Origin of the sequence: Yersinia sp. IP36721 (assembly GCF_003634395.1) — a bacterium.
Lineage (GTDB): Bacteria > Pseudomonadota > Gammaproteobacteria > Enterobacterales > Enterobacteriaceae > Yersinia > Yersinia entomophaga.
Map to the genome: position 1 here is coordinate 1 of NZ_QCZL01000028.1, position 54,670 is coordinate 54,670.

Sequence of the window (54,670 nt, forward strand, 5' to 3'; positions counted from 1 at the left end):
AGAGTTCTCGATTGAGAACGGCGCGAAAGGGCCTTCGGCGGCCAATGTTGTTGTCCTGTAAAGACAGGCAATAACGGCTAATTATCAGGTTAGAAATCCCCGGTTTTCTATCCGATAAAAATTGCCAACAAAAAACCCGCCTTGTGCGGGTTTTCTGGTTTTATAGGAAATTAAATGGCCTGCGCTGACGATGTATATAGCTGGAATAGTGGCACATTAAGATTTTGTAGCAGAAACCAAAAATAACATTGGGCGCTCTTTTTCTTCATCCAATGCCGGTTGTTCTGCAATTTGCTGCGCCGTAGGCCCCCATTCTTCAAGGCGATGTAGAGTAAAGCCGGCGTCTATCAACAGATTAATATAAGTGGCTAACGTACGATGCTGCTTAATCACTCCGTCTGCCAGCCAATTGGTGACGCGGTTGCCTTCGGCCTGATAATGATTAACCGGCCATGATCTTTGGCCTTTATCATCAGTTAACCAACCCTGCTGGATCGGTGCGCTAAAAATAGGGTGTTCGGCAGAGAAAACAAATTTCCCACCGGGTTTAAGAGAGCGAAAAATCGTGTCGAACAGTGCCGATAGATTAACGACATAATGCAAAGCTAATGAGCTATAGACTAAATCGTAGTTATTTTCCGGTAATTTAAGTTGTTCCAGATCCTCACGGCAGTAGCTTATTTTGCTGTCGTCGGTCATTTCATTGGCCTTGGCCAGCATTTTGGCGGAAACATCAATACCTTTAACTTCCCGAGCACCTTGCTCGCGGGCATAACGGCAGAACCAACCGTAGCCGCAACCTAAATCAATAACGTTAAGATCGTGTAGGTCGGGTAGCATTTTGGCAATCGATGGCCATTCTGGTGCGCCGTTTAACCCCTGAGTTGAACGATTCAATTGTGCGTAGCCAGCGAAAAATGCCGGGTTATCATAAATATTCTGAGCCATATCTGCTCCAAAAGTCGTTAGGATAAACTGAAGTTTATTATTAAGGCGTTTTTCCAGGGCAGTTTAACAAGAGGATTTCAATCTTAATGCACTGCGCCAGTGGGAAAATAAGGATAGCGCCGAAACAGACGGCGCTATCTGAGTAATAGGCTTTTTAGGATTTCAGTAGAGGTCAAAAGACGCAAACTGAAGGCTTACCAGCCAAAGCGAGCGCCACCGTCGGTAGAGTTGTCCTGTTGACCGCGTTGTTGAACCTGCTGCATTCGACGGTCAGTCTGGCCTTTTTCATTTATCACATGGCCAGAACTCATATATTTACCACGACATTCTGCTGAGGTCTTATCGTGACACTGATAGTAAGAATCAGCATCGGAAGAGCTTGAACATCCGGCAACTAATGTGGCGCAAGCCAGCAAAAAAACTATTTTCAAGTCCATTCATTTCCCCTTAAATTCCGTTTACCTTATTGTTGCTCAGTAAAGATAAATATATCAGCAACGAGAATAATATTACCTCCAGTTTGCATTGAAATCTATTATTGATGATTAGTAACGGATTTATCTCGCGGAACTATTACGCTATTTGAACGCGCAATCACAGCCCCTATGGGCACAATAGGGCAATATACTTTGGTACGACGACATTGACATTATAGAAAGGGGCGTTTATGCAAGTGAGAAAAGCCAGAGTAGAAGAAGCCGAGGCGCTATGGGCGCTAAGAAATAATGCCCTTAGGAGTGGCTGTCGGAACGTTTATGATCAGGCCACGCTTGCGGCTTTTACGCCAGATGTCATGCCATCGGGATTTCCTCCGGTCATCATGGCCAATCCATTTTTTGTTATAGATGATGAAGCAGGGATCTGTCCCGTTGGTTCAGGCTTTCTCGATCTTAAAAATCATTCTGTGGAAGCGGTATTTACGCGGGATACCTATCAGGGAAAAGGCGTGGGTTCACGGATACTGGATGCTATTAAACAGGAGGCTATTGCCCGCGGTATTAATACCCTGAGGCTTTCCTCAACCCCCAACGCTTTGGCATTTTATTTACGCCATGATTTTAATTTGCTGCGTGAGGGCGAGTATTTTTCACCGTCAGCGCAAAAATATTTGCAGTGTTTTGAGATGGAATGGCGGCGATAAAAATTGAATTAAGCTAAATGCTACATTTTGCCCTTTGAACAGGCGTTTGAGCTAGGGAGTTAAATTCCTCAGCGCCGTGTCTGTCACTAAAAAATGTAGAGATAAAGGGGTTTAACACTGCCATATCCAAAATTTTTATTCTTTTATTGTCAATTGATTAGAGCAGTTTTGGCAGCAGACTGGTTAATCAACTAATCATATTGCTTAAATAGACAATTTGGCATATACACTCACGCAATTTTATAAATTATTAAAAATTGCTGAGCGCTAAGGCTGATTGTTAAATGAAAAGTATAGGGATAGCCATATTAACCGGGATGTTGACGTTGGGAAGCGGTGCTCAGGCAGCTGAAACTCAATCTTACTTCTTCGATGGCAAAATGCTGGCTCACCCGGTTATTTATGGTGCCAGAGAAGGCACCGCCGTGATCGCCTTTATTAAAGAGGCCAATGGGGTTAACGGATATTATTGTCTGTGTGAGGACGAAGCTAACCCGGATCCTACACAGCGTACGCTGGATCGTTTTGGCCATGCCAGTATTGAGTCGGTCTTTTTCTTCGATATGGATAACGCTGGCCCGCTGACCTTGGTATTAAGTAAAACCGGCAAGGCCTATCAATTACGAGCTTATCGCTATTGGGAGAATGGTCGCGGTTTTGTTAAAGTCGATAAATTGCAGTCTGCCCTCGATAAGATTATCAGCAATCAAAAAGCGCCGACGGCGGTGATGATTAAAACCGCATTAGCTAAATTGACGCCATTCGACCTCGCTATAACTTACCAGCCGACCGGAATTGCGGAATTTGACGCGATCGATCATTTGCAGGGGAAATTGGTCAGCTACTTTAATGAAGACGAGCAACCCATACCTGAACCTAAAGATCTCTTCTCTACCGACGCGGTATTTTATAAAAAAACATACCAGCAAAAAGAAGGGCTTTTCCTGACTGTTACTTATATCCGCTGGGTATTTAGCGAAGAAGATGCGCGCCCAAGTTACCATATTGCCAGAATGAGCTGGGAAGCCGATCCTAAACAATATCGCGGTACTGAAGATGGCCCATATATTGTCTATCAAATGGGCGAAATTATGACACGCGGACAATATAAACAAGGGAAAGAAACCGGCGAATGGAGTATCAATAACGGCGAACAGGAGCAATTATTCGGCACTTATGTTTACGGCAAACGCCACGGTAAATGGAAAATCATCGGGCGTGAAGCAAGTCGCACCGGCATGATGGTGAACGACAAACGCGAAGGGCGTTGGGAAATTAGTGACGGTGAAGCCAGTGAAGACTATGGCCTAACGGGGTTCGATACTTTTGTTAACGATCGGCGTAATGGCCCAAGCGAGAGACAGTTTAAAGGGAAGATTACTGAGCAGGGAAACTACGTAAACGGTGAAAAAGAAGGTCACTGGCGAATGCCCGGAGCAGTCGGCAGCTATTTGCACGACCTCAGAACCGGCGATTGGCTTATTTTGACCGAAGACGGCGGTCGCGAAGAGCTAGTGCTGAGCAAAGGTCAAAGGGACGGGGCATATCGTAAATTTGATGCCAAAGGCCAACTGCGGGAATATTCTAATTATAAATCTGGTGAATTATCCGGTGATAAAGAAGTGTACAGCGAGCAAGGTAAATTACTGTCTCGTGGTACTTATGCACACGGACAACTAAACGGACGAGAAATTGTTTATTACGAAGATGGCGTGACGTTACGTGCAGATCGTGGATTTTTAAATGGAGAACTGCATGGCTCCTTCCGCTATAACTTCCCTAACGGTAAGCCTCAAGAAATTGCTGATTACATTCGCGGTAGAAATACCGGTATCCGTCAGGTATTCAATGAGAAAGGTGTATTGCTGATTGAGGCTAACATTTGCCAATTCAGTAATGGTTTTGAACAAAGCGGCTATTGCGGACATCAGCGCGAATTTAACCCCGATGGCAGTCCAGTGAGCGATAAAGATTATCTGTGGGGACGTCAGCAAACTAATAATAGCTGGTACCCCAACGGGCAGAAAAAAGATGAAACCCTGCTAGGTAAAAATGATTCGCGTATTCAGACTAGTTATTATCCGAACGGTCAGATTGAATGTCGCGTCCATCTGCAAGGTTTTGAAGCTTTTGTTCTCGAGGGGAAAGAGTATAAGGATAATCAGGGGGCTCATCGAGAGGGCGAAAATATCTGTTATTACCCAAATGGACAGGTAAAAAGCCGCGGAATCTATAAACAAGGCGTGGTTGTAGGGGGGTGCGAAACAAAGTTTGATGAAAGTGGTAAGCAAATTTCCCCCGGCCCGCAGGGGTGTCCTAAACATACCTGGGTTTACGAAAGCTAATTAAAGCTAACTATTGATACGAAGGGCGGCGTTTCGCCCAAATTTGCCTCTGGCATTTATCTTAGCGGTGATGCCTTATTTTTCGTGGCTCACTGCTAACGGATACCGAGAACGAATTCAGATGAATGGACACTCCTTTGATTGAGCAAAATTATCAGCGCTGGTTATTGACGCTATCTGCGCCTTTGGTTGCCCTGAACCAGGAACAGGGGGCGGCCTATGATTGCCCTAAATTCTATCCTTTTGATACTACGGTAGATTTAACCGAGAGCTGGGGCGTGGATAATCGCGAGGAACTGATCGCTATGGTCGTTCGGATGACCGATGACGGCCACGCACCACATTTGGCAGGTTATTATCATATGTGGCATCGCTTTAGCCATAGGGAATGGCAGGATTACGTGGCTCAACGCACCGGGCGAGAGCAGGTTTGGCTCAATCTGGTCGCTGAGACGGCGGCAATTTGCGGTGAAGGAGGAATTCAGGCCTGGGATTTGGCTCGCGTCAGTTTTTTATGCCGCATTGGGCTGCTCAACCGTTGGATTAATGAAGAGGAAAATCTGTGGTTCCATACCCAATTTGCTTCACGCGCTAGGCATTATTACGGTGATTGGGAAAGTTATTATAACGCCTTTCTGATTGGCCGAGCCTATTGGTTAACGCAAGATAACGACACGCCGGAAACCCTGAATTTTGCCCTCAGTCAATGCAGCGGCACGGCGGCTAGCATGGAGTATGCCAGCGAATTGTATCTCACCCGAAACCCGACCTTTAAGCGCCTTCCGTGGCAAATCGAAATAATCGAAATAGAACGACCAGAATCTTTACAGGGAGTGAATCTGTGATGGAGACAAATTGCTGGGCACTGCTGGGCGTGGCTCCAACGGAAGATCAGGAGATTATTCAGGCGGCTTATCGTCAGCGTTTGCCTGACTTCCATCCGGAAAGCGATCCTGAAGGGTTTAAGCGACTGCGTGCGGCCTATGATGAGGCGCGCCGCTGGGCGGAGAAACCGGTGATTTCCCGTTCCCTGTGGAACCAGAATAATGTCACAGAGAGTGAACAACGGATAAGCGTCATCAATAATGAGTCAGATTCTGAAGAAGATGAGGACGACGACGACGATGAGTTTATCGATGAGGATTATCCGGCGATTCAACGTCTGCTGAGCGAATTCGATGAGCTATTAGTCAATCCGACCGAGCGCTATCAGCCGGAGAGCTGGCATCGTTTCATTTATCATCTTGATCAATACAGCGTGACAATAGTCGATCGTTTACGTTGGCCGCTGTTAGGGCGCGTTCACCAGGGGGCTGCGCTTTCCGCTAACTGTGTCCGGCTGCTGGCGGAACGTTTGCAATGGCGCAAGAGGCTAGATGAAATATCGTTACAAGCTGCGGCTGATATGGATGCATTTCTAAATCATATCTATCGTGAAGATATGTTCGATTTTTCCTTGCTGTCGTCGATGAGTTTGCCCGCACAGGTGGAAACTGTGGTTTATTTCCATCATGCGCGCCAGCTTTATTGGGAACAGCCTGCCGCGGCGTTACGGCGCTGGTTGTTGATGCCGGTAGCGATATTCTGGCCAGATTGTCAGCAATTATTACAGCAAATGGCTCGTTGGTTCAGTTTAGCCGAAATCCCCAGCCCGTGGCTGCGGGACCTTTGTCAGGCAAAACTGGCAGAATCTCCGCGAGATGCGGACTGGCTGTACCTGTGCGCTCGCCATGCCAATTTACTGGGCGACGGCGAGCAGGCGATAGCTCACTGGATGGCCTTGTATCAGTTAGATCAACATGCTGAAGCCGAGCAGGGCATGTTGTCCTGGTGTCGCCGCGAGCAGCCGGAAATGTTGCCATTGCTGATTCAGGCGTTGGATCGCCCCAGTTATCCGGCTGATACCTCGATGGAAATCGATGACGATGAGCAGCAATATCTGAGGCCGACCCAATCGATTCAGACGCAGGTGCGTTGGGGAAATGCATCGCAGCTGACGTTTTCTCCGCAAGGGGAAGCGCTGGTGAAATGGAAATCGGGCGCGCATCGGTTAGAGAGTATGTACCCGCATTTGCTGAATAATCGCGGTGAGAATGAGATCGACCGTTTGTATTGGCACGCCAGCATGTTAGCACTGGGGAACGAAGCGTTATTACAGGATATTCTGGATGAACCGCAACCGGATTCGCCGCTGGCAGCCCTGATTTTACATGGATTACAGCGACAGGCTGCCCAACGATTGGATTGGCTAACACATTCCACAGTGATCGCCGGGTTAATTCATTGGCTGAATAGTCCGCAGGATCAACCAATGCCGTCAATATTGGGTCAGGAAACGGCGATCCGTCAGTGCCAAATGTGGTTGTGGCAATGGCGTCATTTACCTGCGTTGAATCTCGCACATTTATATGAAAGCGAGTTGTACCAGCCCAAACTGGAACCGATTAAGGATTGGCTCACATTCTTGTCTACAATGGATAAAATCGAGCTACCCGCGCCGCAAAATATTTCTCATCGTGATGATTTCCGTCAGGGTATCTTGCTGATATTGATGCTGGGATTTGCCGATGATCAAATGGCGACGATCTGTCAGGCTGATCCACGCCTTCTACCGCCGCAGCATTTGGCTTTTTCGCTGTTTCGAGCGTTTAAACGAGTCGATTTGACTCGGGGCAACGGGGTTGAGCAGTTAAAACATCAGTTACGCATGGAAGACCGGCTCCACTATCTTTGCTGGACGCATTTGCCGCTGACGGTGGATGATTATGTGGCTCACTATCAGTATTGCGCGCACGTTAGCGGTTGCGATTTTTATCAGGCTAAGTGGCAGTCTCTGATGGCGCAATCGCCGATGCCTCATAAATCATTGCTGTGGGCTTTCTTCTCCTACCACGGTGTGTATGATTATGTGGCAGCGTTGCAAGAGCAACAGACGGAAACCCGGGATGAAGCGGCGTTTAAAAAAATGATCGTGGATATCACGCCGCCGCATCTGGAATCTAAAACAGCGTTACTGAAGGAAAATCCACGCTTACTGAGTCTGGCTACCGGTAATTTCCGTTTTTATGACAACCCGGACTATCTGCCGGAACAATCATTGAGCGATGAATGGCTACTTTGGGCGCAAGATGAAGAGGAAGATCCGGCGCTGCGATTAACCGCCATTATGTTGGTACAATTAGGGCGAGAGCGTTTAGCCGGTTTCAAAAATGCGCCGCGTCAGGTGAGTCGCTTTTGGCAGTTCTGGCGTTTGAAAACGCGCCTGGGCCGCGGAGGATTAGTGAAGCAAGTGGCGGGTGGAACCCTGCTGATTAGCTTGGTTGGCGATATAGTGCTGCTGGATACTTTGCCTAATACGTTGCTACTTTCTGTCCTGATGGTGGGAAATCTGTTTAGCGGTCTGACTCGTCGCGCCAACGATCTCAATCAGGAATCCCCGCGCCTTCAGGCTTTGGTCAGTATGCTAACCCTATTCCCGTTGCTGCTGTTTTTCTTCGGTAAAAGTTATCCTGGATTTACCCATAGCGGGCCGCCAGCGGGCAATGGCGAATAACCGAGGGGAGGCACCGTCGCAGGTGCCTCCCGCGTTTTCGTCTCTGCTATCGCGGCATAGGGCTTAAGTCGCAATTCGCTTAAGTTACGATCGGTTTAAGCTACATATCTCGCTTGAGTCCTAAATGGTTTATAGCTGCATATCGTCGAGAAACTGTTCCAATTGTTGACGAATCGGCGCGATAACCTCTTCATCCTGCCCGGCCAACACCGTCTCGAACTCCCGTAACCAAATGCCAATTTGCCTGCGCGGGTCACCTAACGTCTGCGCCCAGGCTTTCTCAATACGCGCTAATAACGCCCGATTGTGCAGACTGTCGCGAGGATGGATTTTCAGGCAGTTGAGACGTTGATGGCTTTCCCGACGCTGCTGCTCTGTCAGTCCGGTTGGGCTATGGTCGATGACTTTGCTAAAAGTGCCGCCGCTGTCTGGAATATTCACGTCCACCTCTAACAACCCGTTGATATCGTAACTGAAGCGCACATCGAGAGATTGCAGGCGTCCGTTAGGCTGAACTGGAACTTCAAACTCATCGATAAAGATATTGTTATCTACGTGAGGACTTTCCCCTTGATAAATGGCAATACTGATGGCTTTTTGATTCGGATAGCGAGTGGAGTAAGTCTCCACCCGCGAAGTGGGTACTACGGTATTTCGTTCCAGAATCGGTGAGAAAATACCGCTGCGTTTCTCCTCGGCGGTAGCAATACCTAGGGTGTAGGGGCACACATCGGTCAAAATAACTTCTTCGATATCTTCATTACGTAAACGACAGGCGGCCTGCGCGGCGGCACCTAACGCCACAATAGTGCTAGGATCGAGGTGCTGATGTGGCAGTTTGCCGAATAAACGTACCACGAGTTTCTGAATGATGTTCATCCGTGATGCGCCGCCGACCAACACCAAATGATCCAACTGCTGTGGCTGCAAACGTGCATCGTGCAACGCCTGTTCGATAGGCGCCCGCAGGCGATTGATCAGCGGTAGCCAGATGTCTTCAATACGTAGCTCATCCAGAGCCATACACCAATGCTTGTCTTGCCAGTGCCAGCTTAATTCGTAGCGGGCCGTTTGCCCATTGAACTGATATTTCAGCTGTTCGGCGCTGTGGTAGAGGCGAGACAAATCCGTTGCCGGTATCGATTCGGCAGACAATTGCCACTCTTTCAGCGCCGCATTTATCAACGCCTGAGTGAAGTCTTCGCCCCCCAGATAGTTGTCACCGGCGGAACCCTGAACTTCGATCAGCGGTAATGCGTATTCCAGAACGGTAATATCGAAGGTTCCACCGCCCAAATCGAACACTAAAGTGCGCCCGTGATTCTGAGTATGCAAACCGTAAGCCATGGACGCGGCGGTCGGCTCGTTGATCAACCGAACCGCATTCAGCCCCGACAGCTCAGCGGCAAAACGGGTTTGCTTGCGCTGTTCATCACTGAAATAGGCCGGAACTGAAATCACAACGTCGCTAACCGGTTGGCCGAGATAGTTTTCTGCATCGGCCCTCAGGGATTTCAGCACCAGAGCGGACAGTTCGGGCGCATCGAAGTTTTGCTGAGCCAGTTTGAACTGCTTTTTGCTGCCCATATAGCGTTTAAACACTGAGGCTGACCTTTCTGGATGAGTGGTCAGGCGAGAAAGCGCGGCGCGTCCCACCAAAATAGAGCCGTCCTCGTCGATACTGACCACCGATGGGGTCAAAAACTCGTTTAAGGCGTTGGGAATCAGTACCGCTTGCCCCTCTTGCCAAACGCTAATCAGGCTATTGGTCGTGCCTAAATCGATGCCAATGGCTAAAGGCGCGCGCTGTTGTTCCGTCATGTTGATTATCTCGCTGAAATATTAGCGTTAAATTCAGGGTGAAGTTTCGCTGGGCATGGTGCATGCCCAGCGCTGTGCTGACAAAAAGGGGCTTTCGCTAAAACGGATAAAAACTTAACGCTTTTTGAGGAACTGAATATTCTGTGCCGTTGTATTTCAACAGCATACTGTTTTTCCTCACTTTGACTTCTTTATCGACACAGTTATCTTCTTTTAATAATTCGCTGCGACGGGAAGTGGTGACCGAATTGATTTGCAGATCGTTAAAGCCGTGAGTCTGGGTTTTAGCGACGGAAATCGTGCGTTTATCTTCGGAAAATTCACCGGTACAGTTACCGTCCCATTCGCCGCTATATTGATCCATCTGCAACGGCTTAGTTAATTTATTCAGTTTGCCATCTTGCAGGTTATATAAGGTTAATACGTAGTCCGCGATTGGATTAACGCGCGATGAACCGCGATGGTAGGTGCGTATGCCGAAGGCGCGGTTCTCCGCCGTTAATTGATAGCGTGCGGTGTCAATGCTAATGTTATCGGTATAAATCGCATCATCGCTGATGGCTTTTTGATCGTAGCGGTGAGCGATTAACTTACCGGTAGCCGAATCGACCACTAATACATCGACATCATAAGTCGGTTGATCGGAATACTGTTCGGGAATATCCGAAATCAGGGTCATCACGACAATAGTTTTATCCGGTGCATAGGGCCAGACTTTACAGATGTTCAGGTTTGACGGCGCTAGCGTTAATTCCGGATGTAGTGTTTTCGCCAATTGAGGAATAAAGCTCTGGCAGTCCGCCAACGAATAAGATGAAAACATAAGTGAAGAAAGAAGAAGGAAAATCCTGCGCATAGTCTGAGTCCCTGACGCTAGCCAAATAAAATAGGCAACGGTAGAAAGAGTGTGGAAATCACCGATACACGGTAACTCACTGAAATAAGGTAACTAAATGCTACCTGTCTATGGATTATTACACGGATAGAGAGAGTTACCTAACGGCGTAATTATGAAAGGGGAAATATTTTAATCGAATTTTTTATGCCAGATGGCTGTAAAATAATGCGGTGCTTTATTAACCAGAATACGTCAGGTTGTGATCTGAAATTTATTAAAACCAAGCCAAGGTTGGGGTTAGTTAGAGTATTTAGCTAGCAATAGGATTTTTCCAGCGTCAAGATTGTCTTATTCCGCAAGGAAAGACTTACGTAGAGCAGAAAACTGTATTAGTGTGATGAGCCTGCTGTTAGAGCACTGAATTGTCACATTTCGCCGCCCATTTATCGGGGGCAGAATAACTAACGTGCCGGGGTTACCCAAAAGCAGAATAACAATGTTGCTGTGCGAATTTTAGCATGACTTTACTTATCGGTTGGTAATGGGTTGAAGAAGGAATCTGGCGTGACGAAAATACGGGTTGGGGTCATTTTTGGTGGCAAGTCGGCTGAGCATGAAGTGTCATTGCAATCGGCTAAAAATATTGTTGATGCCGTAGATACGGAAAAATTTGAAGTCACCTTGTTAGGCATTGATAAACAGGGCCAGTGGCATATTAACGATGCGTCGAGCTATCTGTTACACGCGGAAAACCCTGCGTTGATCGCCCTGAATCACTCGAATCAAAACGTCGCTTTGGTGCCGGGCCAACGACAGCATCAACTGATTGATGCAAGTAATGCCGCAGCGTTGACGCAACTGGACGTAGTCTTCCCTATTGTTCACGGTACGCTAGGCGAAGATGGCTCTTTGCAGGGCTTGCTTCGCATGGCGAACATTCCCTTTGTCGGCTCTGGCGTAGTCGGTTCGGCTGCCAGTATGGATAAAGACGTGACCAAGCGCCTGCTGCGGGATGCCGGGCTGAACGTTGCGCCGTTTATCACTTTAACCCGCGCCAATCGTCACCAATACACTTTTGAGCAAGTGCAGGAGAAACTGGGGTTGCCGCTGTTTATCAAACCGGCTAATCAGGGATCTTCCGTTGGGGTCAGTAAAGTTCGTAATGCCGTAGAATTTGCCCATGCGGTCGAGCTGGCCTTCAGTTTTGACCATAAAGTATTGGTTGAATCGGCTATTGTTGGGCGTGAAATCGAATGTGCGGTATTGGGAAACGATCGCCCGAAAGCCAGCCTGTGTGGCGAAGTGGTGATCAGCGATGAATTTTATTCTTACGATACCAAATATATTAGCGACAGCGGTGCTCAGGTTGTGATTCCGGCGGTTCTGGAGCCACACATCAGCGATAATATTCGCGCCGTAGCTGTGGAAGCGTTCCGTACTCTGGAGTGTTTGGGTATGGCGCGTGTGGACGTGTTCCTGACGCCTGATAACCAAATTGTCATCAATGAAATCAATACGTTACCTGGTTTTACCAACATCAGTATGTATCCGAAGCTGTGGCGCGCCACTGGCATCAATTCTACCGAGCTTATCACTACACTGATTGAACTCGCTTTGGAACGTCATCAGCAGGATCAGGCGTTAAAAAGCTCGATTTCACTGAGTGAACAAGCGAAATAGCCTCTATTTATTTCACCTATGATGATGTGCGATAGGTGAAATGGAACTCTGTAAAAAGCTGCCTGGTGCAGCTTTTTTATTGCCTAAAAATATGTGGACGGTAATTATTGTCAGTATTTGACATTATGTCACTTAATGACAATAATTCAGAAATGAAACTTACAGAAGACCAGCTCTTACTTCGAGAGAGCAAAAAAATTGTCGAAGCCTTAGGAAACACTTTTGCGCCGCTGGTGGAATTCGTGCTGCACGATTTAACCCATCCGGAGTACGCCATTGTGGCAATTGCTAATAATTTGTCCGGACGAGAAGTGGGGGAACCTGCTACAGAACTGGGGTTGAGCCGCATAGCCGATCCTAACTTTCCCGAAGTGCTCCAAAACTACCCCAATCAGTTTCCCGATGGTCGCCCAGCCAAAAGCACCTCTATCGGTTTGAAAAATAGCAAAGGAGAGTTTATTGGTGCGCTCTGCCTCAATATGGATATTTCTCTGTTCTCCGCCGTTAGCAGCAGTCTGGCGCAGCTGACGCAAACGTTGCCCAATGACATTCAGGAAAATCTGCAATCCCCGCGTTTGGAAACTCTGCGTGCGCGATTGGAACAATTCGCCACGGCCTGGAACACCACGCCACGCGGCCTGACGCCGGCTCAACGCCGTGAAGTGGTTCGGCAATTGGCCAAGGAAGGATTGATGGATTTGAAAAATGCGCAAACAGTCGTGGCCAACAATTTTGGGGTCGCGCGCTCCACAGTTTATACCTATCTCCCAACTGATGAAGGAAGTTGAAAATGCCCCGGCTCGCAATTGGATATGACGATATTGTACAGGCACATCAACGTATTGCCGATGAAGTAGTCAAAACACCGGTATTCACTTCTGCCACGGCAGACGCCCAAACCGGAGCGTCGTTGTTTTTCAAATGTGAAAATTTTCAGCACATGGGCGCTTTTAAGTTTCGCGGCGCTTTTAACGCTTTAGCGCAGTTAACACCAGAGCAGCGAGAGAAGGGGGTCGTCACTTTTTCATCTGGCAATCATGCTCAGGCCATCGCACTGGCCGCGCGAAAACTGGGCATCCGCGCCACCATCATTATGCCTATTGATGCGCCAGCGGTGAAAATTGCCGCTACCAAAGGTTACGGTGGCGAAGTCATTCTCTACGATCGCTATACCGAAGATCGCGATGCGATTGGAAAACGATTGGCGGCTGAACGAGGTTTAACGCTGATACCTCCCTATGATCATCCCCATGTAATGGCTGGGCAGGGCACGGCGGCGAAAGAACTGTTTGAGGAAGTGGGGGACCTGGATGTACTCATCGTTCCTTTGGGCGGTGGCGGTCTGTTATCTGGCTGCGCCACGGCCGCCAAGGCTTTGAATCCACACTGTTTGGTGATCGGCGCTGAGCCTGAAGCGGGTAATGACGGGCAGCAGAGCTTTCGCAGTGGGAAAATTGTGAAAATCGCTACGCCGCACACTATTGCCGACGGTGCGCAGACGCCATTTCTGGGAAACTATACTTTTCCGGTGATACAAGAACGAGTGGACGACATACTTACCGCCAGCGACGCTGAGTTAATTACAACCATGAAATTTCTTGCTAGTCGGATGAAAATACTGGCCGAGCCTACGGGATGTCTGGCGGCCGCCGTGGCGTTTGGGGAGGCGCTGGACCTGCGCGGCAAACGGGTCGGGGTGATAATTTCCGGTGGAAATGTGGATCTCAGCCGCTTTGCCCACTTCATCCAGCAGGAAAATTAATCTCTGATATTCACCTGATAAATCTTAATAGAAATCCGCCGCCAGGCCATGACAGCCACGTAGCCTGCGCCGACGGCCGGGCCTATCTTTTCGGCCAGTTGACCATAATTGCTCTAGGGAAACCGTTGACGAATCAGCCAGTTGAATCTCAGTTGGCACAGGTATTCGACAATATAGATCGCGTACTGCTTAGTTGTGGCTGCGATTGCAGTGCGTTGATACGGATTCGGGGGTATCTGAACGATGAAGGATTGTGCTTGCAATTCAATCAATTATACGCTCATTGTTTAGGGGAACATCGGTCAGTGCGTTGCGTAGTACCCGTAGCCGAATTGCACTATGGATTAATGGTCGAAATTAAGGCCATTGCTCAATAAGTGCACTAAATATTGTACCTGTTTATAAATAAGGTTGGGCGCCAGGCGCAGATGAGTAGGACTGGCATTTATCTTTATCATCATTTTATTTTATCTATCATCTGTTTTTCCATAGTAGACGGCAAAACAGATGCCTCTCCCCGAGTCTTTATCTCTAAGATTTTTATCGTCAGTTAATTTATAACCAATTGTAAATAAAGCTATATTTTTTTGTTTTTTTAATGGCTGGTTATGATGAAGTCGAAACCCTTTAATTTTGACTGCCCTCAATGAAGAAAATAGAGAAAGTTTCATTAGTGTAACTAAAGTGTTTATTGTGGGTTACAATCGGAGCTGCAAACATGATGCTGGTCATCATTTGCGCATTTCGCATTATTTTCCTGTTGTATTTTATCCACCATATAAATGCTGTGCATATATACAGTATATTGCTGTACACATAATGAAAATTAATTCAAGGATGAGTAATATGAAAACTTCAACAAAAACACAGTACCCTATTATTTTAGTACACGGCCTATTTGGTTTTGACAAAATGCTGGGCTATCCCTACTTTTTCAAAATCCAGCCAGCATTGGAAGTTGCCGGTGCACAAGTGTTCACTGCGTCAGTTTCTGCAACCAATTCAAATGAAACGAGAGGTGAGCAACTACTTGATTTTATTCGATATATTTTGAATAAAACCGGAGCGAAAAAGGTGAATCTCATCGGCCACAGCCAAGGGCCTTTAGCCTGCCGTTATGCTGCCGCGATGCGTCCTGACCTGGTGGCGTCTGTCACTTCGGTTAACGGTGTCAACCACGGTTCAGAGTTTGCCGATCGGGTTCGTGAAGCCTTTGTCGAAGGTGGCCTGCCTGAATCAGTGGCTAATTTGGTTGTCTCTACATTCACAAATTTAATGTCTTTACTCAGTGGTCATCCAGAACTGCCTCAGGATGCTATTGCGTCACTGGATGCATTAACCACGAAAGGCGTTACGGAATTTAACGCCAAATATCCGCAGGGTCTGCCAGAGAAATGGGGGGGCGAAGGCAAGGAAGTTGAAAACGGCGTTCATTACTATTCATGGGGTGGATTTATCCAAGGAGGGATTCTTGAGCAAGGGTTGAATACAGCTGATCCACTGCATATCGCGATGCGCGTTGGTTCACAATTCTTTATTAGAGAGGCAGAACAGAACGATGGCATGGTAGGGCGTTTTAGTATGCATTTAGGTAAAGTTATTCGTTCGAATTATTCAATGGACCATATGGATGCGGTCAACCAAACGGCTGGCGTAGTGCCAGTGCATCTTGATCCGGTGAAAATGTTCGTCGACCATGCAGCATTCTTAAAGTCTAAGTCTCTGTAGTCCACTTCGACTGAGATGAAAAGGGGAGCGTTGTTGTTAAGTCACGCAACCTGATTAGTGACGTTGTAACCTAATCGCTCAACTATTCAACTCAACCATAAAAGAGAAATAACAGAGACTCCCCTGCGGCCGAGAGGGAGTCTCTGAAAACGATTACAGGTGTTTTTTCGCGAAGTTAACAATATCTTGCTTAAAGTCGCTGACCTTCTTCTCTGGTGATTTCTTACATAACTCAACCACCTTCGGCGTTACAACGGTATCAATTTCTTGATAGTCAACGAAATCGCCTTTTTTATATTGCGTATCGTCATTCAACATCCAGAATACGACCGGAGTGAAGCTTTTCGGGTTCAGGTCGATAAACTCTTTACAGCTCATATCCGCTGGCGTAGTCGGGCTGGTAGCGGCAGCAAATGACGCGGTGGCTGCGCACAGCAGCAAACCAGCCAATGGGATATTACGTAATGATTTAAATGACATGCCTATCTCCTTGCGGTTTCGGATCAATAATTTCCAATATAACTCAGGTTCTGGTTTATATTTCGAGTCTAAGCATGGACCAATAATTTAAATTAGGCCAGTAATTCACTTAATTTATCTGTTGCGCCATTCGACTACTTATCCTCTACAGTAAATATTCAATTTATAGTTATGCGTCGATATTATATTAATTCGCATGGTTATTATTGGGTTTATAATTTGATTTTTATTTGAAATTGGCCAGGAGATTATTTTTATTTGTTAGTAAGGCTTATTACGTTGTTTTCAGTGTGATATTTAATTCGGATAAGCGTAATGCCAGGCTCCGGATGCTATTATTTTACAGTTTGAACTGAGGTGAGAATAGCATGGGAGGGAAACGGAAGTTCTAAATTTCAATAAACGGACTAAAGGTAAATCATGAATAAAGAAAAACCAAACATGGCACTGATATTTATCATTTTACTTACAGTGAGAATTCATGCTGAGGCTCACAACATTAATAATGTCATCCCTCGTTCTGATAACCGAGAACACTTATCATCGCGCGTATTGGAAGAAAGTAATCAGGCTGTATCTCTCTATAATATTGGTAGCGGCACGTTGGTCTACAGTTCCGAATACAAACAAAAAGAATATCTATCTGCTGATTATGCATATAATCTTAATGGAGGATGGAAAGAAAATGCAAACTGGAAATATATTTATAATAGGAATGGTACGGTATCATTTAAAAATAGATACTCAGGACTATGCCTACAATATTACGGGACAGAATATCAGGTCATTGAAGATACCTGTGATCCCTTATTGAGAACTCAGCAAATCAATCTGGAACTGGTCAGCTCTGGCGGAATGCTTATGCGGTTTAATAGTAATAATGAATGCCTTTATATTCATCCTGGCATCAGCCATTACTATGTATACAGTGATAAATGCGAAGAGATCAATTTTTATCATTACTGGACCATCGTACCTCCGCTCAATAACTGAGTGAATCCACAGGGAGTGAATAATGAAGAGTGTTTTATCTAGGATGTTTGTGTTTGGAGGCTTGTATTGGTCAACGTTATTATCAGCCTCAGTGACAGACTACCAATTAGCGACCTGGAATATTCAAGGCGCGGGCAGCGGCGCGGCCAGTAATTCTAAATGGGTTAGCGGCATTGCCAATATGTTTTTGCGTGAAAATATCCAGGTTGTTGCCATTCAGGAGGCGGGGGCCAGACCGCCTTCCGCATGCCCTTATCCCAGTCCGGGAACCCCAGGAGGCATTGATTTACAACGAATCGCCGGCGGGGCACCAAATAGAGTCAATCCACAACGGCGTGGTGTGATCTCCGACGTTGAAGAATCGCTCTGGCAACCCGGCGGACGACGTGGCGGAAATATTTATATCTATCATATAGATCATGATACCAACGCGCATCGGGTTAATATTGCTATTGCCTCGCGGATTCGGGCGGATGAAGTCCTTATTATTCCTCCGTTGGAAACCGGGCCTAATGCACGGCCAACATTAGGCATTCGAATCGGTAATGACTATTTTTTTAGCCTTCACGCTGGAGCGCATCAACATAATGAGGCTGCGATGATTGTGCAATTCATTGATAACTATATGGCTAACAGCGTATTACCGCGGCGTGCGGAGGCAACTTGGATACTCATGGGGGATTTTAACCAATCGCCGGATAGTTTACGCGCCAGCTTGTCATTGCCTGGCACTACGATGCTGAATACTTACCACGTTGTTGATCCCAATGTGCCAACGCATCAGGGGGGGAATACGCTGGATTACGCCGTGCTGGGGGCTGCAACCGGTACGGTTAGGCTGTTTGCCGTCCCGCTTATAGCTGCGATGATGACTTATATGTCCGATCACATTGCCGTTCGATTTAATCAATAATACCGAATTAATACACAAGACTGTTCAGAAAGGCGCTTAGAATCTATGGGCTAATCTACTTTAATATGACGGATAGCCCTTTTTTTAAATTGAGAGTAACGGTTGTTAAAGTTAATAATGTTGGATTTACGAAATATATCACTACTGTAATGTTTAATGCTGTAATTAATACTAAAAAATTCTCAACAATACTTATTTAAACAAAGTGTAGTAATAATGGCGATGGAAGAATAGGTTACGTTAGACCATTTAAAAAGTAAGGCATTAGCTTGGGTGTAACATATTGATTATAGCTATCATATTTATAGGTAAAAACAATTCTATTATTTCTCACAACTTACCTTGTTCTCAGCATCCCTTTGGGTTCTATAAAAAAACAGTCACCTATGCTATCATTTACAGTAATTATCATTAATAAACTTAATGAAACGTTATTGTTTTATTTACATCTTTAAATATAGGTGAGTTAATTTTATGAGTTTACGTTATTTTTACCGAAATAGCCTGCGGCTCTTCGCCAGGAGATTAGCGGGCAACTATCGTAAAAGTGATCGATCTCATAAACATGCCGGTAATGATCAACTGATTAATCTGCATTTGGAATCACTGCTTAATGCTGCAACTCAGGTAGCGATTATCACGACCGATCTGGATAATCGTATCCAGATTTTCAACGCTGGCGCAGAAAAGATGTTTGGCTATGAAAAGGAAGAAGTTTTAGGAAAATTAGCGACGGAGGTTATCTATGTCGACTCCAACAAAGCCGAGCAAAGCTGCGTAAAAAATCTGTTGAAGAACCAACCTGAATCAAGCGAATGGCTTTATCGACGCAAAGACGGTGATGCTTTTTGGGGCGATTTAAGCATACACGTTATTAATAATGAGTATAAAGAGCCCATTGGTTATGTCAGCCTGATCTCAGACATTTCCGAGCGTAAAGAGCTATTGATAAAGCTGGAAAACAGCAAAAGAATAATGGACAAGTTGACGCGAAACATCCCAGCGATGATTTATGCCTATCATCTCAGTGAAGCGGGAGAGTCTTATTTTAAGTATTGTAGTGACGGTATCCATAAAATATTCGGGTTGTCCCCAGAACAGGTGACGAATATTCCGAAACAAGATAATCCGATATTCTCGCTGATTCATCCTGAAGATATGGCCATGCTGCAAGAAGAAGTCATGGTTTCACGCCGTGATTTATCGGTTTGGCGCTGTGATTTTAGAGTCATATTGCCGGATAAAGGAATGCGCTGGCTTCACGGCGAATCTTTTCCTACTCGTCATGATGACGGATCGACGATGTGGTATGGCTCGTTTTTCGATATAACTGAACTGAAGCAGTCTGAATCAATTTTAAAAGCCTTAGCGCAGACGGATGTGCTGACCGGCGTTTCCAACCGTCGTCATTTCGATGAGGTTTACCATCAAACCTGGAAGGTCAGTCAGGTATCCGAAGAGTCTCTTTCCATATTAATGATCGATTTTGATAACTTCAAAAGCTTTAACGATCAGTATGGTCATGCTCGCGGGGATATTTGTTTAAAACTGGTGGTGGAGACCTTGTCTTCTTTCATCAGAGAAAATACCGATATGATTGCGCGTTACGGTGGGGAGGAGTTCATTGTTCTGCTATCACCAAGCAACCATGACGAAGCGCTTCTGGTTGCTGAACGGATGCGCGATTCTATTGAGCGGTTGGATATTCCTCATGCGATGTCGCCCAAAGGTAAGGTGACGATCAGCATCGGCGTGGCGACGATGGTTCCGAAGAAAGAGGGATTATCCGCCAGCGATATGTCGGATATTGCAGATAAAGCGTTGTATCGGGCAAAACAGGCGGGTAAAAATCGTGTGGAGGCCGTGTCGCTCTGAGGCGAACTGAAAATGCGAAACTGGCGTTGCGTCAGGCGGAGAGAAAATATCGGTTTGAGGGAAATAAATGGCAGAGCAACAGGGAGTGCTCTGCCCGTGGTATTAATCAGGATCCTGAGCGGCGCGCAGACGTTCTTGCTCTTCTGCAATGACCGCTTTAATTTCTTCCAGCACTGACTCGACATCCGCTGCCTGAGTACTTTCTGCAAACACTCCGGTTAGCTGAGTGTCAGGACGAAGTTTGCCATCTTCATACAGCGCCCACATTTCTTTGGCATATTTTCGCCCTAATAACTCAGGCGCATACTGGCCGTAATAGTTGGTCATGTTGGCTACATCTCGTTCCAGCATGGATTTGGCATGGTTATTGGCAGCGGCGTTAACGACTTGCGGCAGATCGATGATCACCGGGCCTTCCGCATCCATTAACACGTTGAATTCAGACAAATCGCCATGAACTAACCCGGCGCACAGCATGCGGACCACGGATTGAATGATCAAGGCGTGATCGTGCACCGCCTGCTCCGGCGTGAGAGGAACATCGCTCAGACGCGGTGCGGCCGAGCCGTTTTCATCGGTTACCAACTCCATCAACAATACGCCGTCTAGACAGGCATAGGGCTGAGGAACGCGCACGCCGGCGTTGGCTAACACATACAGAGCGTCAACCTCGGCGGTTTGCCAGGTTTCCTCTTGCTGCTTACGGCCAAACTTCGAGCCTTTCGCCATCGCTCTGGCATCGCGACTGTTTCTGACTTTGCGACCTTCCTGATACTGTACGGCCTGCTTGAAGCTACGGTTTTCGGCTTCTTTATAAACTTTGGCGCAGCGAATATCGGAGCCGCAGCGAACGACATAGACGTCGGCTTCTTTACCACTTTTCAAACGGCGGATGACTTCATCAACCAAGCCGTCATCAACCAAGGGTTGGATTCGTTTTGGAATTTTCATGGCGTCCTTTTACCCTATTTAAGCCCGCGATGGAATGGTTTTGGTCGAATTTTCCTCCAGTTTACCATCCGCCATCTACCGCAGGTGGTATTTAGGGGATCAGGCCGCGTTAAATTGCGCATTGTACAATCGGGCATAGGCGCCTTGCTGTCCTAAAAGCTCCTGATGATTGCCTTGTTCAACAATACCTTCCTTATCTACCACGATGATTCGGTCGGCGTTTTGAATGGTGGCCAGACGGTGGGCAATCACTAACGTGGTACGACCACGAGATAGCTCAATCAGCGCCTGCTGAATCGCCTGTTCGGTGGCGGTATCCAGGGCAGAAGTTGCTTCATCCAAAATCAGAATCGGCGGATTTTTTAGGAAGATTCGCGCAATGGAAAGACGCTGTTTTTGGCCGCCTGACAGCTTGACGCCGCGTTCACCTACCCGCGTGTCCAGTCCATCGGGCAGGGCGTTGATGAGTTCATCCAGTTTGGCCTGTTGGGCCGCGAGCATGATCTCGTCATCGCTGGCATCCAGTTTGCCGTAGGCAATGTTTTCTCGAATGGTTCCGCCAAACAGGAAGACATCTTGTTGAACAATACCAATGTTATGACGCAAGGATTGCTGCGTCATAGTTTGGATATCAATACCATCAATGGTTATCAAACCCGAATCTATCTCGTAGAAACGTGGCAGCAGAGAGCATAGGGTCGTTTTACCTGCGCCAGACGGCCCAACGAAAGCCACGGTTTCTCCTGCGCGAATACGCAGATTCAAGCCGGTAAAGATAGGGCTTTGTGGCGTATAACCGAAAGTGACATTGTTATAACAAATATCACCTTTTAAATGGCCAACCTGCTGTGCATCTTGGCTGTCCTGAATGTCTGGTGCAGTATCAATCAACTGGGTAAAACGTTTAAAACCGGCAATCCCTTTCGGATAGCTTTCTAATACCGAGGTGATTTTAGCCACCGGCCGGAAGAAGACTTCCACTAGTAACAAGAATCCGACGAAACCGCCGTAGCTCAATTGCCCCTGAATGACGTACCAGGTGCCGAAAACCATCACGATCAACTGAACTAAACGGGTACTCAGATAGCTGAGCGTCATGCTGGTGGTCATAATGCGGTAAGCACGTAGCTTGGTGGTACGGTAGTTTTCGTTATCTTTAGCAAACAGTTTCTTTTCGTGAGACTCATTTGCAAAAGCCTTCACTACGCGAATTCCTCCGATGCTTTCTCCGATTCGCGCATTAAAATTGCCTACCTGACCAAATAGTTTTCTCCATGTATCAGTCATTTGCGAACCATAGCGGCTGACCATATAAGTCATACAGGGCACGATAACAATGGTGATGAGGGCCAGAGGCAGATGCACCATGGCCATCAGGATAAAGGCCCCGATAAAGGTCATGATTGCGATAAACAAATCTTCCGGGCCGTGGTGCGCTATTTCACCGACTTCTTCTAAATCTTTAGTGACATGGGTAATGATATGGCCAGTTTTTGTATTGTCATAATAGCGGAAAGACAGTTTTTGCAGGTGGCTAAACGCTTGTCGGCGCATATCGGTTTCTATACCAACGCCAAGCGCATGACCCCAATAGTTTACGACGGCCATCAAAGCAGTATTCAACAAATAAATTAAGAGTAAGCCGGCTGCGGCCCATAGAATCAATGACCAGTTCTGGTCCGGAAGCAGTTTATCAATGAAGGTTTTGACTGCCATAGGGAAGCCTAACTCCAGCAAACCAGCCAGAATGGCACAACCAAAATCGAGGAGGAAAAGCCCTTTATACGGCGTGTAGTAAGCGAAAAAACGGCGGAGCATCAATGCTTCCTTAAAGTCGGAGAGAGACAAATGGGTGAGTTAGTGAATAAATGGCTCATTACCAGTTCGCAGCATAATAAATTTAAATGATTATTAATAGCATCGGTTCCCACAGATGGCAGGTTAGACGGAAAGCGTGGAGTTGGATGTGCTAGCCGGGCAGACAAAAAAGGAACTGGGGTAATATTGCTGGCAGTGAGGGAATACCGCCGCGTAACCTGATATTATCGTGGTGGTTACGCGATGGAATCATTAATCTAAACTGCAAAAAATAATAAATAGAATAGGAAGTTCTTATTTGCTTCCCGCCCAACTGTAAGGCTCAAGCTCTACGTTTAACGGCGGCTGGGCTAAGTTATTGGCAAAATTAGCCAACGTTGCCAGGCTTACGCCGAAAATGACTTCCAACGCATTCTCCATATTGTATCCGGCTTGTAAAAATGCCTGGTATTCAGGTTCAGAGACATTTCCTTGGCTACGTATAATGGCCCGCGTAAATGCGGCAATCGCGTTTAAACGATCATCGGCTAAATTATCGCCCTGACGTAAAGCTTGAGCAATATCTGGGGCAAGCAAATCGTTTCTATCAATAACCGCGCAGTGGCCAGCCACGCAAAAATGGCATTCATGAGCCGTAGCTGAAGCTAATTTAACCACTTCGCGTTCGCTTTGATTAAGGTCTGCGCTGCCGTTGACAGCCGACATTTTTGTATAAGCATTCAATACCTTGGGCGCATGAGCCAAAACGCCAAATAAATTGGGAATAAAACCCAGTTCATTATTTACATGTTCAAATATAGGGCGATTTTCTCGGCTGACGGTTTTAATGGTATAGGGTGTTAGGCGATTCATTATTGGCCTCCTGTCGTCTTTCAGATCTACTATTTTTCACATCTACTAATAATAGATGAAGAATGCCGGTTCTTTTTTTAAATAAACTACATATAGCATTTTTAGATTGTTTTAGTTGTCAAGCTATTAGCCTATTAAAAGTCACCTGACGTGATTAAATTTTGTCGGCGAAACTATTAATTACCATAAAGTGCAAATTAGATGACTATCGTCACGCATTGGCTCATTTTTATCCGTTGCAGATTCTTCCGGCTATTGAGTATTGTTAATGCCCAATGATCAGGAGCTGAATAATGAAACTAGAATTAACCGATGCACCAAAACCTGAAGATATTGAGGCTATTAGTGACGGTTTGAGAGTTTTTAATCGACGTTTTGTTGGTGCGCAACGCAGAAATCCCTTGGCGGTATTTATTACTGATGACAATGGCAAAAACCAGGGCGGGCTGACCGGTTATACCTTAAGCCTATGGCTAAATATTGAAATGCTGTGGGTCTCCGATAGTGTGAGGCACTCTGGGATGGGCACCAGATTGATTCAAATGGCTGAAGAAGAAGCGGTTAAACGAGGTTGTCAGTTTTCTCAGGTTGATACTTTTAGCTTCCAGGCGCGACCATTCTACGAAAAACAGGGCTATCAGCTACAAATGGCGTTAAATAATTATCTGGATACCCATCATCGCTATTATCTCACGAAAGCATTGTCAGTTAGTTAGGGTAAATCGGTTGAGTATCCGAAATATGTTTTTGGCGTAATGATCGTGCCGACAGGGATCAAAACGATAACCTTTGCGCCTCATCAGAATCGAAAGGTTATATACGGTAAGTGATCCCGTCGGCATTGGGGGGAAATGCAGCTAATATATCGACAGCCTTATTTGTTCGATAAGTCGTAATGCTGATTCTTAGCTAACTTAAGACTGGGGCTGCGCTTTATCTATCATATGGAAATCGCGTAGAGCAACGTAGGGATCCCAATATTCTTTGACGTTTTTTAACTGACCGTCGGGTGAAACCGTCACAATACTGATAAAGTTCTGGTGATAAGGCTTTTTATGGTTTTTCGATTTTTTATCTTCAGATGTAGCGGAACGAATAAAACCTGAACTGCTGTATTCGAACACGTAGACTCCAGGTTTATCTGTCGCTAATTGGGTCCAGGTTTGAGGTTTGGAATAACGTAAGTCCTCCAGATAGGCACTTATTTTAGTGAAATAGGCCGTCATCGCTTCGCGGCCTCTTGAACCTCGTGAAAATATCGGGAAATCATCCACCGGCGCATAAACCAATTCGAACTCTCCGGCGGGCGTAAAATATTTTGCGACGTTATCCGGTTTTTCTGACCAACGATTCAGGCTTTGCCAAAAGAATATGGCAACATCTTCAGTGCTATAGCCTGGGAGCAGATAGTATTTACCCTCTTTACTTATAATATGATCTGACAGTTGTTGTGCGGCCAGGGCGGTAGAACTGGCTGATATTGCGGTGAAGATCAATAAACATTTTATTAGCTTGCTCATGAGAAACCCCACTATTTTGTTTAGACAGCCAGATGCTGCATTTTTATTACGGCTTTAATTGTGCTGCCAGACTGAGAGTCAGCCATGGCCTGATTAATTTGATCCAGGGCGTAAAAACGTACCAATTTGTCGACAGGAAAGTGTCCCTGCTGAAATAGGCTAGCCAATCGCGGAATGAATGATATCGGTGCGGCATCACCCATAATGGAACCTCGAACCAAACGGCCACGTAGTAAGTGCATAATATTTAATGGTAAAGTGGCATTTGGTGCGACCACGCCGGTCAGGACGCATTGGCCGTTCTCTGCCAGAGCCGCAATTGCGCTTTCCATCACTGCCGGGCTACCTGCGGCCTCCACCACGTAGTCCACTCCTCGGCCATCGGTTAGTTCTTGAAGCAGCATTGGGAGGCTATTTCGCGTGCGATCCTTTGAGGAATCGATACTGTGAGTGGCGCCCAGGCTTTTTGCCAGCGTCAACCGATTGGCTTTGATATCCACGGCGATAATTGTGGTACAGCCCGCTAAAACTGCGGCCATGATAGCGGCAAGCCCAACGGCTTCCATCCCGAAAATAGCTATCGAGGAACCCGCCTCAGGTTTCAGGCTATTTAAGACGGCACCGGCGCCGGTCATCATCCCGCACGCCAGCGGCCCCAAATATTCCAGAGGAATGGTTTTATCCACGGGCACCACGCTGCGGACATTTACCGTGGCATAATTGGCAAAAGACGATTGGCCGAAAAAATGGCTATGAATGGCTTCGCCACTCGTGGGGTCTTGTAGCGAAACCGATTTATCGCTGCGACTGGCGTGCCAGTTAAGTGGCCAATGTTCACGGCAATAGGTCGGTAAACCGATATGGCATTTTTCACATTCTCCGCAGGAAGCAAGCGAAAGCACGACGTGATCGCCCGGTTGGATATGCTTAACACCAGAACCGACGCGTTCAACAATGCCAGCACCTTCATGACCTAAAACCGCAGGCAGAGGTACATTGATCACTTGTTGGTGCGATGCAATGTCGGTATGGCATAGGCCCGTTGCAATAATTTTTACCAGAACCTCATTCTCTCGCGGTTCCTCCAACCTTAATTGGCGGATCTGGAGCAAAGGGTTACTCTCAACGCTAACGGCTGCATGAATATTCATAGTGTTATTCCTAGGTCATCAATATCTGATCAGAATCTTTCCACGTATGCCACCTTGGCGTATTTGCTCCAACGCGGCGGGCACCTGCTCTAAGCCAATAGTTCGGTCGACCACGACCTGCAGCGTGTTGTTCGCCAGTTTTTCCATTAGCAGGCGCAGGTCCGATAGTTCGGGTTTCATCTCTAGATTCACCAGGCGAATATGCTGGGACATCTTGAGTGACGCGGAACCTATGGTACTGATAGCGGTACCCTGCGGCTTTAGCAGAGGAAGCAGCTGAGCAAAGGCATCTGGAGGGTTTACAAGATCGATAATTCCGTCAATTCCGTTGGTATAGCGCAGTAAAACTTGGGTGTTAACCGAACTCTTATGGCGATCGATAACATTGCAGGCACCGAGTTTATGCAACAAAGTCGTTGCCTCTGTAGCGGCAACAGCAATGACTTTGTAACCGACCTGAGCGGCAAACTGAACTGTAAACGTGCCAACTCCACCGCTGGCACCGACCAGAAGCACGCGGCTACCGGAGGGAAGATTCAATGTGTTAACGGCCTGCCAGGCGGTCATTGCGGCAATAGGTAATGCTGAAGCTTGAACCAGATCGATCAGATTATTAACCCGCAATAACATCGCATCTTCCTGAATGACCTGGTATTCAGCGAAACTCCCGTGACCAATTTGATGATGTAAAAAGTTGCCGATAACCGCATCACCAACCAAAAATTTTGTCACGCCTTCGCCAACGGCTTCAACAATACCCGAGCCTTCCGCACCTAAAATCAGCGGAAAATGATGGGGCTTTTTGCCATCCAAAAACCCTGTAGCAATGCGCCAATCGATGGGATTGAGACTAGCGGCTACCATTCGCAGCAGAATTTCACCTGGGGCTGGAGTGGGTTTATCTAGCGTGGCTAGTTTGGGTGTGTCAGAAAATGAATCAATCATAACCGCTTCCATAGCGCTCTCCTTTCGACTGCGACGAGGTTTTTTATGGTAAATGAGTATATTTGCTGGCTAATCGCGGCAGAAGAGGGGTAAATAGGAAGGACTGTCTCGATTTTTAGGATAATGCAATGCAGAAACTGATGAATCTGGATTTGAACGATCTGTATTACTTCACCTGTGTCGCTGAATTTGGCGGTTTTAGCGCCGCCAGTCGCGCTTTGGGGATTTCCAAATCCAGACTCAGCGCACGTGTGTTAACGCTAGAAAAGAATCTTGGCGTATTGTTGTTTCAACGCACAACCAGACAGGTGCAGTTAACCGAAATTGGGCAAAACATTCTGGAAAACTGCAAGGCCTTGGTCGCAGAGGCTGAAGTGGTGCAAGGCGTTGTTTCCAATTCGCGGGCCGAGGTCGCGGGGCTGGTACGGGTCAGTTGCCCGCCGCTGGCTGCAAGACTTCTGCTAGCGCCTTATCTATCCGATTTTCTGCAGCAATACCCCAAGGTTAGGGTGCAATTGGTCACTTCAGATCAACGTTTCGATCCCATCAGCGATAATCTGGATGTATTAATTCGCCTGCGCGCTGCATCGCAAATGGACGAAGGATTGGTCTCACGCGTACTGGGCCACAGCCAGCGTATTCTGGTCGCCTCACCTGATTATCTTGCTCAGGCCGGTGCTTTGATGGCACCAGAAGACCTGATTAAACACCAGACTCTAAGCCTGATTGATTCAGAGTCGGTACAACAATGGCCGCTCATTGGCCCGGATGACAAGTTGGAGAATATTCAGATTCAGCCCCGGCTAATGTGCATGGAGTGGAGCGTCATGCTGCAAGCCGTTTGTCAGGGATTGGGCATTGCTTCTGTGCCGGACATCGCCTGCCAAAAAGAGATTGCCAGCGGAGCTTTGGTGCGCGTGTTACCGCAATGGGCTTCAAATCCGCTAGTGGTGCATGCCGTTTTTCCTACCCGACGTGGAATGCTGTTATCGGTGCGCGTATTTTTGGACTTTCTGATTGCCACTATGCCTAGGGCGCTCTCAGCTGATAAGTAAGTTGTGGGGTAGCTTCGTGCGCTCTCCGACGTTACTGATATAGTTAATGATAAGAGTTCTGTCTATTACGTTAGCCAGCCTTAATGCAGGTATACCTATATGTCAGCTTCGTCAATTAAAAAGCTATCTCTGTGGTCGTTAACGTCTTTGGTAGTAGGATCAATGATCGGGGCCGGTATTTTTTCGCTTCCGGCGACGTTTGGCCGAGCTACCGGCGGTTTAGGGGCAATGATTGCCTGGGTGATTGCCGGTGGCGGGATGTTAACGCTGGCCTTTGTGTTTCAAACATTGGCGCAGCGTAAGCCTGAGCTGGATTCCGGCGTGTATATTTATGCGCAAAAAGGTTTTGGTGATTACGCTGGATTTGCTTCCGCGATAGGTTTTTGGGCTGGAGCCTGTATTGGCAGCGTGTCCTATTTTGTACTGATAAAATCGACGCTGGGGGCTTTTTTCCCTTTATTAGGTGACGGTAATACGCTTTCGGCGGTGTTGATTGCTTCCTTAATCCTCTGGAGTTTTCATTTTATGGTGCTGCGAGGTGTGAAAGAAGCCGCCACCATTAATACCATCGCGACGTTCGCTAAAGTCGTTCCTATCTTTATTTTTATTGTGGTACTGATTTTCGCCTTTAACAGCGATATTTTTATGCAGAATTTCTGGGGCGCGCCGGTGCCGTCGATGACGGCAGATATCAACCATTGGGATAATTACGGTTATGTCGGCCATGCGGCCACGGAAATAGACGCGTCTTCAACCTCATTATTTACTCAAATACGTAGCACGATGTTAGTCACGGTATTTGTTTTTGTGGGGATAGAGGGCGCCAGTGTTTATTCGCGCTATGCCAAAGAACGCAGGCACGTTGGTATTGCCACCGTACTTGGTTTTATCGGGGTACTGTGTTTATTAGTTTTGGTCACGATGCTGTCATACGGCGTGTTACTGCGCCCCGATTTAGCCAGTTTAAGGCAGCCATCAATGGCGGGCGTGCTGGAGCATATTGTTGGCCGCTGGGGCGCTATTTTTATTAGTATCGGTTTAATTATCTCGGTGATGGGGGCTTATCTTTCGTGGACGTTGCTGGCTGCCGAAGCGCTGTATTCCGCGGCTAAAAGTCATATTGTGCCAAAAATCTTTGCCACGGAAAACAAGCATGGTGTGCCCTCTGCGGCGGTGTGGATGTCGAATATTTTTATTCAATTTTTCTTAATTGTCACCCTATTCACAGAATATGCGTTCCAGCTAGCTTTAGAGTTAACCAGTTCTCTGGTGCTGATTCCTTACCTGTTGGTTGCGGCCTATGGCTTAAAACTGGCATGGCGCAGGGAAACCTATGAAAAGGATAGTAGAGAGCATAAAAAAGACTTTTTGATTGCCGCCATAGCTACGTTGTACGCCATTTTGATGGTGTATGCCGGTGGACTGAAATACGTATTACTGTCGGCCGTCATCTATGGACCAGGCACTTTGTTGTTTATTTTGGCCAAGAGAGAGCAGCATAAACCGGTATTTACAGCCGTTGAGAAGGTTTTATTTGCCGTAGCCATTGCCGCGGCAGCGGGCGCGGTTTATGGCTTGGTGACCGGCGCCATCAATATATAAATACACGGCACTCAATCCAGGATACCGCAGTGTAGAGCCCAATAGTTCTTCTCGCTGCTATATTATCTTTAGCAACAATCACTTATAACGACAGCCTCTGGGGGCGTTCAGAGCCTGAGTGTTTCACGTTCATAGCGATGGGAATACCGCAGAATGTTTCAGATCTCAACGGATAAAAATGTGCTGGATATCGAGCTTATTCATGATTTTCTGTCCCGCCAGAGTCTCTGGGCACAGGGGATTTCGCGAGAAAAAGTTGAACGTTCTCTTTGCGGTTCGCTTTGCTTTGGCGGTTACCTGAGCGGACGGCAAGTGGCGTTTGCTAGAGTCATCACCGATTGTGCTACCTTCGCTAATCTGGTGGATGTGTTTGTATTACCTGAATTTCGTGGTCAGGGTTATAGTAAACTGCTGCTCGGTGAGGTGTTTTCTCATCCGGATTTGCAGGGGCTGCGCCGTTTTACTTTGGCTACGTCAGATACCCATGGGCTTTATGCTCAATTCGGTTTTACGGCACTGAGTCAGCCGCAGACTTTCATGCAACGTTACTCTCCCAATATTTATCGAGAGTAGCTTGTAAAAAATGGCGTAAAGTGCGGAACTCATTCGCACTTAATCGGCGAGTGATGGAGGGTTAATATATTAACGTTATTAATGCGTTCCATTATGCGCTGAATTTCGTTCCGGCAGGGGCTTGATCTGTCACCTAGACTACGACAGGATCTGTGACCATTAAGTGGTCAGCACCCGCGGGTAAATGAATGAGGTCGTTACCACTTAAATAAAAAATGGCTGGTGAATAATACACCGGTAGGTGCTTTCTTGAAAAAACAACGAAACTCTGTCCCCGCGGGTGATTACACGGGGGGAATAGGTGATGCGCAGTTTGCACTGGTCGTGTTGCTGGCGACTTCTGCGGCATTAGTGGTTGTAACTTTGGCTGTAATTTTATGGATAGTTTGAGCAATTGTTGAGTAATGGAGGATGTGTGGATAAGAGTTTATTTGATGATAATAAAGTCATTGCCTTGGTAGGATTATTAACAGCGGCGTTAATTGCCGTCAGTGTGATGTTTACTCTGACTTATATGACGGAACGCCAGCGTAATGAAGCTAAAGTTGTAGATATCCAAAACTGTTATATCCAAAACAAATAACCCTGTTTAGATGCCAGAGCCACACTGCCGCTTTCTGAGGGCCGGGGCTAATATCATCTCAGGGAAAATTACGCCTGTTTTTGATGGATGGTGTGCAGCGGCGGGGCGATTTTCAAATCAATGTCGGCATTCTGTCGAAAATCGTAGGGTGTAATGCCGTAACGCTTCCTGAACATATAGGTAAAGTGCGACTGCGAACCAAAACCAAAATCCAAAGCAATATCAAAAATAGAAGTGTCACTGCTTCTCAATTGATAAACCGCGCCCGCCAATCTTCTTTCCCGGATGTATTTACCCAGAGAAATGCCGGTCACTTCCTTGAATATTTTTTGCATATGCCACAGCGAATAGCCTGAGTAAGCCGCCAGCTCCTCAAGGTGGATGACTCTACCGAGGTGAGTTTCAACCCATTTACTGAGGGCGCAGACTAACGAGAGATGGTTTTCTTGTTGCATTATTTAGTCTGTTCCGAAGATAAGTAGTGATGCAGTATACACAAGTTAAATCCAACAAGACAAAATCAGGGCGCCTTCCTGATTAGCATATATGATTAAATGGCACGATTAAGTAAAAAATGTATCAGCTGCGAGAGTAAAAGGAGTAGTGTCGTTTGTGGGGGATTCCCCCTGAGGAATTTGTCCGTTCCCGTAAGAAAAAATCAAAATTGATGAGGTGATCGCATGTTGATAACGGTGATTATGACTCTGATAGCGGTAGTTGGTGTTACGGTGTTTCTCATGATGCCAGTGATGATTTTGGATAAAGGCAAACGTGTTGGAGGTGATGAACTGTGAGAATAGGATTGCTGTGATGATTGTCTACTTCGAACCAGGCGAACTGCTCATCTAGCGCCTGGTTTTTTTATACTTTCCTTTTGGTTCCTCGTCAGTTTAAGACGCTCATTTCGCTACAATGCTATTGATTTTCAGAAACCGCGCACAGGGGTAAACGCTGCGTCAAATATCCCATTTCCAAGCAATCTCAAAGGTTAACCGTGGTTAAACCTATACAGATTATTCTGATGACGACACCCCGAATAAAGAAAAGTTGTTGCGAGCGTGATATTCTTTGCCTACTGAGCTGCAAATTAGGAATTTTATTGTGTCTGAGATTTTAACAAACGATCAAGAATTGGTATCCGATCTGGTTGCCTGTCAGTTAGTCATCAAACAAATCCTTGATGTTATTGACGTTATCGCGCCTACCGAAGTGCGCGATAAGATGTCTCATCAACTCAAATCCATTGATTTCTCTACTCATCCCGCAGGTGCCGATCCGGTGACTAAACGGGCAATTGAGAAAGCCATCGCCCTTATTGATCTGAAATTCACCCAAAACTGAAAAAACAACCCGCAGTATATGCGGGCTGTTAGTCAAGTTACTCAATCACCGAGGTGGTTTTTTTCAGTAATGGGCAGTCGGTGATGCCGATAAAGCCATTATCGCCATTCAGGAATTGTGCAGTAACAATACTTCTGGCTGTGAGGTACTTACACTGTAGGCCTAATCCAGCAGCGTTCTTTTCGCTGCCGATAAGGACACCATAGCCTGAAAAAAGCAGTGCCAGGTAAGCGACCAGCAAAATGAGTGCAAGTCTGAAAAGGGTCATAAAGAGCTCCATAAATTGAGATGTACTCAATCTGTTACAAGGTTGAGCACAACTCTAGCTGAAAGATTAAGGTCAGTTTACGCTAAAAATCCTAAACTTGCGGAGTAGGGCAAGGCGTTTAACCTGAGGAATAACATCCGTAGCCCGGGCAGGCAGAGTGATATAGAGAATGACCGTTCGGCTATGACCCGTTGAGGCTGGCTGAAGTATAATTTATCAAAATAATTAAAAGGTGCCTGATGTGAACATTAAGAAACTTGTTGCAACGGTGATACTGATAGCCGTTTGTTGCTTGTTTTATCTATTAGCGTTAGACAGTTACTGCGATCAAGGCGGTAATTTCTCTAATGGTATTTGTTCTATTACCGCTATTGTCCCTTGGTAATGTTGAACCGCGATCTGGCAAAACAGAGGCATAATTATTGCCCGTTGCCGTCTTTCCTCTGAACAAGTGTACTACGTTTCAGTATTAGTTTGTTTTCTGAACGCGCCATTGGGCGCGGCGCAGTGATAAGATAGCGTTCTAGTCTCGCATGTAATAGGGTTGTCAATGTACGAAACAGGTATGGGCGCAGTGAATATCGCCTCAATTGGATTCTCATCGCTGGTGGTCGTGTTCTTTTTGGTCGTCTGGTTCTTTTTAAGCCGAGCCAGCGTCCGCGCCAATGAGCAAATTCGATTGCTTCAGGAAATCACTGAACAGCAAAAACAACAAATTGAGTTACTCAATACGTTAGTGCGTAAGACCTCCGGCGACGGCAAGGATTTACCGGATGGTGATACGGTAGAAGTGCTGGATTTTAAAGGATTCATTCCTGAGCGTTAATGCTGTGAAGGCACTGTGACCGGGTTGCAGTGCCTGCCCGATGTGCTGGTTTCACTCCTTTTTCTATTATCCTCCTCGCGGTAAAAATTGCTGCTTCAGCGTTATTGTTCCTTTCATTTATACATTATTAGCTTTAATCTTAAACCGACGCTGATTGTCATAAATGTGTCTTATTTTTCCCCTAATGTAGCCGGAATACTCCAGCCCAAGGGTAAACCTAGATGATTAAATGGTATGAAGAAAGCGACACCGAAGTGAACCGAAATATTGCACTGCTGACCGGAGAAGATCCGGACAAATGGTACCCTTACGGCGGTGTGAAAGGTAAAGACTATTGCAAGAATCCTTCCGATGCCTGGCCGATTATCTGCGCCAATAAAATAGGCATTCACTCTCCTGAAAATAGCGACGATAACCACTGGCAGGCGCGTATCGCCACAAGCCAGGGGGAATGGCAAGCCCGAAGCACCAGCCCATTACGGGCGGCAATGATCTGTTTTTTATTGAGTCAAGATACTGAGAAAGCCCTAATGTAGTTATCGAGTAAATCCGCCAGAAAATCTGGCTGGGTGGTATGCGTTATCCATATTTTAGCCAGTCATTTTGCGATGGAGCTGATCATGAAACGTATTATTAAAGGGGATATGAGTTTATCCCACCTCGTTATTGCTCATACGGCGATTGATCGCCACCAACAGTCCTATGGCGATCGTCGTCAAGGCTGGCCTTCAACTTATCTCATCCGCTATAAAAATAATCGGGTCGCCGTTGAAGTTGTCACTCGACGTCAGTCTTATGTTGCCACATTAATGATAGGTGCACGTAATCTGAGTAGATTGTGCAATATTCCATCGCTTTATCCTTAATTAATTGCATCAATCACATCTTTGCCGTGGTTGATACTCAAACATCAATGGCATTGATATAACGAATTTTGCCACCGGGTTTATCACAAATTTCAGACTGATAAACCCCCATTTTCCCCGCACTGAAATGCCTTAATCCTTGATGCTACCGGGTTTAAATGTTAAAAAGCCGCGCGGCTTCATTTACGGACAGTCAATTTTCTCGTTTAACGGGAGGAAATTGCGGCAGAGGATACAATGCAAGAGCAGTTACAAGATTCGACCCTAAAACGAGGGTTAAAAAACCGACATATTCAGCTGATTGCGCTAGGTGGCGCGATTGGTACCGGCCTGTTTCTGGGCATCGCGCAAACGATTCAAATGGCTGGACCTTCGGTTATTTTAGGCTATGCCATCGGCGGGATTATTGCCTTTTTGATTATGCGTCAACTGGGTGAAATGGTCGTTGAAGAGCCGGTTGCTGGTTCATTTAGCCATTTTGCCTATAAATATTGGGGCGATTTTGCGGGCTTCCTGTCAGGCTGGAATTATTGGGCAATGTTCATTTTGGTGGGCATGGCTGAGCTGACGGCGGTGGGTATCTATATCCAATATTGGTGGCCGGAAATCCCCACTTGGGTTTCTGCCGCAGTATTTTTTGTCGTAATCAACGCTATAAATTTAATCAACGTCCGAATGTATGGTGAAACCGAGTTCTGGTTTGCCATTATCAAAGTTGCCGCCATCATCGGAATGATTGTATTTGGCGCTTATCTGCTGGCCTCGGGTTCCGGTGGGCCAGGGGCGTCCGTCACCAACCTTTGGGCACATGGCGGCTTTATGCCACATGGTATCAGCGGCCTGATTATGGCGATGGCGGTCATTATGTTTTCTTTCGGCGGGTTGGAAATGGTCGGTATTACCGCCGCTGAAGCCGAAGACCCGCGTCGTAGCATTCCTAAGGCGACCAATCAGGTGGTTTACCGGATTTTAATCTTCTACATCGGTTCTCTGTCGGTATTGCTTTCCCTGTATCCCTGGATAAAAGTGGTTGAGGGTGGTAGCCCGTTTGTCATGATTTTCCATGCGTTAGACAGCAATTTGGTTGCCACTATTCTTAACGTGGTGGTACTGACTGCGGCCCTTTCGGTCTATAACAGTGGAGTTTATTGTAATAGCCGCATGTTATTTGGGCTGGCAACGCAAGGCAATGCGCCTAAAATATTGACCAAGGTGAATAAGCGCGGCGTACCGGTGTTATCAATCGCTTTGTCTGCTTTGGCTACCTCCGCTGGCGTATTAATTAACTACATCATGCCCGGAAAAGCATTTGCTTTATTGATGGCGCTGGTGGTCTCAACGCTGGTGATTAACTGGGTCATGATCTGCCTGGCGCATTTGAAATTCCGCGCCGCTAAAGTGCGTGAAGGCGTAGAGCCAAGTTTTAAGGCTTTGTGGTATCCGTACGGTAATTATCTGTGCCTGGTGTTCCTCAGCCTGATTCTGGTGATTATGTACATGACCGAAGGGATCCGTATTTCCGTGCAGTTAATGCCTATTTGGCTTGGGGTGCTGTGGATCGGTTTTATACTGACACGACGGAAAAAAGCCGAGGCTTAAGATGAAACCGGCAGTTTGGGTTTATTTTCTCATGTCTGCCGTGCGAATGTTTTGAAACCTGACGTAAAGCCCGCTCATCAGCGGGCTTTTTTGTGAGCGAAATCGATAAATAGTCGGTGCTGAATGCGCCTCAACGCTTTGTCACGCGGATAAGAAATAGAGACGAAGAAAGACGGAGTGGATAGAGGCAAAAGGCGTTAGAGGCGGCGGGGGGCTATTTTCCGCCTTAATTTCGGGTTAATTTAGGCGAAGTAAAGAATATCTTGCCGAGTGTGCGAGCTAATAAATCAGTGCACCGAGTGAGTGCACTGCTATTTGAGAATCATTCCTGATAACGGCGTAGTTATCCATTAAGAGATCTGGTGCAAATTGGTTTGAGATATTACGCCACAGCAGGGAATATTATCTCCATATAATCAAATATGATTAGAACTGCCAGCGAAGCCAGGCAAACAATACGTTACCATTATTATAAGTCCCCGGAATGTAGGTGGCTTGCAGCGAAAGCTTATTATATTCGACGGAAACCAGCGGCAAAGGCAATGGCATCGGAATGTAATAGTACTCATGGCGCGCAGTGACGCTGAGAGTAAAGCCCGCGCCGAAACGCCATCCGTCCATTGCTCCTGGAATCCACATCTTCTGAAAGCCATAACCAATAATAGGCTCAACTTTATTGTGTGAATCCATAAAAGCCATGGCATACAGAGAGTGCCAGTCGTTATCTTCATCGTATCGATATTTGCCAAAGCCAAAGCCCCACGGATTCTCGTTATACGAGTCTGTCTTTTCCTTGTCGTAGGTCCAACGGTTATGCCATGTCAGCACCGGTAGGTAGAATTCACGCCCCGGCGCATCCCAGGTCAGCGAGACATTGCCTTTAAAACGTTCCCACAGGCCGCCATCTTCGGCTTTAATGGCATTAGGTTGATTGGCTACCGGTAACGCTTCGCTGCATGCCGGAAAGGCCACAGACAACAGACTCGGCGCAAGGAGAGCAGCACCTATAGCTGCAACTTTATATTTCATAATGGAGTCTCTGGTATCGATAAGTTGAATAGGGGGAGTTTCTGCCCCTTGTGCCTATCAAAGGTAAAACAAATTTTGCCGATTAATTATTATTGAAAATAATCCGACTATTAGCCGTTTTGATTACTTTCATAGGTGTCTTTATAGCTAGTTTAATTAATTTAGTAAAATACATCGGGCTTTAAATAAAGGCGGGTATTGTACTGAAAAAAATGCTGATGAAAAGGAAGAAATATCCTATTTACCCTTTTCATTTAGCTAAGGTATAAGAATCACTCGGTTTTTCAGGTGCGTTTACTTGATTAAAAGAGTCCGTTTTATGTGTATTTATGCCACTAGTGATAATCCATTCCATTGCACCATGATAGTGCGCATCCATTTTGATTAAATAGAATAATAAACTTCCGTTAATGATGAGGTACTAAATATTGATTAAATAGATTCCGATATTTTATTTATTATTCACATTTATTTTTTTAGGTAAATATATTTGTAGTCATTTATGCATCGTAACGTTTTTTTGTGAAGACCTGCGGCTTTTAGCCGTTATTGTCATCAGATTGTCATAAGCATGAGATTTCGCCAACCTGAGCATAAGTAAGGATTTAATCAACTAAAAGTTGAAAATTTCAACCCGGAGTGAGGTGTGGAAGGGCTGAGGGCTGGCAGAGCAGGTATATTCTATTTTTATATATCAAAGACCAATAGGCTTTATTAAAATAGATTTGTTCCGCGTAGAACGGATAGAAAATCGACAACGTTTATGACGTAATAGGTATTATAAAAATAGTTAGCAAGATTGTTAAAGTTAAGCAAAAAAAACGGGTTAAACAGTATAAAAAAATAGAGCAGAAAATACGATGACCTTCAACAAATTTCAGCATATTTAAGCAGTGTTTGTGATCGACTGGCCCAAATATGTGCGACAAGTACATCGTTGATTAAAAATGGCTTGCCAACGAATTCAGAGTATGTGATAACGCATATGGGTAAAACGAGGTACAGTTCTGTATATGTGTGGCATTTTCAGTAAAGAAGTTCTGAGTAAAGACGTTAGCGTTGAATACCGCTTCTCTGCCGATCCTTATCTTAGTGCCTCAAGCAGTAACGACTCTAGTTTGTCTATGTAACGCCTCCGGGCGAGTTAAACAATCCAAAGGAAATACTCAAGATGGCTAAGATTAAAGGTCAAGTTAAGTGGTTCAACGAGTCTAAAGGTTTCGGTTTCATCACTCCAGCTGACGGCAGCAAAGATGTGTTCGTACACTTCTCTGCAATCCAGGGTAACGGCTTCAAAACCTTGGGCGAAGGCCAGAACGTAGAGTTCGAAATCCAAGACGGTCAGAAAGGTCCGTCTGCAGTAAACGTTACTGCAATCTAATTCAGCTCTAGCTGAAAAAAAACCGCCTTGGTGCGGGTTTTTTCGTTTCTATAGTAATCCGTTTTATTAATAATTAAGGCAAGATGATTAAGCCGGAATATTGGTTTCTGCCGCTGATCCCTGGATGGGTTGGATCTATGGCTCGCTGCTGGCTATTGCGGCGGAAACTGGTGTATTTAAACGCAGGGACAAGCTCTTCCCGATTCTCGTTGGCCGAACCGGCTGATTTCGGCGGCATGCAGTCTGCCGGTGTACAGATGGTGCAACTTCCCGCGCGGTCTATCTGATGAAAACCCAATGATTGCAACTGATGCTCAGCAATGGCGGTAAGGTTGAGATGTCGATAGCGGGGAGAAATAACCGTTTTTGGGATATTCATATTATCAATAAATCGTGCCACTAAATCTTCGGTTACCTCGTAACAACAGGAACGTGCCGCTGGGCCAATAGCTGCAACCCATTCATGCGGCGAATCATCTTGCGATATACGTTCTGCCATTCGCAGTAAAATTCCATCCAATAATCCGCGCCAGCCTGCGTGAGCCACGGCGATAGCTTTTCCGTCCCGTCGGCTAAAAATGACCGGTAGGCAGTCCGCCGTGAGTACCGTTAGCAAAATACCGGGTTGGGTGGTGTATAAACCGTCGGTTTCACCGCAGGCTTGCTTGGGTTCGCGAACATCGACAATTCGCGTACCATGTACCTGTTTTTTCTCCGGCATGGTGGCACGAAATGGCTGTAAATTCTCCGGCAGCAATGCGGATTTACTGCCAAAGCCATGAAGAATATGAGGGACATGGGTAAATAATCTGGATACGTCAGTCATGTGAATCACTTTGCCTCGGTGGCTGCGGAGTAGCCCAGTGTAGGCCGAATTTTGATTAGTTGGCTACTGTTGGCTGCTTTAATAACCTGAATGACGTTCCCATTTGCGCTTTGTTGCAAAATAAGACGCCTTGTATCACTGTTTCCACCCTGTAACGGCCAAGGTTCAGGTTTAATGATCGACCAGAGCGGATAATGCCTACAGGGAAACCGAATGATTTCTAAAGTAAATAATGACGCTAACAATTTTGTCCGTTGGCGTTTTAGTCTGCTGTGCGGTTGTATCCTGCTGTCACTCCTAGGATTGCTTGGGCGGGTGGCCTGGCTACAGGTGGTTGAACCGGAGCCGCTGGTAAAAGAAGAGAATATGCGTTCGGTTCGCGTGATGACGACCCCGAATACTCGCGGCATGATTACCGATCGCAACGGTCATCCTCTGGCGGTGAGCGTGCCGGTGGCGGCAATTTGGGCCGACCCCAAGGTTTTGCTGGAAAAAGGCGGCGTCGGGAATGATGCCCGCTGGCGGGCGTTGTCCCAAATGCTACATATGCCATTGGCTGATATTGCCAGCCGTATCAATCAGAATCCGGATGGGCGTTTTGTGTATTTAGCGCGACAGGTGGAGCAGGGGTCGGCTGAGTATATTCAACGGCTTAAACTGCCGGGAATCGCCCTGAGAGCGGAGTCGCGCCGGTTCTATCCCTCGGGTGCTACGGTGGCGAATCTGGTCGGCTTCACTAATATCGATGACCAGGGCATCGAAGGTATCGAAAAGAGTTTTAATCAGCTACTGAGCGGAACGGCGGGCAATCGGGTAGTACGCAAAGACCGCTACGGCAACGTGGTGGAGGATATTTCCGCCACCGATAGTCATCCCGGTCAAAATGTTCAGCTCAGTATTGATGAGCGCTTACAGGCCGAAGCTTCCCATGCTTTAACCAATGCGGTGTTGTTTAATAAGGCGGAGTCTGGATCGGCGGTGTTGGTGGATGTGGACACTGGCGAAGTGCTGGCGATGGCCAATTACCCGACCTATAACCCCAATAACCGAACCGATACGCCGGAGGGAAATTTCCGCAATCGGGCTATCAGCGATATTTTTGAACCGGGTTCGACGGTAAAACCTATGGTGGTGATGACGGCATTACAGCGCAAACTAGTGAAACCCGATAGCGTGTTAGATACGCACCCTTATATTTTGAGTGGTCACCAAATTCGTGACGTCGGCTTTTACCCCGCGCTGTCTCTCACTGGCGTGTTACAAAAATCCAGCGACGTCGGCGTATCCCGCCTGGCATTAGCGATGCCCGCTTCGGCACTGCTAAAAACCTATGGCTCATTTGGGTTGGGCAAATCTACCGAATTGGGATTAACCGGAGAAAGCAGTGGGTTGATGCCGCACCGTCAACGCTGGAGCGATCTGGATCGCGCCACTTTCTCGTTTGGCTACGGATTGATGGTGACGCCACTGCAGTTGGCGCGGGTTTACGCCACGATTGGCAGTTATGGGATTTATCGCCCTTTGTCTATCACTAAAGTCGATCCGCCGGTGTTAGGGCAGCGAGTCCTGCCTGCGGAACAGGTTCAAGAAGTAGAGCATATGATGGAAAGCGTGGCGCTGCCCGGCGGCGGCGGGGTGAAAGCAGCGGTACGCGGTTATCGGGTGGCAGTTAAAACCGGTACCGCTAAGAAAATTGGCCCCAACGGACAATATATTGATAAATATGTGGCTTATACCGCTGGCGTGGCTCCCGCCAGCCAGCCGCGTTTTGCTCTGGTGGTGGTGATTAATAACCCGCAAGGGGGAAAATATTACGGTGGAGCAGTGGCGGCCCCGGTATTCAGCGAAATTATGGGGCAAATTTTGCGAACCATGAACGTGGAGCCAGATGCCGTTCTTGGCTCGCCTCAGCGCCATAGCTGAGAATAGTGTCGGACAAGGCTGCCCCGGCTTGCAACCACGGAGGCGGTTCTTTAGACTAGCGCCGCCTTGCGCGTTCTCGCATTTTCCCTGCTATCTGGAAATATAACCATGTCTTATCAATGTCCTCTTTGCCATCAGCCGTTACAGCTTAATCAGAAGCAGTGGCGCTGCGAAAATAATCACCAGTTCGATTGTGCCAAAGAGGGCTATGTCAATTTGCTGCCCGTTCAGCATAAAGGCTCCAGGCAGCCGGGAGACAGCCCGGAGATGATGCAGGCGCGGCGCGCATTTCTTGATGCCGGTTACTATCAGCCACTGCAACAGCGGGTTGCTGCGCTGTTGGACGGCGTTTTGCCGCCTGAAGCCGGATTATTGCTAGATATTGGCTGTGGTGAGGGGTATTACACCGCGGCTATAGCTCAACAGCTGAAACAGCGGCGAGAGATGCAGGTTTATGGCTTAGACGTCGCCAAGGTTGCGGTGCGTTATGGGGCAAAACGCTACCCTGAGGTGAGTTTTTGCGTGGCATCCAGCCACCGTTTGCCGTTTGCCAACGGGGCACTGGACGGCGTTGTGCGTATTTATGCGCCATGTAAGGCGGAAGAATTGGCGCGAGCGGTGAAACCGGGCGGTTTTCTGGTGACGGTTGCGCCGGGCCCACGTCATTTATATCAATTGAAAGAAATGATCTATCAGCAAGTGCAGCTGCATGGTGAGAACGACGAACATTTGGAAGGATTTGATTTGGTTAGCCATGAGTCATTAGCCTACCCAATGGCGTTGCCGGGATCGCAGGCTGTCAATTTATTGCAAATGACGCCTTTTGCCTGGCGAGCGTCAGTTGAAACCGGTCAGCAGTTGGCCGAGATGGAAACTTTTGCCTGCGAAACAGATTTTGTTATTCGTGTGCATCAGCGGCATATCGATAAAACTGAATGTAGTGCAGATTAATGTCGGTTTCTATTTTATATAGCCAGATCATTATGGCTTAAATAATATTTAGATAAAGAATTATGAGCGTCAGGGAAAATAGGCGAACCTGACGCTCTATAACATTCAATGATGTAATAAACAGCGAAATAGCGATAATTAAGTCAAATCATTAGTGATAACTAGGGGTGACCGTTTTATAGTATTGGTAATGATTTAGATATTATCAATAAACCAATCAGATCGCGGGCCGGGGAAAGTGTCGGCCTAATGATGGGTCAATGAGCAACTGGATTGGTTCTTTCACTGTCATTTTATTAACTCTTTAAATTTAAAACGTATTATCTCTATTTTTGTGAGTTAAGATCCAGGTTACGCCATGTGCGTCCGCCAGACTCGGTCACCAGAATCGATGGTACGAAGCGCACTTGCTCTGCCACTTTCAAGGCTAAGTCGGCAACTTCCTGCTTATTCAACGATCCGCTGCCGTAATTATATTCGCCGTCCGGTAATTTATAAACTTTGTCCCGACCTATTAATCGGGTAAAACCGGCTTCGTCCATTTTTTCATTAAGCGTCTGGTAATCGCTTTCTTCGGCATTATGCAATTTAACACTCACGGTAAAGTAAGGCATAGAAATCCATTTATTTAGTGCGGGATAATATGCTGTATATCATGATGGGCGGCTTTTTATTATGACCGAGATCGAATTGCTGAGAATTAAGCAGGATGCGTTAAGGTAGGTGGCGGTTATTTGTACGAATCATTACGGCAAGCAGGATAATAATGAAGAGAAAAGAAGAGAAAAGAAGGGAAGAAAAGAGAAAGGAAGGGAAGAGAGGAACAGTGCCAGTGCTCTGAGAAGTTAAAGACCAATCACCCATCGGTTACGACCACCGTGTTTAGCCGAGTAGCAGGCAATATCTGCCTGACGCAACGCCTGAACCGTGGATTCGGTTTGTTGGGTTAGATTGATATTATCGTAAGTAAAAAACAGGAAATTTGGCTTAAGGGATGTTTTTTAAGATAAAACGCATTCTAACTGCGTTTGTGGGCTATAAACTCGAATCGTTAATAGCGCCATATGCAGAGGCGATTAATCTTAGTGATGTGATTGCGTTGAGTGGTTACATTTATATTGTGGTGAACGGTGCGCGAAACGAATCAGCGTCTGTTCAATTTCTTATCTAAATTATTGACGCGCTGTAATGGGCAGGTAGAGCAAATTTCCAATCCATTCAAACGATAGCGTAAACAGCAAAGTCGGCGCTCAATTCTTATATTGCCACTTTTCTCCGTGACCTGACGAACAGGCTGAAACAGCTTGTTTTTGCTGCCGTCGGACAGGGTACGTAAAGCGAGAAAATGCTCGGCAATTTGCGTATTTGCCTGCTGTTCCTGCGCCATTTTTATTCCCTGATACAGACGAATCCCCGCGTTATTCCAAAACAGGCTTTCGCCCATACCCGCCAGTTGGCTCAGAGTACCGCAAACCGGTGTCAGATGATCTTGCACCAACTGCTGAAAACGACGTTCAGGGTCTTGTTGGGTTACTTGATGACCCGAATGGGAAAGAATAAAGCTTTCAACCACGCCGGCTTCATTGAGCGTCAGGCCGATATGCTCCGGTAAAATGGGCAACTGCCAGTTGAACTGCAAATTAATCCGCATCCACGGCCCCAACAGGCGGGCAAAGTACCATTGCGACCATTTTGATACCAAAGCTGCGCGATCTTCATTCGAATGAAGATTCAGCAGGGGCGAGATCAAGGTGAGTGCGCGTTCAGGCGTATATAAAGCACCGGCAGAAAAAGTCTCGCGTTGTCTCGAGGCTGCAGACGGAAAGTACTGTTCAATGGCTTCCTGTCGGGCGAGGCTGAGATTTTCTGCGGTTAGCGCCATAATAATCCTATTTAAAAACCTTATTCAAATCAGGCTTTGGGGCATCGGCTGACGAGTTCAGGCAAGCATAATAGGGGATAAGAATCATAATGAGAATCGTTTTTATATCCAGAGTGGGATTTCCCGCTTCCGGTGGTTGCAAGGGGTCGCATTGCTGTCGTTTGGCACATTTTCCTATGGTTCAACGCCACGACATCTGAATCTCAACCACATTATTGCATTGCGTGGGAATGCCTTCGTTCGAACGATTTTGGCGCTGGACGCAATAGCGTGAGCGGTGGCAGACAAGCTGGATTACGGGCAATTTTTTCGGGTGCTCCGCGCTTTATCTATCTGTTACGTAAACAAATCTCGTAAAAGCATTCAAATTAATGAACATAAACGCTTGCAAAGTGTCACGTCGGCGGCATAATTCGTGAATTCTTATAATAAGCATTCGCATTTAGTTATTAACATTTAGGCATCAACCTTTAAATATTCGCATTAGCGATAACATCGCAAACTTTCAGGGAACACCAAATAATGAAAAGCACAGCAATAATCCGGGGCGGTAAAAATCGTTTAGCGCCGCGCCTTTTGTTTGTCATGATCGGCGCAGCCTTGGGCACGCTATCTGCGCCGCTAATGGCAGCCGATGAAACAGCGGTAGCAACCAAAGACGCCGCTAAGCCAGCTGCGGCAAAAGGTGGCGATACTATTACCGTCGTTGGCACGCAGGAAACTTTCCGCGCGGGCGGTAACGATCTGATTCCGACCTATCTGGACGGTCAGGTGGCGAACGGTGGCCGCATTGGTTTCCTCGGCCAGCAGGATGCTCGTAACGTTCCTTTTAACGTTATCGGTTACACCTCTAAGTTGGTGGAAGATCAACAGGCACATACAATAGCTGAGGTCGTGAAAAATGATGCCTCGGTACAAAATGTACGCGGTTTCGGTAATGCCTCACAAAACTATCGGATTCGTGGTTTTAATCTGGATGGTGATGATATTTCATTCGGCGGCCTGTTCGGCGTATTGCCGCGTCAGGTTGTTGACACCAGCATGATCGAACGCGTTGAAGTATTCAAAGGCCCAAACGTTTTTGTGAACGGTATTTCGCCGAGCGGTAGCGGCGTTGGCGGGATGATTAACCTTGAACCTAAACGCGCCGGTGATACGCCATTGACTCGCGTTAGTCTGGATTATACTTCCTCATCCAAAGTGGGCGGGGCGCTGGATGTGGGGCGTCGCTTTGGTGACAATGATCAGTTTGGCGTGCGTGTGAATATGCTGCATCGCGAAGGGGAGACGGCAATCCATGACCAGAAAGAGCGTACCACCGCACTTTCTACCGGCTTGGATTATCGTGGCGATCGCGCCCGTTATTCCTGAACCGCCGGCGGCGACTTTGAATTATGGTCAGCAGTGGGTTTATACCGACATGGCGACCACCTTTGGTATGCTGCGCAGTGAATATGACCTAAGTCATAACTGGACCGTCTATGGTTCTGTTGGTGCCAGTCGTAACGAAGAAACCGGCCAGTATGGCTCACCTACACTGACGGATAACAACGGCAACGCGACTATTAGCCGCCTGTACGTGCCTTATACCTCGGATTCTATTGCCGCGTTAGGCGGGGTTCGCGGTCATTTCGATACTGGTTTGGTCACGCATAAAGTGAATATTGGTTATGCGGCCAACTATCGTAAAGCGATGTCCGCCTGGAATATGTCCGACCCGGTAGAGACCAATATCTATAATCCGGGCGTGATTCCATTCCCGCCGGCAACTTCAGGTAGTGCCAATCAGGATCCAACGCTTAACAGTCAGGTTCGCGCCAGCAGCATTTCCGTGTCTGATACCTTATCGGCACTGGATGATAAAGTGCAGCTGATGCTGGGGCTGCGTCGCCAGGAATTGGTGATTCGTAACTTTAGTAACGGTGTGCCGGACAGCGTCAATTCACAAGATGCGATGAAAGTGACCCCAATCTACGGCGTGTTGGTTAAGCCGTGGGAAAACGTATCTCTGTATGCAAACCACATTGAAGCGTTGTCTCCGGGGAAAGTTGCGCCCTGGTATACGGCAAACGCAGGTAATGTAACCGGCATTGTTCACTCTAAACAAAATGAAGTGGGCGTGAAATTTGATAACAAACGCTATGGAGGTACGTTAGCGCTGTTTGAAATTACCAAGCCGGCAGGTTCTATCGATCCTGTCACCAATACATACGCTCTCGGCGGCGAACAACGTAACCGTGGTATTGAGCTGAATGTGTTCGGTGAACCCGTATTTGGCACTCGCCTGTTAGGTAGCGCGGTCTGGTTAGATCCTATTCTGACTCAAGCGCAGGATAGTAAGAATAACGGTAACTACGCGGTTGGCGTTGCTCGCTATCAATTGGTGTTCGGCGGCGAATATGATATTCAGTCGGTTGAGGGGTTAACGGCGACAGGCACCGTGACTCGTTCCGGCTCTCAGTATGCGAATGATGCCAATACCTTGAAAATCAAACCGTGGACTCGTCTGGATCTGGGTATGCGTTATACCATGCCGTTAAAAGATACCAATCTAATCTGGCGTGCCAACCTAATGAACGTGACTAACGAACGTTATTGGGAATCTGTAGAAGATACGGGTACTTATATTTATCAAGGCAATCCGCGCGAGCTGAAACTGTCTGTCTCGATGGATTTCTAATTAGCTTAGGCTAATTAAACTCTCTGTCACTGTCCCGCCGTTGGGTTGCTAACGGCGGGATTTTTTTAATCGATAATAGCTCGTTTACCGATATTCTGCGCCAAACGCAGCAGATAACCGTCCGGATCTTGCACTAAACATTGTCGCTGGGCGATTTCGATTTCATTGGCACGATACCAAACGTCGGCACAGGGCTGAAACACCGGGCAGTTGACCTGCTGCAGGCGCGTCAGAATCGGGGCGACCTCAGTCACTTCAATCTGGAAAGTCACGCCATTACCCAATGTCTTACCGAAAGGTGCCGTCAGCCAATGATCATCATCTCCCTGATACTGCTCCAGCATAATTTGCGCACCTTCGCGAACCAGATAGATAAAGCCTTGTTCTGGTCGGTCGTATCTGATGCTGAAACCAATTATTTCACACCAAAAATAAATGCTTTTCTTGATGTCGCGCACCACTATTTCGGGAGCCAACGTCGCCCAATTATCCATTTTCTGTTGTTACCTCAGTGAATAGCGGGAACAGACAGAATAGGGGAGAGAGGGCCATTCGCCAATACAAGGAGGGGAAAGTTGTGTTGTGAGTAGGATGAATCGTGAGGAAGAGAGTGTTCAGGCAGCCGATCAGGGAATAACTAACCGGCTGCGGAGGAGCTAGGCCATGTTATACAGGTGCTCGTATAGAATATTAAAGCCGATGCCGATAAGAATAACGCCACCGATAATTTCGGCTCTCTTGCCTAACAGTGGGCCAATATAGCGGCCAATCAGCATACCGAGCGTTGCCATTATCATGGTGGCCATACCGATAGCCATGGCGGTATGCAGGATATTGACCTGTAAGAATGCCAGACCTACACCGATGGCCATCGCGTCCAGGCTGGTGGCAATGGCGGTCATCACCAAAACCCAAAAGCCGTGACGCCTAACCTGCGCTTCGTCCGCAGAAGGCCCTTTACAGCCTTCGACGATCATTCGGCAACCTAAGATAAACAGCAGGCTAAAGGCTACCCAGTGATCCCACTCCATAATGTATTGGCTGGCAAATAAGCCGATGCCCCAGCCGATTAATGGCGTAATAGCTTCAATCACGCCGAAAATTAATCCGGTGCGAACGGCTTCACGAAAACGGGGTTTATACAGAGTGGCACCTTTGCCAATTGAGGCCGCGAATGCGTCCATTGACATGCCAAAAGCCAGAATAAGGGTTGCTGATAGATTCATGGTAAATAGTCTCGGCCGGGTGGCTCCATATACACGCAACCCACCCCCAACCTACGACGGAGTTACGTGTCTATGGTCTCGCCAACCTTACCTGGCTGCCCGCACCACGTTTCGATGAATGAAACGAGTATGTTGATACGGGCGTTTCTGAAAAGCGATGTAATGCAGGATTACATGCGTCAGAAACCGGCTACTCCCCAATGAACGGCGCAACCTTATCATATTATTTTGACATCGGACAACTATAAAAAAATAATAGCGATCGAGTTGATAATGATATTTATTCTTGTTATCAACTTGAGCGCTAAATCAGATGATATAAGCAGCAATAATAATGTGGACTTAAAGCGGAAATATATTTTTGTTGTTGGCAAATTAAGCATTCTGCGGAAATTTTAATCTGCCATTAGGTTCGAGGAAATATTTTCAACCTTGATTTTCAAGGAAAAAGTTATAAATTTTTTCTAGGTCATCCAAATGTGTCACTTGAATCAGTAACCTACGCTTTTCTAACTCGATAACTAGAATGCCATCTTCAGACAAATTCATAGTCTTTATCCGGTTATATTCTATAAAAGCGTTAGCGTAGAAGAATCCGGTGGGTTTAAACAATAATTTAGGCCAACGGATATAAGATATATACAGAGCGACTAAAGCCAAACCAAACAATAAATAAGTGGTGAGTGGGGCGCCGTCGGACATCACATTATTATAAATAAGAATGGCAATTAACCCGACAAAGATCAGGCAGTCGAGTTTATTTTTACGTTTTAGGCGGATGGCCAATAACGTTTTTCCCTTCAACGTCTTCATGATGAATTCGTCGTAAATAGCGTAGATAAGCAATAGGGTAATAAAGACAACCAAGACAATATCGGTAACCGACATGCGTTTACTCCTGAAAAAACAACCGGGGGCTAGCCCCCGGTTTGATACAGATATACAGACAGTGCGCGGAAATTACGGTGCCAGGAAACCAATCCAGTAGCCGAAGATACCGATGGCGAAGAAGCCCATAATAATCCACAGGGCGTTAACTTTACGGCGTAACAGCCACATACAGCCGAAGGTTAACAGTAGCGGTACCAGCCCCGGCATCAACTGATCCAGAATGGTTTGTACCGTCGTGATAGTGGTTTCACCGGCCTGGTTGGTAATACGGGATACCACCACCGGAATATCAACGTGCGTCCACTTGTTAACCAAGGCCCCCATAACAAACAGGCCGAGAATTGACGCCCCCTCGGTCAGTTTTTGCAGGAAGCCGCCGCCCATATCGTTAACGATATTGACCCCTTTCTTATAACCGTAGGCCACGCCGTAATAACGGGTTAGCAGGCGAACCAGGTTAAACAGCACGAAGAACAGGATCGGCCCGAGCAAACTGCCGCTCAAGGCGATACCGGCCCCCAGCGCCGCGAATACCGGACGTACGGTGCCCCAGAAGATCGGGTCACCCACACCGGCCAGAGGCCCCATTAAACCGACTTTGATACCGTTAATCGCTGCATCGTCAATCGGTGCGCCGTTAGCCCTTTGTTCTTCCATTGCCATGGTAACGCCCAGTACCGGCGCGGCCACGTAAGGGTGGGTGTTGAAGAACTCCAAATGGCGTTTAATTGCCTGCTTGCGCTCATCGTTATTCTCTGGATACAGACGACGGATCACCGGCACCATAGAGAAGCAGAAGCCCAGCGCCTGCATACGTTCGAAGTTCCATGACCCTTGGAAAAGGTTAGAGCGTAAAAACACACCGCGAATGTCGCTGGCCGTGAGTTTCTTTTCACCAGTAGTTGTTGTATCAACCATTTCTCTCACCTTCGCTTAGTCTAATTCGTTATCGAGATCGTTATTGGCAGGAGCCGGACCAGACTGCACAACCTGAGATTTGTTGTATTTCGGGCTGAGCTGAATGTAGAGAACGGCCATGACGACACCAATCACACCCAAAGCAACAAGGTTGAAGTTGGTGAAGGCTGCGGTAACGAAACCTAAATAGAAGAACGGCATCAAGTAGCCAGCACGCATCATGTTGATAACCATGGCGTAACCGACCACGACGATCATACCCCCTGCGATATTCAGACCGTTGGTAACGACTTCTGGGATAGAGTTAAGCAGTGACTGAACTTCCGATGTCCCGACGGAAAGGGCAACGATCAGTGCAGGAATAGCAATACGCATGGCCTGTAAGAACAGGGCAGAGACGTGTAGCCAGGTAATGGCTCGCAGACTACCGCGCTCCGCCGCACTGTCTGCCGCGTGCTGGAAAGCCACGGTAACGGTACGAACGATGATGGTCAGCACTTGACCGGCGGCGGCCAGCGGGATCGCCAGTGCAATACCGGCCCCGATGCTTTGACCACCGGCGATAACCAGAATGGTAGAAATGATGGATGCCAGAGCAGCATCAGGGGCAACGGCGGCGCCGATGTTCATCCAGCCCAGAGCGATCATTTCCAACGTACCACCGATAATAATACCGGTTTTCATATCACCTAAAACGATACCGATTAAGGTACAGGCGACGAGGGGACGGTGAAATTGGAACTCATCCAGAATGGAACCCATCCCGGCGATACAGGCAACGATAAATATCAGCACAATCTGAAGAGTTGTGATCTCCATTGTACTTCTCCTATGACTAAAAAAAGCTGAGTAAAATAACCCTGTTCAAACAGAACCGGACATAACCTTTCTGTGTAGTTATTTATAGAGCTAATTAGTTAAGTTTTGCGATCAGATCCATCATTTTTAAGCGACTATCCGAAGACACTTTTCGTACTTCCAGTTCGATCCCGCGTTCATTTAATTTCTTAAATGCTTCGACATCTTTCTCATCAACGGAAACCGCGTTGTTGACCTGGGTTTTACCCTGACGGAACGCCATACCACCAATGTTGACCGATTTAATATCCACGCCGCCTTCTACCAGGCGCAGGACGTCGTTTGGATTGGTGAATAACAGCATGACCCGATCTTTGGCATATTTAGGGTTGTTGTATACGCGAATGGCTTTTTCCACATCGACGACGTGGGCCGTTACGCCGGGAGGAGCAACCTGAGTCAGTAGGGTCTTACGCATATGGTCGGCAGCAACTTCATCACTGACAACAATAATACGATTGACGTTGGTTTCTTTGGTCCAGCGAGTAGCGACCTGGCCGTGAATCAGACGGTCATCGATACGCGCCAAACCGATCTTCATATGGTCATCGGGACCCAAAGGTGCAGCGGGCGCGGACGGCGCTTTGGCTGCGGGAGCTGGTTGCTGCGTCTCGGGCTTATCACTCGTATCTGGCGTTTTTAAGGCTTTTACACCAGTGCGACCGGTTTCCACCGCGATACTGACCAGTTCGGCGAAGGATGGATTATCATCACGCGCCATAAAGGTTTCTACCAGCATCGGAATGTTAACCCCGGTGACGACCTCATAGTTTTCTTTATCAACAACGATACGGCTGGCGGCATTAAAGGGACTGCCTCCCCAGGTATCGACCAGGAACAAGACACCTTTCGTGGTATCCAGACCTGCCAATTTCCCTGTGTACTTCTCAATAAGCGTTTCGGCATTTTCACCGGGTACGAAATCGATATACGCGACGTTTTCTTGCTCGCCTAGGATCATTTCCGCAGTACGCAGTAGCTGTTCAGCCGCTGCCCCGTGTGTGCCGATGATAATAGCTATACTCACTCGCTACCCCCTCAGTTAACTCAAGATTGAGTTCTGGCACGTCATGAAAGTTGGTTTACTACCAGCGCGTCCCTGCGGTACATATTGAATCTATTATGATAGTCGTAATCACTACGACCCGCCGACGATTTGTCCTTTATCCCCATGAATCGATTCAGGTCATGGGCACAATGCCGCTGGCTGGTATTTATTTTAGTCAGTGAAAAAATAATTTATGTGACGTTGCTCATTTATTGGGACATGTTATGAATAGATTTAGTCTGGTTGGATAATTAAACAGCACTGATGTGACAAAGAGTGTTGGAAGGTTAATAATTCCCGCTATGACATTAAAAAGATTCCTGATAAAGTTAAGTTCATTTTTATTTGTAAGGAGTTAAGGGCCTCAGCTCTCCCTATGGACTGTCACCGAAGTTACTGCTTTGAAGAAGGTTATCCCCCGCCTGCGGGTAAAAATCAGGTTATTCGATCGCGTATTTATCTATCGCTCATCTTCGTACAATCTTTCACTGAATTCCGACGTGTAATCGGTTTGCGGCGTTTTGTCGTGCCTGTTAAATCACGTCTATCCCGTCAGTCATGTTCTAATTTTTGGAGTCTTGCATGGAATTTCTAATGGACCCCTCGATTTGGGCAGGGTTACTTACGCTGGTCGTGTTGGAAATTGTACTGGGTATCGATAACTTGGTGTTTATCGCTATTCTGGCCGACAAACTGCCGCCTAAACAGCGAGACAAGGCCCGAATTATCGGCCTGGCGCTGGCGCTGATTATGCGTTTGGGACTGCTGTCGGTGATTTCATGGATGGTTACCCTCACCACCCCGTTGTTTAGCGTCGCCAGTTTCAGTTTCTCCGGACGGGATTTAATCCTGTTGGTCGGCGGGCTGTTCCTGTTGTTTAAAGCCACCACTGAGCTACACGAACGGCTGGAAGGTAATCAGCATGATGGCAATGCTAACCGAGGCTACGCCAGTTTTTGGGCGGTAGTCGCGCAAATTGTGGTGCTGGATGCGGTGTTCTCGCTCGATGCGGTGATTACCGCCGTCGGCATGGTGAACGATTTACCGGTCATGATGACCGCAGTGATCATTGCGATGGGCGTCATGTTGCTGGCCTCTAAAGCGTTAACTAACTTCGTTAACGCCCATCCTACGGTGGTGGTGCTGTGCCTTAGCTTCCTGTTAATGATCGGCTTAAGTCTGATCGCGGAAGGTTTCGGTTTCCATATTCCGAAAGGTTATCTGTACGCGGCCATTGGTTTCTCTATCCTGATTGAGCTGTTTAACCAGATTGCGCGCCGTAACTTTATCAAAAATGAATCCCGGTTGCCGCGACGCCAGCGTACCGCCGAGGCGATTATTCGCTTGATGGGCGGACGTAATCAGGAGCAAGAGCAGGGCAATGCGCCTCAAAATGCGCCCGTTGAAGCTTTTGCGGAAGAAGAGCGCTATATGATTAGCGGTGTGCTGACGCTGGCTTCCCGCTCATTGCGCAGCATTATGACGCCGCGCACCGAAATCAGCTGGGTTGATTGCCATCGCTCCAAAGATGAGATTCGGATGCAGTTGTTGGATACGCCGCATAGCTTGTTCCCGGTGTGCCGTGACTCGCTGGATCAGATTATCGGCGTGGTGCGAGCTAAAGATCTGCTGGTGGCCATTGAGCAAGGCCAGTCTATCTGCGAATTTGCGGCGGCAACGCCACCCATCGTGGTGCCAGATACCATGGATGTCATCAATCTGTTGGCGGTGTTGCGTAAAGCCAAAGGGCGTCTGGTGGTAGTCAATGATGAATTCGGTGTGGTTCAGGGGCTGGTAACGCCGCTGGACGTGCTGGAAGCTATCGCCGGTGAATTCCCTGACGAAGATGAAACCCCGGATATCATCACCGACGGGGATGGCTGGCTGGTGAAGGGCGGTGCAGATTTGCACTCGCTGGAGCAAGCGCTGAACTGTCAGGAACTGGTTAGCCCGACGGAGGACTACGCATCGCTGGCGGGGATGTTACTTTCTCACTCCGGCCACATGCCATCTGCCGGAGATGTGATTGAACTGCATCAACTGCGTTTCCAAATCATTGACGTGACCGATTACCGTATTGAATTAGTTCGTATCGATAAAATCGAACCTTCAGACGACGAATAAGCGCAGATTTTCGGTTAACCAGTTATACCCTAAGGGAGCCAATCGGCTCCCTTTTAACAATCCAGCCTCCTCCTGCTATCTCGGCTTCTGAGGGGGCAATGCACTGACGTTAGCTGTATTTCTTAGCGCGCGAATAATGCGCTGACTATTGAAACGCTAAATTAGACGGCGAAATAACGCTGCGATAAACCGGATGCTGTTTAAACGGACGAGACTTTCATGGAGAGAAATATACGAGTTTACGTGAGTTGATAGACCAAGAAATGTGTCTGATCTCCGGCGGTAATATGGGCAGCGGGAATTTACAGGCCGCAGCGAGTGTGAATACCAATCATTCAGTGAATTAATTTCTGCTGGAGTGGACCCTCTATCGATATGAATGAAACAATAAATATCCTCCGGCATAGCCGGAGGTTTTTCATATGCGCCTATAAGGCTCTGTTGCCAGCCGCGCCCTAACAGGCGCATCGCGATCTGACATTTGCATTTATGGATTACTTACGGCCCGTAAACGGGCTGATCGGATAGGGGATCGAGAGTTGCTCACCCATTTTATCCTCTTCCAACTGGTGCTTTATGTATTCTTGTATCCTGGCTGTATTTTTCCCAACCGTATCAACGTAATACCCTCGACACCAGCACTCCCTGTTACGGTATTTGAACTTCAAATCGCCAAACTGCTTATAAAGCATCAGGCTGCTCTTTCCTTTCAGGTATCCCATAAAACCCGACACACTCATTTTGGGCGGGATTACCAGAAGCATATGGATGTGATCCACACAGCATTCTGCTTCCAGAATATTCACGTTTTTCCATTCGCACAGCTTTTTTAAGATACTGCCTATCGCTTTGCGCTTTTCCCCGTAGAACACCTTTCTTCGGTACTTCGGCGCAAAAACCATGTGA

The 54,670-nt window shown here is 47.0% G+C and carries 52 protein-coding genes, 1 pseudogene and 1 riboswitch; of the genes and pseudogenes, 29 read left to right on the forward strand and 24 right to left on the reverse strand.

What is annotated here, in order from left to right; genetic code table 11:
- Positions 1-216: 216 nt before the first annotated feature.
- The gene (locus DBA33_RS17495) at positions 217-948 is read right to left on the reverse strand and encodes a class I SAM-dependent methyltransferase (RefSeq protein ID WP_064517879.1); all 732 of its coding nucleotides are present in this window, start codon (positions 946-948) and stop codon (positions 217-219) included.
- Between the two features lie 194 nt (positions 949-1,142).
- Complete coding sequence (locus DBA33_RS17500; protein ID WP_064517882.1) at positions 1,143-1,385, reverse strand: hypothetical protein; 243 nt, start codon at positions 1,383-1,385, stop codon at positions 1,143-1,145.
- A gap of 230 nt (positions 1,386-1,615) precedes the next feature.
- Here DBA33_RS17500 and DBA33_RS17505 point away from each other — a divergent pair, with 230 nt between their 5' ends.
- From DBA33_RS17505 to DBA33_RS17520, 4 genes are all read left to right on the forward strand, one after another.
- A complete protein-coding gene (locus tag DBA33_RS17505) occupies positions 1,616-2,089 on the forward strand; it encodes a GNAT family N-acetyltransferase (RefSeq protein WP_120806896.1) in 474 nt (157 codons plus the stop codon).
- Positions 2,090-2,373: 284 nt separating this feature from the next.
- Positions 2,374-4,434, forward strand: a complete 2,061-nt coding sequence (locus DBA33_RS17510; RefSeq protein ID WP_120806897.1) for a hypothetical protein — start codon at positions 2,374-2,376, stop codon at positions 4,432-4,434.
- Positions 4,435-4,559: 125 nt separating this feature from the next.
- Positions 4,560-5,279 carry a DUF1266 domain-containing protein gene (locus DBA33_RS17515; RefSeq protein WP_120806898.1) on the forward strand — a complete coding sequence of 240 codons (720 nt, stop codon included), beginning with the start codon at positions 4,560-4,562 and terminating at the stop codon, positions 5,277-5,279.
- On the forward strand, positions 5,276-7,987 hold the full coding sequence (locus DBA33_RS17520; protein ID WP_162975235.1) for a J domain-containing protein: 2,712 nt from the start codon (positions 5,276-5,278) through the stop codon (positions 7,985-7,987). The genes DBA33_RS17515 and DBA33_RS17520 overlap by 4 nt, the downstream gene beginning before the upstream one ends.
- 129 nt (positions 7,988-8,116) lie before the next feature.
- Here the strand turns inward: DBA33_RS17520 and DBA33_RS17525 are convergent, their stop codons facing one another.
- Both DBA33_RS17525 and DBA33_RS17530 read right to left on the reverse strand, forming a co-directional pair.
- Entirely contained in the window at positions 8,117-9,808 is a 1,692-nt protein-coding gene (locus tag DBA33_RS17525) for a molecular chaperone HscC (protein ID WP_120806900.1), read from the reverse strand.
- 97 nt (positions 9,809-9,905) lie between these two features.
- Complete coding sequence (locus DBA33_RS17530; RefSeq protein WP_128821890.1) at positions 9,906-10,664, reverse strand: hypothetical protein; 759 nt, start codon at positions 10,662-10,664, stop codon at positions 9,906-9,908.
- Positions 10,665-11,210: 546 nt separating this feature from the next.
- Between DBA33_RS17530 and ddlA the strand changes: the two genes are divergently transcribed.
- The 4 genes from ddlA to DBA33_RS17555 all read left to right on the forward strand — a co-directional run bounded on the left by ddlA (position 11,211) and on the right by DBA33_RS17555 (position 15,816).
- On the forward strand, positions 11,211-12,326 hold the full coding sequence (gene ddlA / locus DBA33_RS17535) for a D-alanine--D-alanine ligase (protein WP_064517894.1): 1,116 nt from the start codon (positions 11,211-11,213) through the stop codon (positions 12,324-12,326).
- Between the two features lie 152 nt (positions 12,327-12,478).
- The gene (locus DBA33_RS17540) at positions 12,479-13,114 is read left to right on the forward strand and encodes a PAS domain-containing protein (protein ID WP_064518565.1); all 636 of its coding nucleotides are present in this window, start codon (positions 12,479-12,481) and stop codon (positions 13,112-13,114) included.
- Between the two features lie 2 nt (positions 13,115-13,116).
- Positions 13,117-14,088 carry a threo-3-hydroxy-L-aspartate ammonia-lyase gene (locus DBA33_RS17545; protein WP_064517896.1) on the forward strand — a complete coding sequence of 324 codons (972 nt, stop codon included), beginning with the start codon at positions 13,117-13,119 and terminating at the stop codon, positions 14,086-14,088.
- Between the two features lie 846 nt (positions 14,089-14,934).
- Complete coding sequence (locus tag DBA33_RS17555; protein ID WP_064517898.1) at positions 14,935-15,816, forward strand: triacylglycerol lipase; 882 nt, start codon at positions 14,935-14,937, stop codon at positions 15,814-15,816.
- A 153-nt stretch (positions 15,817-15,969) separates the two neighbouring features.
- Here DBA33_RS17555 and hdeB read toward each other — a convergent pair whose 3' ends face one another.
- Positions 15,970-16,296, reverse strand: a complete 327-nt coding sequence (gene hdeB / locus DBA33_RS17560) for an acid-activated periplasmic chaperone HdeB (RefSeq protein WP_064517900.1) — start codon at positions 16,294-16,296, stop codon at positions 15,970-15,972.
- 420 nt (positions 16,297-16,716) lie between these two features.
- Here hdeB and DBA33_RS17565 point away from each other — a divergent pair, with 420 nt between their 5' ends.
- From DBA33_RS17565 to DBA33_RS17575, 3 genes are all read left to right on the forward strand, one after another.
- Positions 16,717-17,289, forward strand: coding sequence for a hypothetical protein (locus DBA33_RS17565; RefSeq protein WP_064517902.1), 573 nt, complete (start codon positions 16,717-16,719; stop codon positions 17,287-17,289).
- A 22-nt stretch (positions 17,290-17,311) separates the two neighbouring features.
- On the forward strand, positions 17,312-18,202 hold the full coding sequence (locus DBA33_RS17570) for a cytolethal distending toxin subunit B family protein (protein ID WP_064517904.1): 891 nt from the start codon (positions 17,312-17,314) through the stop codon (positions 18,200-18,202).
- A 474-nt stretch (positions 18,203-18,676) separates the two neighbouring features.
- Positions 18,677-20,077: a sensor domain-containing diguanylate cyclase gene (locus DBA33_RS17575; RefSeq protein ID WP_064517906.1), complete on the forward strand. Its 1,401-nt coding sequence runs from the start codon at positions 18,677-18,679 to the stop codon at positions 20,075-20,077.
- 102 nt (positions 20,078-20,179) lie between these two features.
- On the opposite strand, the gene DBA33_RS17580 is transcribed toward DBA33_RS17575, so the two are convergent.
- The 3 genes from DBA33_RS17580 to DBA33_RS17590 all read right to left on the reverse strand — a co-directional run bounded on the left by DBA33_RS17580 (position 20,180) and on the right by DBA33_RS17590 (position 23,698).
- Complete coding sequence (locus DBA33_RS17580; protein ID WP_064517908.1) at positions 20,180-21,028, reverse strand: PA4780 family RIO1-like protein kinase; 849 nt, start codon at positions 21,026-21,028, stop codon at positions 20,180-20,182.
- Between the two features lie 99 nt (positions 21,029-21,127).
- Positions 21,128-22,846, reverse strand: coding sequence for an ABC transporter ATP-binding protein (locus tag DBA33_RS17585; protein WP_120806903.1), 1,719 nt, complete (start codon positions 22,844-22,846; stop codon positions 21,128-21,130).
- 294 nt (positions 22,847-23,140) lie between these two features.
- On the reverse strand, positions 23,141-23,698 hold the full coding sequence (locus tag DBA33_RS17590; protein WP_064517912.1) for a carboxymuconolactone decarboxylase family protein: 558 nt from the start codon (positions 23,696-23,698) through the stop codon (positions 23,141-23,143).
- A 293-nt stretch (positions 23,699-23,991) separates the two neighbouring features.
- Between DBA33_RS17590 and DBA33_RS17595 the strand changes: the two genes are divergently transcribed.
- Positions 23,992-24,414: a GNAT family N-acetyltransferase gene (locus DBA33_RS17595; RefSeq protein WP_120806904.1), complete on the forward strand. Its 423-nt coding sequence runs from the start codon at positions 23,992-23,994 to the stop codon at positions 24,412-24,414.
- Between the two features lie 198 nt (positions 24,415-24,612).
- On the opposite strand, the gene DBA33_RS17600 is transcribed toward DBA33_RS17595, so the two are convergent.
- From DBA33_RS17600 to DBA33_RS17610, 3 genes are read right to left on the reverse strand one after another with little or no spacing between them, the layout of a single operon-like run.
- On the reverse strand, positions 24,613-25,218 hold the full coding sequence (locus tag DBA33_RS17600) for a nuclear transport factor 2 family protein (RefSeq protein WP_120806905.1): 606 nt from the start codon (positions 25,216-25,218) through the stop codon (positions 24,613-24,615).
- Between the two features lie 20 nt (positions 25,219-25,238).
- Positions 25,239-26,369, reverse strand: a complete 1,131-nt coding sequence (locus tag DBA33_RS17605; protein ID WP_120806906.1) for an NAD(P)-dependent alcohol dehydrogenase — start codon at positions 26,367-26,369, stop codon at positions 25,239-25,241.
- 18 nt (positions 26,370-26,387) lie between these two features.
- On the reverse strand, positions 26,388-27,326 hold the full coding sequence (locus tag DBA33_RS17610; RefSeq protein ID WP_064517921.1) for an NADP-dependent oxidoreductase: 939 nt from the start codon (positions 27,324-27,326) through the stop codon (positions 26,388-26,390).
- Between the two features lie 116 nt (positions 27,327-27,442).
- On the opposite strand from DBA33_RS17610, the gene DBA33_RS17615 reads away from it, so the two are divergent.
- The 5 genes from DBA33_RS17615 (at position 27,443) to DBA33_RS20710 (ending at position 31,127) form a co-directional block, all read left to right on the forward strand.
- Positions 27,443-28,369 (forward strand): LysR family transcriptional regulator, encoded by a 927-nt coding sequence (locus DBA33_RS17615; protein WP_064517923.1) that lies wholly within the window; start codon positions 27,443-27,445, stop codon positions 28,367-28,369.
- 99 nt (positions 28,370-28,468) lie between these two features.
- Positions 28,469-29,971: a basic amino acid/polyamine antiporter gene (locus DBA33_RS17620; protein ID WP_120806907.1), complete on the forward strand. Its 1,503-nt coding sequence runs from the start codon at positions 28,469-28,471 to the stop codon at positions 29,969-29,971.
- Between the two features lie 153 nt (positions 29,972-30,124).
- Entirely contained in the window at positions 30,125-30,544 is a 420-nt protein-coding gene (locus tag DBA33_RS17625; RefSeq protein ID WP_064517927.1) for a GNAT family N-acetyltransferase, read from the forward strand.
- A 249-nt stretch (positions 30,545-30,793) separates the two neighbouring features.
- Positions 30,794-30,934 carry a hypothetical protein gene (locus DBA33_RS20705; RefSeq protein ID WP_162975236.1) on the forward strand — a complete coding sequence of 47 codons (141 nt, stop codon included), beginning with the start codon at positions 30,794-30,796 and terminating at the stop codon, positions 30,932-30,934.
- 25 nt (positions 30,935-30,959) lie between these two features.
- The gene (locus tag DBA33_RS20710) at positions 30,960-31,127 is read left to right on the forward strand and encodes a hypothetical protein (protein WP_049600422.1); all 168 of its coding nucleotides are present in this window, start codon (positions 30,960-30,962) and stop codon (positions 31,125-31,127) included.
- Between the two features lie 68 nt (positions 31,128-31,195).
- Here DBA33_RS20710 and DBA33_RS17630 read toward each other — a convergent pair whose 3' ends face one another.
- Positions 31,196-31,582: a helix-turn-helix domain-containing protein gene (locus tag DBA33_RS17630; RefSeq protein ID WP_064517929.1), complete on the reverse strand. Its 387-nt coding sequence runs from the start codon at positions 31,580-31,582 to the stop codon at positions 31,196-31,198.
- Positions 31,583-32,228: 646 nt separating this feature from the next.
- On the opposite strand from DBA33_RS17630, the gene DBA33_RS17635 reads away from it, so the two are divergent.
- Positions 32,229-32,468 carry a DUF2766 family protein gene (locus DBA33_RS17635; protein WP_049600431.1) on the forward strand — a complete coding sequence of 80 codons (240 nt, stop codon included), beginning with the start codon at positions 32,229-32,231 and terminating at the stop codon, positions 32,466-32,468.
- Between the two features lie 37 nt (positions 32,469-32,505).
- Here DBA33_RS17635 and DBA33_RS17640 read toward each other — a convergent pair whose 3' ends face one another.
- Complete coding sequence (locus DBA33_RS17640) at positions 32,506-32,736, reverse strand: YobH family protein (RefSeq protein ID WP_049600433.1); 231 nt, start codon at positions 32,734-32,736, stop codon at positions 32,506-32,508.
- Between the two features lie 241 nt (positions 32,737-32,977).
- Here DBA33_RS17640 and DBA33_RS17645 point away from each other — a divergent pair, with 241 nt between their 5' ends.
- The 5 genes from DBA33_RS17645 to DBA33_RS17665 all read left to right on the forward strand — a co-directional run bounded on the left by DBA33_RS17645 (position 32,978) and on the right by DBA33_RS17665 (position 36,027).
- Positions 32,978-33,121, forward strand: a complete 144-nt coding sequence (locus DBA33_RS17645; RefSeq protein ID WP_071925617.1) for a PhoP/PhoQ regulator MgrB — start codon at positions 32,978-32,980, stop codon at positions 33,119-33,121.
- A gap of 165 nt (positions 33,122-33,286) precedes the next feature.
- Positions 33,287-33,562: a YebO family protein gene (locus tag DBA33_RS17650; RefSeq protein ID WP_064517931.1), complete on the forward strand. Its 276-nt coding sequence runs from the start codon at positions 33,287-33,289 to the stop codon at positions 33,560-33,562.
- Between the two features lie 221 nt (positions 33,563-33,783).
- Positions 33,784-34,098, forward strand: a complete 315-nt coding sequence (locus DBA33_RS17655) for a phage protein NinX family protein (protein WP_064517933.1) — start codon at positions 33,784-33,786, stop codon at positions 34,096-34,098.
- A gap of 84 nt (positions 34,099-34,182) precedes the next feature.
- Positions 34,183-34,428 carry a DUF4060 family protein gene (locus DBA33_RS17660; protein WP_120806908.1) on the forward strand — a complete coding sequence of 82 codons (246 nt, stop codon included), beginning with the start codon at positions 34,183-34,185 and terminating at the stop codon, positions 34,426-34,428.
- A gap of 237 nt (positions 34,429-34,665) precedes the next feature.
- The gene (locus tag DBA33_RS17665) at positions 34,666-36,027 is read left to right on the forward strand and encodes an amino acid permease (protein ID WP_064517937.1); all 1,362 of its coding nucleotides are present in this window, start codon (positions 34,666-34,668) and stop codon (positions 36,025-36,027) included.
- Positions 36,028-36,453: 426 nt separating this feature from the next.
- On the opposite strand, the gene pagP is transcribed toward DBA33_RS17665, so the two are convergent.
- On the reverse strand, positions 36,454-37,056 hold the full coding sequence (gene pagP, locus DBA33_RS17670; RefSeq protein ID WP_084414363.1) for a lipid IV(A) palmitoyltransferase PagP: 603 nt from the start codon (positions 37,054-37,056) through the stop codon (positions 36,454-36,456).
- Between the two features lie 1,013 nt (positions 37,057-38,069).
- Between pagP and DBA33_RS17675 the strand changes: the two genes are divergently transcribed.
- Positions 38,070-38,186: a DUF2627 domain-containing protein gene (locus DBA33_RS17675; RefSeq protein WP_002211058.1), complete on the forward strand. Its 117-nt coding sequence runs from the start codon at positions 38,070-38,072 to the stop codon at positions 38,184-38,186.
- A gap of 41 nt (positions 38,187-38,227) precedes the next feature.
- On the forward strand, positions 38,228-38,437 hold the full coding sequence (gene cspE / locus DBA33_RS17680; protein ID WP_038243301.1) for a transcription antiterminator/RNA stability regulator CspE: 210 nt from the start codon (positions 38,228-38,230) through the stop codon (positions 38,435-38,437).
- Positions 38,438-38,510: 73 nt separating this feature from the next.
- On the opposite strand, the gene pgeF is transcribed toward cspE, so the two are convergent.
- Positions 38,511-39,263, reverse strand: a complete 753-nt coding sequence (gene pgeF / locus DBA33_RS17685; RefSeq protein WP_064517939.1) for a peptidoglycan editing factor PgeF — start codon at positions 39,261-39,263, stop codon at positions 38,511-38,513.
- 213 nt (positions 39,264-39,476) lie between these two features.
- Here pgeF and ftsI point away from each other — a divergent pair, with 213 nt between their 5' ends.
- Positions 39,477-41,186, forward strand: coding sequence for a peptidoglycan glycosyltransferase FtsI (gene ftsI, locus DBA33_RS17690; protein ID WP_120806909.1), 1,710 nt, complete (start codon positions 39,477-39,479; stop codon positions 41,184-41,186).
- Between the two features lie 108 nt (positions 41,187-41,294).
- Positions 41,295-42,137, forward strand: a complete 843-nt coding sequence (gene rlmA / locus DBA33_RS17695; protein ID WP_120806910.1) for a 23S rRNA (guanine(745)-N(1))-methyltransferase — start codon at positions 41,295-41,297, stop codon at positions 42,135-42,137.
- Positions 42,138-42,463: 326 nt separating this feature from the next.
- Here the strand turns inward: rlmA and DBA33_RS17700 are convergent, their stop codons facing one another.
- Both DBA33_RS17700 and fhuF read right to left on the reverse strand, forming a co-directional pair.
- Positions 42,464-42,751, reverse strand: coding sequence for a hypothetical protein (locus DBA33_RS17700; protein WP_064517945.1), 288 nt, complete (start codon positions 42,749-42,751; stop codon positions 42,464-42,466).
- A 530-nt stretch (positions 42,752-43,281) separates the two neighbouring features.
- Positions 43,282-44,019, reverse strand: a complete 738-nt coding sequence (gene fhuF, locus DBA33_RS17705; protein ID WP_064517947.1) for a siderophore-iron reductase FhuF — start codon at positions 44,017-44,019, stop codon at positions 43,282-43,284.
- A 585-nt stretch (positions 44,020-44,604) separates the two neighbouring features.
- Between fhuF and DBA33_RS17710 the strand changes: the two are divergent.
- Positions 44,605-46,699: pseudogene (locus DBA33_RS17710) on the forward strand (TonB-dependent siderophore receptor).
- 65 nt (positions 46,700-46,764) lie between these two features.
- On the opposite strand, the gene DBA33_RS17715 reads toward DBA33_RS17710, so the two are convergent.
- The 6 genes from DBA33_RS17715 to manX all read right to left on the reverse strand — a co-directional run bounded on the left by DBA33_RS17715 (position 46,765) and on the right by manX (position 51,619).
- Positions 46,765-47,193, reverse strand: a complete 429-nt coding sequence (locus DBA33_RS17715) for a VOC family protein (protein ID WP_120806911.1) — start codon at positions 47,191-47,193, stop codon at positions 46,765-46,767.
- Between the two features lie 162 nt (positions 47,194-47,355).
- Positions 47,356-47,925, reverse strand: coding sequence for a manganese efflux pump MntP (mntP, locus tag DBA33_RS17720; RefSeq protein ID WP_120806912.1), 570 nt, complete (start codon positions 47,923-47,925; stop codon positions 47,356-47,358).
- 11 nt (positions 47,926-47,936) lie between these two features.
- Positions 47,937-48,136: riboswitch (yybP-ykoY riboswitch) on the reverse strand.
- A 215-nt stretch (positions 48,137-48,351) separates the two neighbouring features.
- Positions 48,352-48,813, reverse strand: a complete 462-nt coding sequence (locus DBA33_RS17725) for a DUF986 family protein (protein ID WP_064517954.1) — start codon at positions 48,811-48,813, stop codon at positions 48,352-48,354.
- A gap of 72 nt (positions 48,814-48,885) precedes the next feature.
- Positions 48,886-49,734: a PTS mannose transporter subunit IID gene (locus DBA33_RS17730; protein WP_064517956.1), complete on the reverse strand. Its 849-nt coding sequence runs from the start codon at positions 49,732-49,734 to the stop codon at positions 48,886-48,888.
- A 15-nt stretch (positions 49,735-49,749) separates the two neighbouring features.
- On the reverse strand, positions 49,750-50,553 hold the full coding sequence (locus DBA33_RS17735; RefSeq protein ID WP_049600476.1) for a PTS mannose/fructose/sorbose transporter subunit IIC: 804 nt from the start codon (positions 50,551-50,553) through the stop codon (positions 49,750-49,752).
- Positions 50,554-50,647: 94 nt separating this feature from the next.
- Complete coding sequence (gene manX / locus DBA33_RS17740; RefSeq protein WP_064517958.1) at positions 50,648-51,619, reverse strand: PTS mannose transporter subunit IIAB; 972 nt, start codon at positions 51,617-51,619, stop codon at positions 50,648-50,650.
- 603 nt (positions 51,620-52,222) lie between these two features.
- Between manX and DBA33_RS17745 the strand changes: the two genes are divergently transcribed.
- Entirely contained in the window at positions 52,223-53,764 is a 1,542-nt protein-coding gene (locus DBA33_RS17745; protein ID WP_064517960.1) for a TerC family protein, read from the forward strand.
- A 494-nt stretch (positions 53,765-54,258) separates the two neighbouring features.
- On the opposite strand, the gene tnpA is transcribed toward DBA33_RS17745, so the two are convergent.
- Positions 54,259-54,670 (reverse strand): IS200/IS605 family transposase (tnpA, locus tag DBA33_RS17750; protein WP_120806913.1); only part of this gene is annotated, 412 nt, incomplete at its 5' end.

Bases quoted from the DNA above. Each gene is read 5' to 3' on its own strand.
- DBA33_RS17495 (WP_064517879.1), bottom strand. From the start codon at position 948: ATGGCTCAGAATATTTATGATAACCCGGCATTTTTCGCTGGCTACGCA.
- DBA33_RS17500 (WP_064517882.1), bottom strand. From the start codon at position 1,385: ATGGACTTGAAAATAGTTTTTTTGCTGGCTTGCGCCACATTAGTTGCC.
- DBA33_RS17505 (WP_120806896.1), top strand. From the start codon at position 1,616: ATGCAAGTGAGAAAAGCCAGAGTAGAAGAAGCCGAGGCGCTATGGGCG.
- DBA33_RS17510 (WP_120806897.1), top strand. From the start codon at position 2,374: ATGAAAAGTATAGGGATAGCCATATTAACCGGGATGTTGACGTTGGGA.
- DBA33_RS17515 (WP_120806898.1), top strand. From the start codon at position 4,560: ATGGACACTCCTTTGATTGAGCAAAATTATCAGCGCTGGTTATTGACG.
- DBA33_RS17525 (WP_120806900.1), bottom strand. From the start codon at position 9,808: ATGACGGAACAACAGCGCGCGCCTTTAGCCATTGGCATCGATTTAGGC.
- DBA33_RS17530 (WP_128821890.1), bottom strand. From the start codon at position 10,664: ATGCGCAGGATTTTCCTTCTTCTTTCTTCACTTATGTTTTCATCTTAT.
- DBA33_RS17540 (WP_064518565.1), top strand. From the start codon at position 12,479: ATGAAACTTACAGAAGACCAGCTCTTACTTCGAGAGAGCAAAAAAATT.
- DBA33_RS17545 (WP_064517896.1), top strand. From the start codon at position 13,117: ATGCCCCGGCTCGCAATTGGATATGACGATATTGTACAGGCACATCAA.
- DBA33_RS17555 (WP_064517898.1), top strand. From the start codon at position 14,935: ATGAAAACTTCAACAAAAACACAGTACCCTATTATTTTAGTACACGGC.
- hdeB (WP_064517900.1), bottom strand. From the start codon at position 16,296: ATGTCATTTAAATCATTACGTAATATCCCATTGGCTGGTTTGCTGCTG.
- DBA33_RS17565 (WP_064517902.1), top strand. From the start codon at position 16,717: ATGAATAAAGAAAAACCAAACATGGCACTGATATTTATCATTTTACTT.
- DBA33_RS17570 (WP_064517904.1), top strand. From the start codon at position 17,312: ATGAAGAGTGTTTTATCTAGGATGTTTGTGTTTGGAGGCTTGTATTGG.
- DBA33_RS17575 (WP_064517906.1), top strand. From the start codon at position 18,677: ATGAGTTTACGTTATTTTTACCGAAATAGCCTGCGGCTCTTCGCCAGG.
- DBA33_RS17580 (WP_064517908.1), bottom strand. From the start codon at position 21,028: ATGAAAATTCCAAAACGAATCCAACCCTTGGTTGATGACGGCTTGGTT.
- DBA33_RS17585 (WP_120806903.1), bottom strand. From the start codon at position 22,846: ATGCTCCGCCGTTTTTTCGCTTACTACACGCCGTATAAAGGGCTTTTC.
- DBA33_RS17590 (WP_064517912.1), bottom strand. From the start codon at position 23,698: ATGAATCGCCTAACACCCTATACCATTAAAACCGTCAGCCGAGAAAAT.
- DBA33_RS17595 (WP_120806904.1), top strand. From the start codon at position 23,992: ATGAAACTAGAATTAACCGATGCACCAAAACCTGAAGATATTGAGGCT.
- DBA33_RS17600 (WP_120806905.1), bottom strand. From the start codon at position 25,218: ATGAGCAAGCTAATAAAATGTTTATTGATCTTCACCGCAATATCAGCC.
- DBA33_RS17605 (WP_120806906.1), bottom strand. From the start codon at position 26,369: ATGAATATTCATGCAGCCGTTAGCGTTGAGAGTAACCCTTTGCTCCAG.
- DBA33_RS17610 (WP_064517921.1), bottom strand. From the start codon at position 27,326: ATGGAAGCGGTTATGATTGATTCATTTTCTGACACACCCAAACTAGCC.
- DBA33_RS17615 (WP_064517923.1), top strand. From the start codon at position 27,443: ATGCAGAAACTGATGAATCTGGATTTGAACGATCTGTATTACTTCACC.
- DBA33_RS17620 (WP_120806907.1), top strand. From the start codon at position 28,469: ATGTCAGCTTCGTCAATTAAAAAGCTATCTCTGTGGTCGTTAACGTCT.
- DBA33_RS17625 (WP_064517927.1), top strand. From the start codon at position 30,125: ATGTTTCAGATCTCAACGGATAAAAATGTGCTGGATATCGAGCTTATT.
- DBA33_RS17630 (WP_064517929.1), bottom strand. From the start codon at position 31,582: ATGCAACAAGAAAACCATCTCTCGTTAGTCTGCGCCCTCAGTAAATGG.
- DBA33_RS17640 (WP_049600433.1), bottom strand. From the start codon at position 32,736: ATGACCCTTTTCAGACTTGCACTCATTTTGCTGGTCGCTTACCTGGCA.
- DBA33_RS17650 (WP_064517931.1), top strand. From the start codon at position 33,287: ATGTACGAAACAGGTATGGGCGCAGTGAATATCGCCTCAATTGGATTC.
- DBA33_RS17655 (WP_064517933.1), top strand. From the start codon at position 33,784: ATGATTAAATGGTATGAAGAAAGCGACACCGAAGTGAACCGAAATATT.
- DBA33_RS17660 (WP_120806908.1), top strand. From the start codon at position 34,183: ATGAAACGTATTATTAAAGGGGATATGAGTTTATCCCACCTCGTTATT.
- DBA33_RS17665 (WP_064517937.1), top strand. From the start codon at position 34,666: ATGCAAGAGCAGTTACAAGATTCGACCCTAAAACGAGGGTTAAAAAAC.
- pagP (WP_084414363.1), bottom strand. From the start codon at position 37,056: ATGAAATATAAAGTTGCAGCTATAGGTGCTGCTCTCCTTGCGCCGAGT.
- DBA33_RS17675 (WP_002211058.1), top strand. From the start codon at position 38,070: ATGTGTGGCATTTTCAGTAAAGAAGTTCTGAGTAAAGACGTTAGCGTT.
- cspE (WP_038243301.1), top strand. From the start codon at position 38,228: ATGGCTAAGATTAAAGGTCAAGTTAAGTGGTTCAACGAGTCTAAAGGT.
- pgeF (WP_064517939.1), bottom strand. From the start codon at position 39,263: ATGACTGACGTATCCAGATTATTTACCCATGTCCCTCATATTCTTCAT.
- ftsI (WP_120806909.1), top strand. From the start codon at position 39,477: ATGATTTCTAAAGTAAATAATGACGCTAACAATTTTGTCCGTTGGCGT.
- rlmA (WP_120806910.1), top strand. From the start codon at position 41,295: ATGTCTTATCAATGTCCTCTTTGCCATCAGCCGTTACAGCTTAATCAG.
- DBA33_RS17700 (WP_064517945.1), bottom strand. From the start codon at position 42,751: ATGCCTTACTTTACCGTGAGTGTTAAATTGCATAATGCCGAAGAAAGC.
- fhuF (WP_064517947.1), bottom strand. From the start codon at position 44,019: ATGGCGCTAACCGCAGAAAATCTCAGCCTCGCCCGACAGGAAGCCATT.
- DBA33_RS17715 (WP_120806911.1), bottom strand. From the start codon at position 47,193: ATGGATAATTGGGCGACGTTGGCTCCCGAAATAGTGGTGCGCGACATC.
- mntP (WP_120806912.1), bottom strand. From the start codon at position 47,925: ATGAATCTATCAGCAACCCTTATTCTGGCTTTTGGCATGTCAATGGAC.
- DBA33_RS17725 (WP_064517954.1), bottom strand. From the start codon at position 48,813: ATGTCGGTTACCGATATTGTCTTGGTTGTCTTTATTACCCTATTGCTT.
- DBA33_RS17730 (WP_064517956.1), bottom strand. From the start codon at position 49,734: ATGGTTGATACAACAACTACTGGTGAAAAGAAACTCACGGCCAGCGAC.
- DBA33_RS17735 (WP_049600476.1), bottom strand. From the start codon at position 50,553: ATGGAGATCACAACTCTTCAGATTGTGCTGATATTTATCGTTGCCTGT.
- DBA33_RS17745 (WP_064517960.1), top strand. From the start codon at position 52,223: ATGGAATTTCTAATGGACCCCTCGATTTGGGCAGGGTTACTTACGCTG.